Here is a 55,308-nt window from a genome sequence, read left to right as displayed (position 1 = left end):
GACATTCATCCAACGCCCGGGGCGCGGTAAACGTAGCGCAAGCCCTGGTCGTATCGCGACCAGTAGCCACGGCGCGCTCATTCCCAGGCCAAGCGCAAGGAACAGCCCCCATAGCGTCGGCAACGACGCCGTGAGCGCCACCGCCACCGCCGTACCCAGAAACGGCGCGCTACAAGGCGTCGCCAGCAGCGTGGCGAACGCCCCCTGCCAGAAATGTCCCGACATACCGTTACCGCCGTAAGTGGCCAGTTTCGTGGTCATAGATGAGGGAAGCCTGAACTCAAAAAGCCCGAACAGGCTGGCGCTAAACAACAACATCACCAGAGCCATAAAACCAATAAACCATGCATTCTGGAACTGGACTCCCCAGGCCAGCGCATGGTTTGACAGGCGAAGGAGGGTCATAAACGCCGCCAGCGCCATAAATGACGCAATGATACCGGCGACCGAAGCCAAAAATTGTCGCCTGATGTGAGAGCGGCTTTTTTCCTCTACCAATAAAATAGAGCCAAGTTTCATGCCCAGAACCGGCAGCACGCAGGGCATTAAATTAAGAATCAGTCCGCCGATCAGCGCCATCATTACAACTTGCCAGAAAGGTAGCGCCGCATTGTCCGGCGTTTGCGCTGGCGCAGCGCCAATGGTTTGCGTGCTCTCCTGGGCGATAGCGCCATCGGCTAACACGAGGGTCAGCGATTTGTTGCGCAAATCGGGCGCCTTTTCGCCCCAACTGTCCGTCACCGGCACCGTCGCCTGTAACCTGTCGCCCTCTACGCGCAGGCGAGGCTTCGCAAAATCGACGTCATCTATGGTGTCAAGATAGAGCCCGGGCGATGACCAGCCCGCCGCTCGCGTAGCAGTGACCACCAGTTCTCCCGGGCGATAGCCGACGTCAAGCGAGTCCGTTAGCCCACTGCGGAGCGGAACTTTACCCATCGCCCGCGCATAGTCATGGGCAAAATCGGCATTCTGCACAGTGGGCGTCACGGAAAAGGGGTAATCGGTCAACAGACAAACATTGCTGCAGGTTGATAACGTCAACACGCCGCTCAAGGTCGCCGGCGGCGTACCGCGCACGATCATCGGAAAGGTCACCTCGTCGTGATATCCCTGGGTGGTGATATTCGCCACATCAAAGCGCGAGGGGGTTGGCCAGAACCAGCTTACCTCAGGCATGTCGCCTTTCCAGGCGATAGAGGGTGCCACGCCCCCTTCCCCCGGCGCGCGCCAGTAGGTTTTCCAGCCGTTTTCCAGTTTGACATCCAGCAACAGCCGGGTCTCACCGTTAGCGGACGTATCGGCACGTAGCCGTATGCTGGCATGGTCGTTATCGGGCGAACGCAGCCAGCCGCTTTCCGCCGCCCAGGAGACGGGCAGCCAAAGCCATAACAGGCAGAACAGTATCCGCCTGAACAAAATCATCATATTTTTTCTCCGTGAATGAGTAAGTAACCGTTAGCAATAACCGGTCTGTCATTCACGGAAGACACAAAATCGTAGATGTACCCGTAATGTGGGCGGCGAAATAGCCCGTGGAGGCGAAAACGGCAGGCGCATGACCCGGACAGGCGCCAGTAAGGAAAGCAGTAGACAAAGCGCAAGGATAGCGCCTTCAAAGAGTACCGGAGGCGCCGCCAGCAGCGACTTGGCGCTTAATTCACAGGGAGTGACCGGCGAGCCGTCATCTGTCGAAGAGGGAGCGCTGACCACCGCAGCAGAGGCCGTCGCCTGCATCTGCAAGGCGTGCAGGCCCGCCATGCGTTGCGCGGTACAAACCATTACCACGACACATGCAAGGCAAAGAAACCACCAGCCCATCCGTTGTTGTTTCGCCATTGCGCCCTCACTGTTTAACGCGAGTTATCTTAGCCACTGGCGCGGTTTTGGCAACCTTTCCCCTGTAAAGTTATGTCGGCGCGCTGCGCAACCTTCTGATAGTCGAACAACGTAATTTATTCTTACTAATGATATAACTGGTGTTTTCATACGCACTTTTCAGGTTTACCCTACACTTAGTGGAGAAACCTTTTTGGGGTCCCTTCTGTATGTATTGATTTAGCGAGATGATGCTATGGAACTTAAGGATTATTACGCCATTATGGGCGTGAAACCGACGGACGATCTCAAGACGATTAAGACCGCCTATCGCCGACTGGCCCGCAAGTACCATCCAGATGTCAGCAAAGAACCCGATGCCGAAGCCCGTTTCAAAGAGGTTGCTGAAGCATGGGAAGTGCTGAGTGATGAGCAACGGCGCGCCGAGTATGACCAGTTATGGCAACACCGTAACGATCCACAATTTAATCGCCAGTTCCAGCAACACGAAGGCCAACCGTATAACGCCGAAGATTTTGATGATATTTTCTCGTCTATTTTTGGTCAGCACGGTCGCCATTCGCACCACCGCCACGCCGCACGCGGTCATGATATCGAAATTGAAGTGGCGGTATTCCTGGAAGAAACGCTGGAAGAGCACCAGCGTACGATTAGCTATTCCGTCCCCGTTTATAACGCGTTCGGCCTGGTGGAGCGGGAAATTCCCAAAACATTGAATGTGAAAATCCCGGCTGGCGTCAGCAACGGGCAACGAATCAGACTGAAAGGCCAGGGTACGCCGGGGGAAAACGGCGGACCTAATGGCGATTTATGGCTCGTTATCCATATTGCCCCGCATCCGCTCTTTGATATTGTCAATCAGGATCTGGAAGTCGTCCTTCCGCTTGCCCCATGGGAGGCGGCGCTCGGCGCTAAGGTGTCTGTGCCAACGCTTAAAGAGCGTATTTTGCTGACCATTCCCCCCGGCAGCCAGGCTGGTCAGCGGCTGCGTATCAAAGGAAAAGGATTAGCCAGTAAAAAGCACACTGGCGATCTCTATGCCATCATCAAAATCGTTATGCCGCCGAAACCTGACGAGAAAACAGCTGCCCTGTGGCAACAACTGGCGGACGCGCAGTCGTCCTTTGACCCACGCCAGCAATGGGGGAAAGCATAATGGCTAATATCACTGTCACCTTTACCATCACCGAATTTTGTTTGCACACCGGCGTGACGGAAGAGGAGCTAAACGAAATCGTCGGACTTGGCGTAATTGAGCCTTACGAAGACGATAACGCCGACTGGCAATTCGACGATCGCGCAGCGAGCGTGGTACAACGCGCGCTACGCTTACGCGAGGAGCTGGCGCTCGACTGGCCTGGGATCGCGGTCGCGTTAACGCTGCTGGAAGAGAATTCACGGCTGCGCGAAGAAAACCGGTTACTGCTGCAACGCCTTTCTCGCTTTATCTCGCATCCCTAATCTACGATAAAGGCAATAAACCGAGGGTGGGCTTTCTGCCCCCCCCGGATTTACATGCACCCGGTATAATACCAGAATGCCTCTGACATACTTCCCCCAACGGAAGAAATATAGCCTTTCACCGCGCACAACCCGATCAACGAACCGCCAATGTCAGCCATTAATGCGCCATTGCGAAGATCATCGTTTAAATAAAGACCAGCCACAAGTTCACATTTTTTAGATACGTCGGTTATTTTTACACGTTAGCGATCATTTATTGCCTGAAGAATATATTCTTTCACTGTTTTGTACTCTCTGGTTGATACGTACCTTCTCCCTGTCAATGCCGGGTAAAATGTACCGCTGCGCTTACAGGTTGCAGTATTTATAAATAAGAAATACAACAGTCACTTACAGTTTAATAATTGAGCGTTATAACATCCACTGCCGCCCAATATTTACACCACGTATAAAATACAAAAATGTAATAGAATGTAAACAAAATAAGAGCATAAAATAAATAACTTATTAAAAAATCAATATAAATAGAGTGGTCAATAAAAAACGATCGTTTTCAACGAGTTATGTTTCTCAGATTTTCATCTATCCTGAATAGGCTTGCGGAAAATGTAATTTACACCATTGACTATTTCACTTAAAAGGTTTCTGTAATGGAATGGAAGGTCGTTGATACAGTTATAAGTCCCTCTACCGGAGTATCGTTCTCATGCATACATAGCCTAAAAAATCTTAGATTGACCTTATGGTATCAGGCAGATGTTTACATGCCTCCAGGTAGCATTATCATCCCCTTTAATAAGGGGGTCTTAATAAACGATAAACTTTATCCCGTTACTGTTTACAACGTTACCAGGTTTAATCCTGTTCTATGGAAATCGCTTAAAGAAAATAGCCACTGTCCTGGTAACTGCAATCCTAAACCAGAAGCCTGCAGTTATCCTTTCGAGTGTCTGGTATCCGTTTGTCCATTTGGTTTAACCAGAAATATTCAAATAGATAATAAGAAAGTTTAGGAAATAAAGTATGCATTAGCCATACTACTGATTAAGTGTATTCGCGCACGTTTGCAGTATTTTGCAGTTAAATATGTTTGATATAAAAATTGTACAGTTCGGATATTTTTTGATTCGTTTAATCTAACCTTCACTTTGGCAACGAGGAGCCGGTACAGAGGATATTACTGATGGCCGGCAGACAAAGAAACGCATTGCTTTTAACACTGTATAAATTCCATCCGTGACATTCTTATTTAGTAATATTTCACCAGAGCAATCATCTTACCTTTATTGTGCATAAAAATCAGCAAGTAGTGTTTAGAAAAAATAATGTTTTAGACAAAAGCTCTGCGTGTCATGCTGATCGCCAAAAGCATAACGGGCTGACATCATGTCAGCCCGTGGGTTTACCCCTGCCCTGATACTTACGGTACGCTTATCGTCATATTGTCATGACCGACAATGACAGGGCCCGGGTAATTTTTCATGGCTTCCTGTTGCCAGACGTCATCCGCAACCGTCGCAGGCACCAGATGACTTAACACCAGTTTTTTCACGTGGGCCTCGCGAGCAATCTTACCGACATCTTCAATCGTGGTGTGATGCGACGCAATCGCTTCAGCCAGCGTTTTTCCGTTGCCAATACTATTAGCCAGTTTTGCTACCGAAGGGACATGTACCGCCTCATGTACCAGGATATCCGCCCCTTGGGCAAACGTTGCAAGCGGCGGAAACCAGGACGTATCGCCAGAGAAGACGATTCGCTTACCCTGGGTATCAAAACGGTAAGCAAACGCTTCACCGGCCGGGAAAGGGGAATGAGGCACTTTCAGCGCGCTTATTGTAACCAGTTCATCTTTATAGATGACGCCCTGGCTAATATCGGTCGCCTTAACCAGGTTGCGCGGATCGGGTTTCCCCTCTTCTTCCATGCGTAGCGTGATATCCCTGTCAAAGACCTTCCAGCTAGCCTTCGTCATCGCCTGGGTTCCCGGCGGGCCATACACCTGTATGGTATGGTCTTTCAGACCACTTGCCCAGGCATTCATCAGCAAGGAAGGATAATCCAGTATGTGGTCGCTGTGCAGATGGGTGAGCAAAATAGTATTGATGTTGCGCAGTGGAATGCCGTTTTTCACCAGTTGCAGACTGGCGCCGTAGCCGGCATCTATCAGCCATATTTTATCGCCGATAGTGAGCGCCGTCGCTTGCGGTAGTCTGGCTGTATTGAGCAAAGAAGGCCCGCCTTTGGTGCCCAGTAAAACAATGTTGATCTCTTGAGGCGCAGGAGCACCAGCAGCAATAGCAAGGTGGCTTTGCGCCAGCATACAAACCGCCAGCATAGCGACGCTTTTTTTCATCATGTTTTTACTCTTCTTAGTTGAGAAAAGAGGGAACTTCACGTTGGCGAAACTGCGAAGGAGAACAGCCAGCAAGGCGATTAAAGAAACGGGCGAAATAAGCCGGATCTTTAAAACCTAATTGCCAGGCGATCTCGTTGACAGCATTGTCGGAAAAAAGCAGCAGTCGTTTCGCCTCGCGTAATTGCCGATCAAAAATCAGGCGTTTAGGCGGGCGATTAGCAAAACGTCGGCAAATATCGGTCAAACGAGATTCGGTAATATGCAACTCGCAGGCATAATCGGGCACCGTCCAGTGCTGATGGAAGTGGTTGTCAATTAACAGGGTAAAGCGCTGAAAAAGTTTCAGTTCACCGCGCATCCCGGTTGCGGCGTGATCGTCCAGCTTCGCATTACGCAACAGCAAGGTAAATACCGCCTGCGCCAGTAGCACCAGGGTATGTTCGCAGCCAGCCAGTTGTTCCGTGGACTCCCGCTCAATTAGCTGCCAGTAATGTTTGAGCGCCGCCAGCTCGTTGGGTTTATCCGCCAGCGACAGACAGATTCCCGGCAGGCCGAAGGCCTCTCTGGTGCCGGGATAAAGCACTTCCAGCAGCGGCCAAACCAGCTCTTCGCGTACCGTCAGAACATGACCATCGCTATCCGATTCGGTAATAAAAGCATGCGGCACCGAGGGCGGCGTAAGCACAAATAGCGGCGCCTGCACCGAATAGCGATGATCGTCGAGCTGTAGCTCAATCTGCCCGGTATCAAGAAAGTGCATTTGAAAAAACTGGTCGTGGCGATGCGCCTGCATATCACGACCAAAGAAATCCGCCATACGAGCAAACGACTGATAATGCACATCGTTACTGCCCATGCTTTCGTCATACTCTTTGCTGATATCAATATTGGCGATCGCACGTTGGCACATAGTTTCTCCTCAAGGGGTGGCGCGCGGACGCGATGCTTTCATGGGAATGAGCCAGATAATGGCGGCGCCGACGACTAACAGAGAAGCGACAAACCAGAGTCCGCTATTGAAGCTACCGGTGATATCTTTTAGCCAGCCAATCATAAATGGGCTGAGTGCGGAGCCAATATTGCCGGTGGCATTGATGACCGCAATGCCTATTGCCCTGGCGCGTAAACTGATCGACTGATCCGGCGTGGTCCAGAAGATCGCCATCGCGCTAAAGGAACCCGTGGATGCCATCACGATCCCCAGGAGCTGGATCAGGTTATGGTCGGTCGCCGACGCCAGCAGCCAGCCCGCGGCGGCAAACAGGAACGGCAACGCCGTGTGATGTTTACGCTCCTGATGTTTGTCCGAATGGCGGCTCCAGTAAATCATGCCCAGAATAGTACAAATCTGCGGGATCGCCGCCAGCAGGCCGATGGTGATATTGCTGCTGCCTTCATTAAAACTTTTCAGGATTTGCGGCGTCCAGATACTAATGGCGCTAAGCGTATTGGTAAGGCAAAAATAGGCCAGCGTATACATCAGTACAATTGGCGTGAATACTTCGCGCCACAGACTACGCTGCTGCATGGCGTTATGGCTGATGGCCCCCTCCGGCTGAACCAGCGTCAGGCGGTCATTATCCATCATCTCCTGCAAACATTTTTTATCCTCTGCCGTCAGCCATTTGGCTTTTGCCGGGGTATCATCCAGGTAAAACCAGACCATAATGCCTAACAAAACTGACGGAAATCCCTCCAGCAGGAATAACCACTGCCATCCATGCAGATTGAATATGCCGTCCAGCGATAAAATATAGCCGGAGACAATCGACCCCAACGCGGTAGTGGCCGGCATGGCAATCATAAATAATGCGTTGGCGCGGGCGCGGAAAAATGCCGGGAACCAGTAGGTTAAATAGAGCAATATTCCTGGCAAAAAGCCCGCTTCGGTAATGCCCACCAGCATTCGCAGCACATACAGGCTTTTCGGTCCCACCGCGAACATCGTAGCGGTAGATGCAATGCCCCATAGCACCATAATGGTCGCAATCCAGCGGCGGGCGCCGACGATGCTCAACATCACGTTGCTGGGAATGCCGAAAATGACGTAGGTGGCGTAAAACAGCGTCGTGGCAAGGCCAAACATGGTGGCGCTTAACCCCAGATCCTGCCCCATCGTCAACCCGGCAAAACCGATGTTGATACGGTCTAAAAACGAGAAGATAAACAACACGAATAAAAATACGATCAGTCGGCGGAACAGTTTATTTATGACGGTTTGTTGACCCGTGCTGAGCGCGTTGTGCGAACGGACAGACTCGGGGCTTTCCGGAAGTGCAGATGATGTGTCGCTCATTTTTTTTCCTCTGATGGGAATTTTTGTAGGGTACTACGGTTGCCCGGTAGCGCTACGCTTACCGGGCCAGGCTTAATAGACGCCGGACGCACCGGACAGGTTTTTTTCTGCGCCAAAGCGCGCCGCCAGCGCCTCCGCTCCGCGCGCCAGCAGCGTGGTGTCAACGCCGACGGCGACAAATAGCGCCCCCAGTTCCAGATAACGTTTCGCCAGTGCTTCATTGGCCATCAGAATCCCCGGCGCTTTCCCCGCCGCGCGTATCTGCACGATGGCGTTCTCAATCGCCGCCTGCACTTCCGGGTGCTGCGGATTGCCGGCAAAGCCCATATCGGCGCTAAGATCCGCCGGACCAATAAACACGCCGTCAATGCCATCCACGTCGAGAATTGACGCCAGATTGCTCATCGCCTCACGCGTTTCAATCTGCACCAGTACACACATGGCGTCGTTGGCCTGGTGGAGATAGTCCGGAATGCGGTTCCAGCGCGATGCCCGCGCCAGCGCGCTGCCCACGCCGCGAATACCGGCAGGCGGATAACGCGTAGCCGCCACGGCGTTTCGCGCTTCATCGGCATTCTGCACCATCGGTATCAGCAGCGTTTGCGCGCCGACGTCGAGCAGTTGCTTAATCTGTACCGGATCGTTCCATGACGGACGCACCACCGGCTGGCTGGGATAAGGCGCAATCACCTGCAACTGGGTCAACACCGTCTGCACGTTGTTTGGCGCGTGTTCACCGTCAATCAGTAGCCAGTCGAAGCCGGCGCCCGCTAACAGTTCAGCGCTGTAACTATTGGCAAGCCCCAGCCACAAACCGATTTGCGGGCGCCCCGCTTTTAACGCGTCTTTGAAAGCATTTTTCATCGTTTTTTCCTTACACAAACCGGCAACTGATCGCGCCCATGTTGCCGTAATCGACATGGAAAGTATCGCCCTTGCGCGCCGGCACCGGGCGGGTGAACGAGCCGCCGAGGATGATCTGCCCGGCTTCAAGCTGGACATCGTAGGGGGCAAGCTTGTTCGCCAGCCACGCCACGCCGTTGGCCGGATGATTCAGCACGCCTGCGGCGACGCCGGTTTCTTCGATCACGCCGTTGCGATAGAGCAGCGCGGAGATCCAGCGCAGATCCAGCTCGTCTGGTTTGATGGGACGACCACCGAGGATCACCCCGGCGTTGGCGGCGTTGTCGGAAATGGTGTCGAACACTTTGCGCGGGCGCTGGGTTTCCGGGTCGATGTTGTGGCTACGGGCGTCAATCAGTTCCAGCGCCGGAATCACATAATCCGTGGCGTTGTAGACGTCGAACAGCGTGCAGTGAGGGCCGCGCAGCGGTTTCGCCAGCACGAACGCCAGCTCCACTTCAATACGCGGGACGATAAAACGGTCGGTGGGGATATCGCCGCCGTCATGGAAGAACATATCGTCAAGCAGCGCGCCGTAATCCGGTTCGCTGATTTGCGAGCTGGCCTGCATCGCTTTTGAGGTCAGGCCGATTTTGTGGCCTTTGAGCGTGCGCCCTTCGGCGATCTTGATATTGACCCATTCACGCTGTACGGCATAGGCATCTTCAATAGTGATGTTGGGATAATCCAGCGACACTGCGCGAATCTGTTCACGCTGTTTTTCAGCCTGATTAAGTCGCTGGGCGATCAGGGTATGGGTCTGTTTATCGAGCATAGTTGCTTCCTGTTACGTCATTCGGTGCTGCTGCGCCGGGTGGCGACGCGGGTGCGTCTTACCCGGCCTACGGTTCGGTATTGCTTCGTGCATCGTTTTTTTTGTAGGCCCGGTCAGCGCAGCGCCACCGGGCGAAAGAGTGTGCTATTTAAACAGCGCGTGTACGTTGTTTTGTTTGTAATTGAGCGTCGGATGTAGCTCGGCAATCTCAAACGACAGCGCCAGATAGCGGTTCTCCATCAGGTCGGCGAAGTGGGCTTTAATCAGCCCAAACAGCATTTCGCCAACTTCCTGACGGCTCTCCAGGCTGCGCCCGGCGCCGATTTTCAGCGTCATATGCACAAACGCGTAATCATGCTTACCGTCAGCCATCTGCCAGGTATCCAGCCAGTGGGCGCGACTGCGGATACCGCCGATGGGGAAAATCCCGCTGGCGGCCAGCGCCTCGTTTACCTTGCTGAACAGGCCGGGTAAATCAGCCTGCTCGCGAATATTTTCAGTACATTCAGCAATAAAGTGCGGCATAAACACCCCTTACGCAGGCAGCGGGAAAACAGCGTTCACCTGGCCGGTACCGGAGCTGGCGAACAGGTCGGTGATGAACTCCACCTTGCCGTCGTATTTGTCCCAACCCAGCATTCCCAGCAGCATGACCGTGTCGTGCATGTTGCCTTCGCCGTAGCAGTAGTCGGCGTACTCCGGCAACATGGTGCAAAACTCCTTGAATTTGCCTTCGCGCCACAGCTTGACCACGCGCTCGTCCATTTGATGATCGAACTCGCGGGTGTAGCTGTTCATCCCCTCTTCCGCCCGTTGGTCGTCAATAAAACGGTGCGACAGAGAACCACTGGCGAATACCGCTACGGTACCGTCATATTTCTCAATCGCCTTGAGAATGGCTTCACCCAGTCTGCGGCTGTCGGCAAAATCATGCACAGTGCAGAACGCCGAAATGGAGACCACTTTGAAGTGCTTGTCGCTGTTCATGTAGCGCATCGGTACCAGCGTGCCATACTCCAGCTTCAGGCTCGGGATGTTATGCGCTTTAGCGCGCACGCCCAGTTTGACTGCCTCGTCGGCGATCAGATGGCCGAGCTCCGGATTACCGTCATAGTCATAGGTCATGTCGCGAATAAAGTGTGGCAATTCGTTGCTGGTATAGACGCCCTGGAAATGGTCGGCACAATTAATGTGGTAAGCGCTATTCACCAGCCAGTGGGTGTCGAATACGATAATGGTGTCAACGCCCATTTCGCGGCAACGCTTGCCAATTTCAATATGCCCATCAATGGCTGCCTGACGACAACCGTGATTTTTTCCCGGCAGTTCAGAAAGATACATCGACGGCACGTGGGTAATTTTTGCTGCTAACGCTAACTTGCCCATATCAAACTCCCCATTTTGGGATAGGATGGTCGCCCATTGAGATGCAGACGTTTTTCATTTCCGCAAACACTTCGAAGCTATATTCGCCGCCTTCGCGCCCGGTACCGGAGGCTTTCACGCCGCCGAACGGCTGGCGCAGGTCGCGGACGTTCTGGGTGTTGACGAAGACCATGCCGGCTTCAATCCCACGCGCCAAGCGCAACACTTTGCTCACGTCCTGGGTCCAGATATAAGAGGCCAGACCGTATTCCACGTCGTTCGCCAAACGTAACCCTTCCGCTTCGTCTTTGAATGGCAGCAGGCAGGCGACCGGCCCAAAGATCTCTTCCTGCGCGACGCGCATACGGTTGTCGACATCGGCCAGCACGGTTGGGCGCAGGAAGTTACCGCCTTTCAGATGCGCAGGCAGGTCAGTGGGTTTTTCCGGGCCGCCCGCCAGCAGCGTTGCACCTTCTTCAATGCCGAGGCGGATATAACCGGAGACTTTCTCCCAGTGCTGTTGGCTAATCAGCGCGCCGACCTGGGTGTTCGGGTCGGTCGGATCGCCGACACGCAGGCGATTCGCGCGTTCGGCAAAGCGCTTCACGAACTCAGGGTAAATGCTCTGCTGGATAAAGATGCGCGACCCGGCGGTGCAGCGTTCGCCGTTGATCGAGAAGATGGTGAACAGCGCGGCGTCCAGCGCGCGCTCAATGTCGGCATCTTCAAAAATCAGCACCGGCGATTTGCCGCCCAGCTCCATCGAGTATTTTTTCAGGCCGGCATTTTTCATGATATTGCGACCGGTGGCGGTACCGCCGGTAAACGACACCGCACGCACGTCATGGTGGCGTACCAGCGCATCGCCAGCAGTGGCGCCATAGCCCTGCACCACGTTCAGCACCCCTGCCGGAATTCCTGCCTCCAGCGCCAGCTCGCCCAGCCTGTCGGCAGTCAACGGCGACAGCTCGGACATTTTGAGCACCGCGGTGTTACCCAGCGCCAGGCACGGCGCGACTTTCCAGGTCGCGGTCATAAACGGCACGTTCCACGGCGACACCAGTGCGCAGACGCCGACGGGCTGCACCAGCGTATAATTGAGCATTTTATCATCAACCGGATAGGTCTTGCCGTTCATCTGCTGGCACACTTCAGCGAAGAATTCGAAGTTATGCGAGGCGCGCGGAATCAGCACGTTTTTAGTCTGGTGAATAGGCAGGCCGGTGTCGGCGGTTTCCATCGCCGCGATTTCCGGCACATGCTGGTCAATCAGGTCGCCAAGGCGGCGCATCAGGCGCGCGCGCTCTTTCATCGGCAGGTTGGCCCATTTCGGGAACGCCTCTTTTGCCGCCGCGACAGCCTGGTTCACCTCTGCTTCACCGCCGGAGGCCACTTCCGCCAGCACGTCACCGGTCGCCGGGTTAGTGGTCTGGAAGTAGTCGTTACCTGCAACATTTTTGCCGTTAATCCAATGATTTATTTTCTTCATTTTGCGCTCTCCTCACTGACGATTCGGTTAACCAGGCGACCCACGCCTTCTACTTCCACGACAACTTCATCCCCCGGCACCACATCGGACAACCCTTTCGGCGTACCGGTGGCAATCATGTCGCCCGGTTGCAACGTCATAAATTCGCTCAGATAAGAAATCAGGAACGGGATGCTGAAGATCAGATCGGCGGTCGTCCCTTCCTGCCGCAGCTCACCGTTGACAAAGGTGCGTAACGTCAGGTTATGCGGATCAGAAACCGCCTCTTTATCCACAATCCACGGGCCTATCGGCGTCAGGCCGTCGCGGCTTTTTACCCGCAGATTTGGACGGTAGTAGTTTTCCAGATAGTCGCGGATCGCGTAGTCGTTACAGACGGTGTAACCGGCCACATACTCCATGGCTTCGGCTTCGCTCACCTTACGCGCCGTTTTGCCAATTACCACGACCAGTTCGGCTTCATAGTGCATATATTCGACGTTGTTCGGGCGCACCGACGTTTGATGATGTTCGGTAAAGGTGTTTGGCGCTTTGATAAATACCAGCGGCTCTTTCGGCGGCGTAAATGCCAGCTCGCTGGCGTGATCGGCGTAGTTCAACCCCAGCGCAAATAGCGTTCCCGTTGCTGACAACGGCCACGTAAACGTCTGGTGGCGGGCGAATTCATCTTCTGCGACAACCGGATTTTCCAGCGCGGGTAAACCTTTCGCCAGAATACGCACCCGATCGCCGGGACGCAGCGCAACGCGATTCTGTGGCGTACCGAGTAAGATCGCATCGCCAGGGTTAAGCGTAGCGAACTCACTTAACGCGCTAAGCAGCTGTGCGGCGCTACGCTGTAAATCGGCAGTATTCCAGTGGTCCGCTTCTCGTCCGTTGATTTCAGTGATAATGGTGAGGTTATCCACATCACTCAGCGGCGCCATTTCACCCAGAGGGCAAAAGCCATCGCGACATTTCGCTTTAATCGCCGGGCGATAAAAGCTCTCTTCCGGCAGGCTGACCTCGTTAGCCAACGCATACCCGGCGATATAGTCCGCCGCCGCTTCAGGGCGTATCCGGCTGGCGGTTTTCCCCACAATGAGCGCCACTGTCGCGCCGCTCAGTACCTTTTCTCCCTGCGGATAAGGAATGGGTTCGCCGTGACGAATCACCGTATTACGCGGCTTGATGAACCACACTGCGGTTTTAGGCGGCGCATTATAGGGAGGCTGAGAGAAAGCCTCTTGCCAGGCATCAAGCTGGCTGCGATGGTTTAACGCAACGGCGAAAACAGTACCCTTCATACATAAACTCCTCAGGCCGATTTAACGGGCTGTGATTTCATTAATATATTAATAATTAGATTTATGCTTTCGCTGTACATTTAGCAAGCTGAAGTAAAGTATTTGTGATGTGATTAACAATATTTTCACAAAACAATGATTAAATACATATATATCAAATAGTTAAATAAAACACCTTGTTTCTGTTAAACTTTGGACATAAAACAGATGTCATAGCTCACATCGGTAAACACGATTATTCAGGTATTAATAATTCTGCAAAAGAGAAACGCTTATGCATGATTCATTAACCATCGCATTGCTTCAGGCGCGCGAAGCGGCAATGACCTATTTCCGCCCCATCGTTAAAAGCCACAATCTGACCGACCAGCAATGGCGCATTGTGCGAATCCTGGCCGATAGCCCCTCTATGGATTTTCACGAGCTGGCCTTTCGTACCTGCATTTTGCGTCCAAGTCTGACCGGAATATTGACGCGCATGGAGCGAGACGGACTGGTGTTGCGACTCAAGCCGGTTAACGATCAGCGTAAGTTATATGTCATGTTGACGGAGCAGGGACAAACGTTGTACGCCCGTGCCCGGAGCCAGGTAGAAGAGGCTTATCGAAAAATTGAGGCCGATTTCACGCCCGAAAAAACACAGCAATTGATGCTGCTGCTGGACGATCTTATTGCTCTGGGGCGCCAGCCTCCTGATAGCGAAGCGGAAGCATAGTATTCTTTCCTTCCCTCGCCGCCGACACGGGAATCCCCTCCCGCTTACAACGTTGACGGCGATCGCATTTTACTCTTCTTCTTCGACGTTCATCTGAAAAGTACCCGCCGTTGTCCTGAAAGTCTCTTCACAGTTTACGCTTCTGCCTATTCAATTAAACAACAAATAAGAAACATATTATTAACAAAACATTCCGATTAACGAGGAAGAGGCCGCAATGAAACCTGAAGATTTTCGTACTGATAACAAGCGTCCGTTAACGGGCGAAGAGTATTTAAAAAGCCTGCAGGACGGGCGGGAAATTTATATTTACGGTGAACGCGTTAAAGATGTTACGACACATCCGGCATTCCGCAATGCCGCAGCCTCTGTCGCACAACTGTATGACGCATTACATAAACCGTCGATGCAAGATACCCTGTGCTGGAATACCGATACCGGCAGCGGCGGTTATACGCATAAATTTTTCCGCGTGGCGAAAAGCGCAGACGATCTGCGCCAACAGCGTGATGCTATCGCCGAGTGGTCACGCCTGAGTTACGGCTGGATGGGACGCACACCGGATTACAAAGCCGCCTTTGGCTGCGCTCTGGGCGCTAACCCAGCTTTCTACGGCCAGTTTGAGCAGAACGCCCGTAACTGGTACACCCGTATTCAGGAGACCGGCCTGTACTTTAACCATGCTATCGTCAACCCGCCCATTGACCGCCACAAACCTGCCGACGAAGTGAAAGACGTCTATATCAAGCTGGAGAAAGAGACGGACGCCGGGATTATTGTCAGCGGGGCGAAAGTTGTCGCCACTAACTCCGCCCTGACTCACTACAACATGATTGGTTTCGGCTCAGCCCAGGTGATGGGCGAAAACCCGGATTTTGCTCTGATGTTTGTCGCGCCAATGGATGCCGAAGGCGTAAAACTTATTTCGCGCGCCTCGTATGAAATGGTCGCGGGCGCGACGGGCTCGCCGTTTGATTATCCACTCTCCAGCCGCTTTGATGAAAACGATGCCATTCTGGTGATGGACAAGGTGCTGATCCCGTGGGAAAACGTGTTGATTTACCGTGATTTCGATCGTTGCCGTCGCTGGACGATGGAAGGCGGCTTTGCCCGTATGTATCCACTGCAAGCCTGTGTTCGTCTGGCGGTTAAACTTGATTTCATTACCGCGCTGCTGAAAAAATCGCTCGAATGTACGGGTACCGTAGAGTTCCGTGGCGTGCAGGCCGATCTCGGCGAAGTCGTGGCCTGGCGCAATATGTTCTGGGCATTGAGCGATTCTATGTGTTCTGAAGCAACCCCGTGGGTAAACGGCGCCTGGCTACCGGACCACGCCGCGCTGCAAACCTATCGTGTGATGGCCCCAATGGCCTACGCGAAAATTAAAAATATTATTGAACGTAACGTTACCAGCGGCCTGATTTACCTGCCTTCCAGCGCCCGCGATCTGAATAATCCGCAAATCGACCAGTACCTGGCGAAATACGTACGCGGCTCTAACGGAATGGACCATGTTGAACGTATCAAAATTCTTAAATTGATGTGGGATGCCATCGGCAGCGAGTTCGGCGGTCGCCATGAGCTGTACGAGATTAACTACTCGGGCAGCCAGGATGAAATTCGTCTGCAGTGCCTGCGTCAGGCCCAGAGCTCCGGCAATATGGATAAGATGATGGCAATGGTCGATCGCTGCCTCTCCGAATACGATCAGAATGGCTGGACGGTTTCGCATTTGCACAATAACGACGACATCAATCAACTGGATAAGCTGCTGAAATAACGCGGCAGGAGGTTCTCATGCAAGTAGATGAACAACGTCTGCGTTTTCGCGATGCGATGGCAAGTCTGGCGGCAGCGGTCAACATCGTAACCACGGCGGGTCACGCCGGACGCTGCGGTATCACCGCAACAGCGGTCTGCTCCGTCACCGATACGCCGCCCTCCGTAATGGTATGTATTAATGCCAATAGCGCCATGAACCCCGTTTTTCAGGGTAACGGCAGGCTGTGCATTAATGTACTTAACCATGAGCAGGAGCTGATGGCGCGCCACTTTGCCGGTATGACGGGGATGGCGATGGAGGAGCGTTTTCACCAGCCATGTTGGCAAAACGGACCGCTGGGCCAGCCGGTACTTAACGGCGCGCTGGCCGGTCTTGAAGGCGAGATCAGCGAGGTACAAACCATTGGCACGCATCTGGTGTATCTGGTGGCGATCAAAAATATTATCCTTAGCCAGGATGGGCATGGCCTGATTTATTTCAAACGCCGTTTTCATCCGGTCAGACTTGAGATGGAAGCGCCTGTTTAACCGTCACTCATGCCCACAAGCGGGATAACCACCGCTTGTGGGAGAAGAGTCGATACGCTGAAGATTTTTATTCCCGCCGCGATGTTTGATCGCCATAAATCGCGGCGATTAATACAATCTAAGAGCCTATCCCACCAGGCGTTATTGGCGCAGCCAGTTTGGACACGGACAGCGCGCAAAAACCGGAGCGTACACGTAGTACGTGAGGTTTGACTCGCTACGCTCGCCCTTCGGGCCGCCGCTAGCGGCGTTCAAAACGCTAACGCGTTTTGGCGAGCACTGCCCAGGTCCAAAATGGCAAGTAAAATAGCCCTAATGGGATAGGCTCTAAATTAGCTCCCGCGATAGGTTGAATAACCATACTGACTTAATAACAGCGGCACATGATAGTGCTCATTCGTTTTGCTGATATGAAACTCGACGGGAATCTCCGGGAAAAACGTATCCAGTTTTTTACTTTCAAAATACTGGCCGGTTTTAAAAATAACGCGATAATCCCCCGGCGCGGCAGCTTTTTCGGGCCACAGTGCTTTAATACGTCCGTCCTGGTCGGTATGCCCGGTATTTAATTGCGTCCATCCGTTATCCTTTTTCTGCTCCAGTACCACCTCCACGCCGGGCGCCGGTTTGCCTGTTTGCTGATCGAGAATATGTACGCTGAGAATATTGTTGCCAGCGGCCAGCGCCATTGCAGGGGCTGCAACAAGAGATGCTATCGCGGTAGCCAGTATATATCGTTTCATGCTTCACTCCTTTACGGTATTGATGCAGGAAAATATATCTGGCGCGTCCAGGATTAACCTTACACGGACATGACAATTATGTCATCTTGTTGGAGATTTACGGATTCGCTACCAAGCCTATGGCATACTGCGTTGATGAAGATTTTATTGATTGAAGATAACCAGAAAACCATTCAGTGGGTACGTCAGGGACTCACGGAGGCAGGCTATGTGGTTGATTATGCCTGTGATGGACGAGACGGATTACACCTGGCCCTTCAGGAACATTATTCATTGATTATTCTTGATATTATGCTGCCGGGGCTTGATGGATGGCAGGTTTTACGCGCGTTACGCACTGCGCATCAGTCCCCCGTTATTTGCCTGACGGCGCGCGACTCGGTTGAGGATCGCGTCAAAGGTCTTGAGGCGGGCGCTAATGATTACCTTGTTAAGCCTTTTTCCTTCGCCGAACTGCTGGCCCGGGTGAGAGCTCAACTCAGACAGCACGTCCCGGTCTTTACCCGACTGACGATCAATGGTCTGGACATGGATGCCACAAAGCAATCGGTGTCACGAAATGGCAAACCGATTTCCCTGACCCGCAAAGAATTCCTGCTCCTCTGGTTACTGGCCTCCCGGGCAGGAGAAATTGTGCCCCGAACCGCGATCGCCAGCGAAGTTTGGGGAATTAACTTTGATAGTGAAACCAACACCGTTGATGTCGCGATTCGTCGGCTGCGCGCCAAAGTAGACGATCCATTTGAAAAGAAGCTCATTATGACCGTCCGGGGGATGGGTTATCAATTACAGGCGGAAACGTCGCAGAATGGTTAAGTTATCAATGACGCTGCGCCTGACAATTTCTTTTATCGCCATACTTATCCTCGCCTGTACCGGCATTAGCTGGACGCTCTATAACGCGCTGAGCAAAGAATTAACGTATCGGGATGATATGACGCTAATAAATCGGGCGGCGCAAATGCAGCAACTGTTACTGGATGGCGCCAGGCCGGAAAATCTGCCGCTCTATTTCAATCGGATGGTGGATACGAAGCAGGATATCTTATTGATCCATTCAGCAACAGGCCACAATGTTGCGATTAATCATAGCGGCATCCCCGACCAACGCTTTAACGAGATTCCGCTGGCTAAAAACATCACCCGCGAAACCTTATTTCGCCAGGCGGTACAAGGCACGGAACTGACCGCGGTACGAGTAAACGCCAGAAGCGGCGATGACCCGCTGACCCTTACTATTGCCAGGCTGGCGACGGAAAGACGGCAAATGCTGGCGCAATATCGCCGCAACAGTTTGCTGATTAGCCTTATCGCGATCCTCGTCTGTTCGGCGCTCAGTCCATTAGTCATCAGAAACGGGCTGCGGGCCATTACGTCGCTCAGCCGACTCACCGCGGCGACAGATAGCGGCACACTTCGCCAGCCGTTGGCGGAACAGGCGTTACCCGTTGAGCTCAGGCCGCTTGGACAAGCGCTAAATACCATGCGCCAGAAGCTTTCCGACGATTTTGAACGCCTGAACCAATTTGCCGACGATCTGGCGCATGAGCTGCGCACGCCTGTTAATATTTTACTGGGGAAGAATCAGGTGATGCTGAGTCAGGAACGCAGCGCCGAAGAGTATCAACAAGCCCTTGTCGATAATATTGAAGAGCTGGAGGGACTGTCGCGACTGACAGAAAATATTCTCTTTCTGGCACGCGCGGAGCACCAGAATATAGCGGTAAAAAAACAGCCTGTTTCGCTCAATGCGCTGGTCGAAAATATGCTGGATTATCTTAGCCCCCTTGCCGAGGAGAAGCGCATCTGTTTTATAAATCAATGTCAGGGAACGGTATGGGCTGACGAAATATTATTACAAAGAGTGCTCTCAAACCTGCTGACGAATGCCATCCGTTATTCTGATGAAAACGCCGTGATACGTATTGAAAGCGCTTATGATGATAACGTTGCAGAAATTCGGGTCGCTAATCCGGGCAGCCACCCCGCCGATGCGGATAAGCTTTTCCGGCGTTTTTGGCGAGGAGATAATGCCCGCCACACTGCCGGTTTCGGCCTGGGGTTATCGTTAGTTAACGCGATTGCTCTATTACACGGTGGTTCGGCATCTTACCGCTATGCCGATGAACATAATATCTTTTCGGTTCGTCTGCCTGATAGCGGTGATAGCTAAGGTCAGTACAGGTTCTGTTCCCCTTCCCTGCCACAGGGCTGTGGTTATCAATACAACCTCAATAAAGAGAAAATAAAGGATGCCGGCAAAGAATATTGCTGGCTCGATCACTTTCTCGGTTTCCAATCCAGGGTCAATTCATCCCATAACGCGTTATTCAGTGGGAACCTTTATGAAAAAGTATCTTGCATTCGCCGTTACGCTGCTGGGTATGGGTAAAGTCATCGCCTGTACTACCCTTTTGGTAGGCAATCAGGCTTCGGCTGACGGCTCCTTTATTATCGCGCGCAACGAGGATGGCTCGGCAAATAACGCCAAGCATAAGGTTATTCATCCCGTCGCGTTTCATCAACAAGGCGAGTATAAAGCACATCGGAACAATTTTAGCTGGCCGCTTCCGGAGACAGCGATGCGCTATACGGCGATTCATGACTTTGATACTAACGATAACGCCATGGGTGAAGCCGGTTTCAATTCGGCGGGCGTCGGAATGAGCGCAACGGAAACCATTTATAACGGCAGAGCGGCGCTGGCTGCCGATCCTTACGTGACAAAAACGGGAATCACGGAAGACGCCATTGAGTCCGTGATCCTGCCAGTGGCGCAATCGGCGCGTCAGGGCGCCAAATTACTGGGAGACATTATTGAACAAAAAGGCGCTGGCGAAGGTTTCGGCGTCGCGTTTATTGATAGCAAAGAGATATGGTATCTGGAGACGGGAAGCGGTCATCAATGGCTGGCAGTACGACTTCCGGCAGATAGCTATTTCGTTTCCGCCAATCAGGGACGTTTACGCCATTACGATCCGAATGATAACGCGAATTATATGGCGTCACCAACGTTAGTAAGCTTTGCGAAAAAGCAGGGATTATATGATCCGGCCCGCGGCGAATTCGACTTTCATCAAGCCTATTCGCAGGATAACAAAAACGATACCACCTATAATTATCCGCGCGTCTGGACGCTACAACATCAGTTTAATCCGCATCTGGATACGGCCGTTAGCGAAGGAGAAACATTTCCTGTTTTTTTAACGCCAATAACGAAAATTAGCGTGGCGGCAGTAAAAAACGCGTTACGCAATCACTATCAGGGAACGTCGCACGACCCTTATGCCAGTCATAATCCACAAGAACCATGGCGACCTATATCCGTTTTTCGTACCCAGGAGTCACATATTTTACAGGTCAGACCGAAATTACCGCAGGCTATCGGCAACGTAGAATACATCGCCTATGGAATGCCATCTCTTAGCGTCTATCTCCCCTATTATCAGGGAATGCGTCATTATCAACCCGGAGATGATAAAGGAACCGATCGGGCGAGCAACGACTCTACCTACTGGACATTCCGCACGCTGCAAACGCTGGTTATGCAGGACTACAATGCGTTTGCGCCAGATGTGCAACACGCCTGGAAAACATTTGAACAGCAAACAGCTAAGCAGCAGTATAAGATGGAGCAGAGCTATCTGAGATTATATGCGTCGCATCCGAAAGAAGCGCAACGCTTACTGCAAAATTTTGAAGATAAAACGATGCAAAATGCGCAGACGCTCGCCCGTCGCCTGACCAATAATATTATTACGACAATGACTTACCGCACAGATATGAAATATCACTTTTCAAGTACGCAACCATAAATTTAATGACAATCTATTAGCCACTCATACACAATAAGATAAAGCGGCACCAGAATTAGCCAGATATAAAAGACAATAATTATTATGGATTCATAGAGAGGATAGTTTATGACACTCCAGGCAAATATCAGCAGAGAGACAAAAGCGGCAAAAACCCAGGAGGTATATAAGCACGTTGTTCTTTTCAAAATGGCCGCCTCCTCTCGCATAAAACGATAACTACAACTTATGTCCCGTGTTACATAACTTTTCCCGACAGGCCTCTTTTACCCACGCTGAAAAATTCCGCGTCTTTTCAGATTTCAACGCGAATTCTATCTGTTCAAGCATGGAATAGGAAAAACGAATATTCTTCGTCACGGTCTTACTTGTCCGGGGCTTTGCTGGCATACACACACCTGTATAACATTTGATGTAACGCCGTTACTTTACGCAGGAGTAAATCGGTGAATTTGATCTGAGTCAAGAAGGTGGGTTTTCAATAAAAGTTGTGCCCTAAATTGTGAAGTTTGTAGATTTTATGAACATTTGATGCGCCGTTCCCCCCATGATCGCCACTACGTATGCACGTCAGGACACCTCCCCGCCTGATCAGAAGCGCTTTCTCATTAAAAAGGACATTTTTTTAAAGTTCCTGGCGCATAAAAGTCACATTCTTTTAAAGGGTTGTTAACCCTGTTGAATGTTCCCACTCCCCTATTCAGGAATATTAAAAACGCTATGCAAATACAGAGCTTCTATCACTCAGCTTCACTAAAAACCCAGGAGGCTTTTAAAAGCCTACAAAAAACCTTATACAACGGAATGCAGATTCTCTCAGGCCAGGGCAAAGCGCCGGCTAAAGCGCCCGACGTTCGCCCGGAAATTATTGTCCTGCGAGAACCTGGCGCGACATGGGGGAATTATCTACAGCATCAGAAGACGTCTAACCACTCGCTGCATAACCTCTATAACTTACAGCGCGATCTTCTTACCGTCGCGGCAACCGTTCTGGGTAAACAAGACCCGGTTCTAACGTCAATGGCAAACCAAATGGAGTTAGCCAAAGTTAAAGCGGACCGGCCAGCAACAAAACAAGAAGAAGCCGCGGCAAAAGCATTGAAGAAAAATCTTATCGAACTTATTGCAGCACGCACTCAGCAGCAAAATGGCCTACCTGCAAAAGAAGCTCATCGCTTTGCGGCAGTAGCGTTTAGAGATGCTCAGGTCAAGCAGCTTAATAACCAGCCCTGGCAAACCATAAAAAATACACTCACGCATAACGGGCATCACTATACCAACACGCAGCTCCCTGCCGCAGAGATGAAAATCGGCGCAAAAGATATCTTTCCCAGTGCTTATCAGGGAAAGGGGGTATGCAGTTGGGATACCAGGAATATTCATCACGCCAATAATTTGTGGATGTCCACGGTGAGTGTGCATGAGGACGGTAAAGATAAAACGCTCTTTTGCGGGATACGTCATGGCGTGCTTTCCCCCTATCATGAAAAAGATCCGCTTCTGCGTCAGGTCGGCGCTGAAAACAAAGCCAAAGAAGTATTAACTGCGGCACTTTTTAGTAAACCTGAGTTGCTTAACAGAGCCTTAGAGGGCGAAGCGGTAAGCCTGAAACTGGTATCCGTCGGGTTACTCACCGCGTCGAATATTTTCGGCAAAGAGGGAACGATGGTCGAGGATCAAATGCGCGCATGGCAATCGTTGACCCAGCCGGGAAAAATGATTCATTTAAAAATCCGCAATAAAGATGGCGATCTACAGACGGTAAAAATAAAACCGGACGTCGCCGCATTTAATGTGGGTGTTAATGAGCTGGCGCTCAAGCTCGGCTTTGGCCTTAAGGCATCGGATAGATATAATGCCGAAGCGCTACATCAGTTATTAGGCAATGATTTACGCCCTGAAGCCAGACCAGGTGGCTGGGTTGGCGAATGGCTGGCGCAATACCCGGATAATTATGAGGTCGTCAATACATTAGCACGTCAGATTAAGGATATCTGGAAAAATAACCTACATCATAAAGATGGCGGCGAACCCTATAAACTCGCACAACGCCTTGCCATGTTAGCCCATGAAATTGACGCGGTGCCCGCCTGGAATTGTAAAAGCGGCAAAGATCGTACAGGGATGATGGATTCAGAAATCAAGCGAGAGCACATTTCTTTACATCAGACCCATATGTTAAGTGCGCCTGGTAGTCTTCCGGATAGCGGTGGACAGAAAATTTTCCAAAAAGTATTACTGAATAGCGGCAACCTGGAGATTCAGAAACAAAATACGGGCGGGGCGGGAAACAAAGTAATGAAAAATTTATCGCCAGAGGTGCTCAATCTTTCCTATCAAAAACGAGTTGGGGATGAAAATATTTGGCAGTCAGTAAAAGGCATTTCTTCATTAATCACATCTTGAGTCTTGAGGTAAGTATATGGAAAATCTATTGAATCGTTTATATGCCGCGTTAGGCCTGGATGCGCCAGAAGATGAGCCACTTCTCATCATTGATGATGGGATACAGGTTTATTTTAATGAATCCGATCATACACTGGAAATGTGCTGTCCCTTTATGCCATTGCCTGACGACATCCTGACTTTGCAGCATTTTTTACGTCTGAACTACACCAGCGCCGTCACTATCGGCGCTGACGCAGACAATACTGCTTTAGTGGCGCTTTATCGCTTGCCGCAAACCAGTACCGAAGAAGAGGCGCTCACTGGTTTTGAATTATTCATTTCAAACGTGAAGCAATTGAAAGAGCATTATGCTTAATTTAATACGTCAACATACTTTCTTAATGAGATAAAACGCGATACGTATGCCCTTTACAAGAGACAAAACCATAATCTTTGGTGGAAATGTAAGGGGCAAACGTTCCTCTTTCTCATTTTGCTCTGTTTGCGGGAGCATTTTTAGTGTGTAAGTATTTCTGCTCGTCAGGTTTTTACGCCATCTACGCACATTTATTCTGCTATAAGTTGAAATACTGCAAAAAAATATTAAGGCTTATTATTTTTTCTTTAGGTAAATTTTCGCTCAACAAACTTAATTGTTTATTCATTGATGATGAAGCGTAAGCTATGCTGGAAATGAAGGAAGTCAATAGTAAGGATAATCTTATTATTCACGGGTGATATTACTTCTGCTTCACCGTTATGGCAGATATCATCGCCTCTTGTCAGATGCCAGACACCTACTCATACCCAACCAAAGCTCTAAATACAAAAATCACCTTATATCTTTTTTTATTATTCCTTGTATAAATGTGACTTGACTCACACCTATAAGGAATCGACTCACTTCCATAAGAAGGAATCAAAATGCCAATAACTAACGCGTCCCCAGAAAATATATTAAGATATTTGCATGCGGCCGGTACCGGTACGAAAGAAGCAATGAAAAGTGCAACTTCACCACGCGGTATACTGGAATGGTTTGTCAATTTTTTTACCTGTGGTGGAGTAAGAAGAAGCAATGAAAGATGCTTTCGGGAGGTAATTGGAAAACTGACCACATCATTATTATATGTAAATAAAGATGCTTTCTTCGATGGTAATAAAATATTTCTGGAGGATGTCAACGGGTGTACTATATGTCTGTCATGTGGAGCAGCATCCGAAAATACGGATCCCATGGTCATTATTGAAGTGAACAAAAATGGAAAAACTGTAACGGATAACGTTGATAGTGAGAGATTTTGGAATGTATGTCGAATGTTAAAGCTGATGAGTAAACATAATATACAACAGCCTGATTCACTTATAACCGAGGATGGTTTTCTGAACCTGCGCGGAGTAAACCTGGCTCATAAAGATTTCCAGGGGGAAGATTTGTCAAAAATAGATGCTTCTAATGCAGATTTCCGTGAAACAACTCTTTCTAATGTAAATTTAGTCGGTGCAAATTTGTGTTGTGCAAATCTACACGCTGTAAATCTAATGGGTTCAAACATGACTAAAGCAAACCTGACTCACGCAGACCTGACTTGCGCTAACATGTCCGGTGTAAACTTAACCGCTGCAATTCTATTCGGCTCAGACTTAACTGACACCAAACTAAATGGTGCAAAATTAGATAAGATAGCTCTAACTTTAGCGAAAGCATTAACAGGAGCCGATCTGACAGGTAGTCAACATACCCCTACTCCACTCCCGGATTACAATGATAAAACGCTTTTCCCCCATCCAATATTTTAGTCGAGATAAAGGGATTTTATAAACAAGAAGTATTCAAACAGAAGCCCCCTTGTTTTATTAAATAAACCCCGCCCCTAAGCTACGATGAACTATCCTCCGTACTTCAAAATGCGTATCCCCAAAGCGAAACATTCCGCAGACTGATGAATTACGCATATGAAAAAGAACTACATGATGTGGAGCAGCGCTGGCTACTGGGGGCAGGCGAAGCCTTTGAAACTACCGCGGCTCAGGAACACTTCAAACTTTCAGAAGGCAGGAAAGTTATTTGTCTCAATCTGGACGATTCTGATGATTCATATACCGAACATTATGAAAGTAACGAAGGAAGACAACTTTTTGACACAAAACGTTCATTTATTCATGAAGTTGTACATGCACTGACCCATCTTCAGGATAAAGAAGAAAATCATCCAGGAGGCCCTGTTGTCGAATATACCAACATTATTCTGAAAGAGATGGGGCATCCTTCACCTCCCAGAATGGTCTACATCTTCAATAAATAGACACATCAGGAAACGAAAAGAAACTAAAAACCCACGTAGTCCGTTTTTTCGGGAAATGTTCTAGCAGTATTTTCTAACTATATTCTAAGCGCCCAAAAAACAAAGGGGTTACCTTTCGGTAACCCCTTGTTTAATCTGGCGGAAGCGCAGAGATTCGAACTCTGGAACCCTTTCGGGTCGCCGGTTTTCAAGACCGGAAAAATATTAATATAAATCAAGCAATTATGTTTATTCTAAAGAATACTATGAAAAATCACCATCCATGAAAAACAACATGTTAGCTTAGCTTTGATCACGAAATTCCCCGAATTTATGCGCTCACCTTGACTAAAATCTGAAATTCACAGATATTATACTGTATAAAAAAACAGTGCGGAAATATCACATGAGAACCACTGAATCTAACGTAAGCAGCTTACCCGAACTCACCAGTTTTGAAGTAGGCTATTCCCTTCGAACTAATGAAGTTTACCTGTCCGCTTCATTCACAGATAACATGGCCTGTATACCAAACTGGCCAATTAAAGAGTTTCCTGACCAGTTTATGTGTATCTCTCGTACTCGGGCGGTTGCACTCATAGAAGAGCTTCAAAAGGCTATCGACTACATGAACGCGGGGATAGAACGTCGCTCAGAAAATTTAATCCAGTAAATAGGAAGGTTTACCCTATTCCATTACATCTTTTGCAACAGCATAGATTCTAGACAGGTACGCATCATCACTCTGATCCGAGTGCGCTTGCAGCATCAGGTTTATGCTGTTTTTGGTAACTGGCTGATTAGTTTCTTTTAGCATGACTACTGCGCGTCCAATAACCCTGCATACATCGTCAAAAACAGCTTGTTTTTCCTCATCCATAACTGTTTCTCGCTCTGTTATCGCTGAACCAACATCATTGTAATATAGGCCATAGTGCACCATTTATGTCTATATATTTCTATGGTTATAAACATATTGATATGTACTTTATTTAACCTTTTTACAATCAAATACATCAATACTACCCGCAAATTCGAGTGCCGAAGTGTGTGTTACCACCGCCCCGTTAAATTGGCTTACAGGCAAAGTATTAAATATTTGAATTTCGTAAGCATGACCATCATAACTAGCCGATACGGTTATGGAGCCATCAGCCGCCCGTCCATATCGCTCACCTGAGTCAGAATCAACAACTTCTAATTTTGGTGAGATAATCTGCTTATCGTCAGGAAAAAGGAAACCAATGGAATCAACGTTGTCCTTTACACGTACTCTCATGCGACTAGTATCAACTGGCCCACCAGATTGATTTAACGTCATTCGACAATAAAAAAGGTCTCCTTTTTTTACTGATGTTTGTTTATTTTTATTGGCTATTTTTTGCCGTTTCTTCTCTATTTTTTCGTTCTCAGAATAATACATACTAACAGTGCAATACCTATCCGAAGATTCAAAGCATTTATCAACCAATCGGTGGAGAAATTCACTTGTCTCCCCACCATTATCAACTAGTTTAGTTCGTAACACAGTAACGCTTAGAGGAGGCTGATGTACCAATGACTGAGGAACTAAAAAACTTGGCACGTACTGCGGGCCATACTCCAATAGGTAATCCCGCTTTTGCTCAATTGTTTTTGCTTTACCTTTATCCCAAGCACTACAACCGATCATAAAAAATGACAACAAAACTACTATACCAATTTTATTCATTTTTCATCCCTAAACATATGTACAGATAAGCGCAGTGTACACCATCACCACTGCGTCTCAAATCAACCTATAAGGTACGCGGTTGTTCAGGTTTCTTAGGCCAGTCGATTTTTGGCGCGGTCGATGTATCCACCCGGTTTACCAGCACCCTGTATTTTTTCCACTCGGCGAGCTGGCTTTTCTCTTCATCTGTTGCGAGTCCAAGATCAACCGCATCCTGAAGCGGCGCGATTTTCCCCGATGCCATTTGCAAAAGACGGCTTTTGGTCCCTTCAGCTTCACGAAGTCTGGCCGCTGTTTCCGCAGCTTCATCCTTCACCCACGCCTTACCATCCCATTTCTGGTATTCACCTCCTGGTGAAACTGATGTGACATTTTCGGGCAACGGGCCGGGTTCGGAGATATAAACCTGATTGCCGGTTGTTGTGTCGTAAACCATCTCGCCGCGGTGATCCTCATGCAAACTCCATGTCTGGGTTTCAGCGTCAAATACAGCAATATGACTGGCGGGAATATCAGGAGGGGCGATATCAGTACAGTTTGCCGGTAGTCCTGTGTGCGGCGGGATATATGCATCACCTGCGCCAATAAATTCGTTTGTATCTGAACGAAGATTAAAAATTTTAATTGTCTGTGGGATGTCGCTCATTTTAAACGTCATTTTTTACTCCGGATAAATATTCTGTATTCAGGTGATGGCTGTGGGGATAAGTACCGGGGGAAACAGCATGGCTATGCGCACCAATATAAATATCATCAACCTGATGACGGGGACTAATGCAGGTGTTACCTGATTTTTTGCAATACGTTCTGTAATCACCAAAACCGATATATTCCGTTCTGGCGTTCGGGCAAAGCGTCTTTGACGGACAGTATGCCGTTGTGCTGAATACAGCATTCTGGCGGGCGCTGGCGTATTGCCAGTTAATTTCCGTGGCGCAGTTAATAAAACCATCCCACGCCAGCCTCATTTGCCGGGCGACACTATCCGGTGATACCTTACCACACCCGGCCCCCATCGCAGGGAACACAACCGATTTGATTTTCCGGCCTTCCCCGGCGCTTTTATTGTGCTGAAAAATTGCCAGTAACGCTGCCCGTGTTGCGTTATAAACCGCATCGGTGCCGTCGATTATCAGCGGAACGCGCATCGTCGGAGCGTGAACCAACCACGGATGTTTACTGTTACCCGTTTCAATAACAAAGGCGCTGCCGACAGGCTGTTCTCCCAGATATTCACGGATGATATTTTGCTGTACACGTTCCTGTAACTGCGGCCCAAAATATGCTGTTATCGCAGCATCCACGCCGCCATCCATCAAACCGAAAGAGTTCGCCGCACTGACCATGCAGTCAAATTCCGGTATGGTTTCAAACGGTCCTGGGATAATTTCCACATTTTCGGTATTCTGAAAAGAATGTTCAAAAGCCACGGCCATTGCTGGCACGGGTGCTGAAAGAATTAATTTAATCACGCCAGCCTCACAATATAGTTAAATGCAATGTTTTTAACCGTGGTTTCCGCATTACCGTCTGCGTCCACAATAACGACGTGTCCGTGTGGACCGATATACATGGTGTGCTCATGTCCTCCGATATAAACTGTATGTGCATGGTCGCCAGCGGCCTGTGTCCACGCACCACCTCCAGGCTGAAATGAGGTGTGATTGGAATCTCCCCAGTATGAATTGATATAACCGCCGAACTGGTGAGTATGGTTGCCCGTTGTATTGGTCGATTTCGTGCCGTAATCAAAGGATGAGGTAGTTTTTGTCCCTAAGTCGGTATCCTGCGCTCTGGCGCTGTGACTGTGCGATTTGTTGCCGTCCATTTCTTGCGACAGTACAGCACGTCCACTGATGGGCTTACCCTTTATTGTCCAGCCTCGCATGTCAGGGATAATGCCGGACGGATACGCTATAGCCAGTAACGGGTAAGCAGATTTATCGAAGGACTGCCCCTGCATCAGAGCGTAACCTGCCGGAGTAGCATCAGACGGCCATGCTATCGCCGCCCCTACTGGATGCGAATCCGGAGGTGGGTTTAGTGTGGTGTAGAGCATTGCCCATTCGGACCACTCAGCATCGGCGGTATCTCGATGGCTGCGAATATATGCGGGCGCTGGCGCACCGTTTGTCCCGCTCCAGCCAATGAGGATTTCCCCATCACCGGTTCCGGTCAGACGTAAAATATTTCCGTATTGCGTCGGATAGCCATTGTTGTAGACCTCGCCCATTATCAGGCCGCTATCACTTCCTCTTGTCGTACCAGTCAGTGCCGGAAGCGCGCCGCGTGATGCCAGTCTGTTCGCTGCAACAGCCGTACCTGATGCAGGGAGCGCTCCGATATTTTGTACAAACAGCGGCTTATTCGGGATATCCGCACCACACTGGCTTTTAGCCATGTAGTTTTCATCACTTTCGGTTTTGCTGTAGACCTCAAGACTGGACCGACCTTTGGCCTTATCCGGTACGTCGGACAGGTTCTGGTCCTTCTGCAAATACCGTGATCCCAAATAAATCTCCAGGGGATTAAGCACAGAAAAATAGGTTTTTGTATTATCCAGAACGCATAAGACAGGAATATCTTTAATAATATCATTGGCCGATAACTCTGCTTTATTCCCCTTGTATAGTGGGAATATGCCAAGCACACGTCCTCCCATCGTCAGTTGCAGAGTGCTGGCTCCGGTATTGTTTAGCGCCGGAATAACCACAAGTGGAGTGCGCAATGTCCAGTCAACTCCACCATTGACGAAATAAGTTGCTGGTAACTCCAGCGTCAGATTATTTTCTGTACCTCCGGCCACACCAGCGACATAATGCCCACTCTGGAGCTCTTCAATTTGTACAAACTGATTTTCAGATCCTCGCGTCGCAAAATTCGCTATAACGTCATTCAGTGACCATCCCTTCGCTGTTGTACCTTCCTGACCGCGAATAACCGTCAGCATGTCATTATTAACTGCTGTCAGATGGCATACCTCAAAAACTGTTTCTTTTGCGTCTGTCAGTGTAATTTTGGCGTAAGTTTTAAGAGGGTTTGAGCTGTTTGCATAATCGCTGGTCAGCAAATTAGCAAACATCGCTCCCACACCAGGCATCACCTGAATGGTCGTCTGGCTGGCGGTAATATCAGCCGCCAGTGAGGAGACGACATTATTTCCGAATCCAATAATCATTGCTCAACCACCGTTACCGAATAGGTATAAATAAAAGGGAGTTTCACCAGCGACTGGTCAATTGCATCTTTAAGAAAGTGTCCGACACCATCGCCATAGTCAGGAATGGAGACAAAAAAAATGCCCTTATCGGGCATTACACTAATATCAAAAGTGGACTGTACAGGTGGGTCTATTCCGTTAGCTCCATGTATAAAGCGTGCAAGCCGTCGTTTGAACCAGTTGATACAGAAGTGCGAACCATCGCCTTTATAAAAATTCCATGTCAGTATCCGTTTAAAATAGTCGTCCGGAACATATGACGCTGAGCCGGGAACATAATTTCTCAGTTTTGCATACGCGACATTATTGTACTCAATAGTGTTATACGCCCCACGAGCAATGGCATCCTCGGAGATTTGAAGCAAGGGGCGTGATTCCCCATAAATACCCGCCGCAATCCAGTCCAGCAACTCACCGGTAATCGCCGGGGAGGTCCAGCAAGGTAAATTCAGGTTGTTAAAGTAATCAAGATACCCCTGTGCCAGTTTGTTATAAGCATCAAAAAAGGCAACTATATCCGGATCGTCATTATATTGCGTATAGGGGTAGGCCGGAATAATGCTTTCAAGAAGAGCTGCCATATTGCTTAACCTGAATTTGTGAAGATGAAGTGGAAAAATAGGCGTAAGTATCACCATAAACCAGGCTGGAGTCGGTTGCAGGTGGGACAATTTTTCCGTTTATTCCAACCTGAATATCAATCATTGATACAAGGTTTGAAGATACAAGCCCCTTAACCTGATTAAGAAAAATATCCCGAATCAGGAAAATGTTTATTGGTTCACCCGTTGCAATTCCGTTAATGTAATCAGCAATGCTTTGCTGCACTGCTTTTTCAATCCCGGTTGGATCGATATAGCTGGTTGAGGCTGTATTCCAGGTGATTAAAAGCGTAACGTTTTGTGATGATGGCACTACAAACGGCACGTGATACGTATCCGGATACACAATGATCGGTATCGTTTTTTTATCCACCGCAGCGCCTGATGGATTCACTACATCATTCGTCAGTACGGAGATATCTGGCACGGCTTTATAGATAGCGTAAGCCACTTCATAAGGATCGCCGCCACCAGCAATCGCTACCCATGCCCCCAGCGATGCCTGTCGGTATGAGATCAGATTCTCCTGTACACCATAAACATTTTTCAGTTCAATCCGGTAACAGTCAGGCGTTCCCTGTACACCGTACATACCCGCCTGGAATACCTGGGCACGGTATGAAGAAAAAGTCTGTTCCTGCGCGCCGGGTAATCCAGCGGTAAGGTTGGTGCAGGTCAGGTTGTATGTATTCGGTACTGAGGTTTTTATCTGATTTACAGTTCCCGCAGGTACTGCCCAGGAGCCCCCGGTTGTTGCCAGGCAATAGACAGGCTCCGTTTGTCCACTTTCCGGGATCATCGTGTCACGCTGAACGGTATAGGTGTAGGTTCCATCCCCGACCATAAAACCTTTCGGTATAGCAAACCCGGGCGGGCCACTGAACACCACATAAACCGATGTATTGGTACCCTGCCCTTTCTGAACGCCGTACATATCACCCAGTTGCGCCAGCAGGTGTACATTTGCCGAATACGGGCTGCATGAGTTAATCAGGTCAACCCGCGCCTGATCACATACCACAAGCGCACCGACGCTCGTACTGACCATATCTTCAATCAGCGATCCTGGTAGATTTGTGGTTATCCCCGGGGACAGCGCTGTTGCAGTATCAATAACCAGTTGCCGGAGCTCATCCGTCGTTTTAGGAACAGGGCCGGCAATATCATAACTAATGGGTAAATCACTCATACATACACCTGAGCCACTATTTTAGAGCCTGAGTTAGTAATCGCCGAAATGTTGTAAACAGGGGGATCAACATCCGCCAGCGCAATCTGTAGAGAGGAAAAATATTTGCTGAACTGTTGCTGGAGCCGGTTAACATAAAAAGTCGGCAGTATCTGCTGAATAACTGAGCCGTTAGCCGGTATACCGTGGTTAGAAAAAAACGGGGACTCCTGCGGGGACAGCTTCAGATTCTGCACCAGCGTTGTGAGATACACAGAATCGTTAAACCCGTTTTCGTCAGTTGTGACCGTTACCCACTTCCCGTCTTTATCTCGTCCGTATGTCCTCATTCGGTAATACTCCCGTTGAATTGTGACGTTGGCCCTCCGGTATCCTGTCCGTCATTACCATTGCTGTGCCTGTGGCTGTTAACCCACTGAACCAGCTTTTCCCAGCCCTCCAGCATGATTTTCGGGCTGGTGCTGGCCGCACTGTCAGTCAGTGTTCCACTCTGACCTGTCAGCGACCAGGTACCAGCGGTGAGCGTCAGAACTGTACTGCCCACCGTCACTTCGAATTTTTCAGGTGTGGCAATCGTGATACTTTCCGGTGTGAGCAGAAACGTAGTGTTGCTTTTCGCATCACGAATGGTTACCCCCTCCGGTCCGTACAGCGTCAGTACCTGACCATCGACGTTCTCCCACTCCGTGTTACTGATGGGTAAAAACACCAGCGCACTGAGATTTGCGGGGGGCGTCAGATCAGCCGTTCCCCCTCCGAGGCCGCTGGCGCCGCCCAGGTAGGTATCCGCCGGGATGACTATCCCCTTATCTCCTTTTTGCATCGGGTATCTGATGTACTGGGGGCCGAATAGCGGAATGGTCAACTGAGGTAACGTGTAAGGAATGTCCCGCAGCAAAAAGGTAACAGTGACCATTTTCCCGGACTGACTGACGACCTCTGCGGGTAAAATCTTTCCGGCCATCTGCATAGCGGCGGCTATTTTCTGGTCGGCGAAATTATTCATATTGCCGCCAAAATTGAGTTTTTTATTTATACTCATGTTGCAGCAATCCCCCCTGTTGGATGCGCCTCGATAACAGTTACCCAACTGTTTGCGTCCGGTTGCCTGCTGTTACCCACCAGACGGACCGAAGACACCAGAAAATCCCCCGTAAAAGCCGAGTCATCACGAAACTGTGAGTATGACGATGCCTGGATCATCGGCCTTAATTTCTTCGGCATCCGGATATAATCGCCCACCTGAATATCGCTGCGCATAACGCAGGGAATGGATACCGTACCAAACTGGATCCATGTCGGCTGACCAACAAGATCGGTAAATTCAATTTGCACGGGATTTTTACTTCTGTAAGAGGCGCTTTTTTTGGAATCTTTATCCTGGTGGTTAGCAAAATCGTTATCGAATACGCGGATCTCCCTGCCGTTCACCATCGCTATTTCAACACCAGAATAATTACTGTCCTTAATGATGCTTTTACTCAGCGAGTTAAGTCTGGTCGCAAGCTCCTGGAGACTGCCGCAAAACATATTGCTGTCATAATTATTCACCAGACGATCGCTGATACTGACTGAGAACCGATAGTCACCCAGCGTCTGAAAGCATTGCGTCAGCGCGACAGAAAGCTTAACCCCTTTGTTCCACGGCACCGTTAAATTTACGGGTGCCAGCGGTAGTGGGTTAACGTCAGACACAGGGCCGGCGGTCACAATAAGATCCAGCCGTAACTCGGTCCCTTGCCAGTTCCCCAGCACCTGCCAGATGGTCCCTTCCAGCACCAGTCCACGCTGTTCCGGTTTCGCCAGCGGCAACCCTTTTGACATTCCCACCCACATTTTTATGGTCATGCCAAACATATCCTGTCTGGCCTGTTGCATTTCCTGCGGACTGATGCCCCAGACAGTGATGCAGCTCTGCCCTTTGGGAGTGGATTCACCAAAACGGAGAAGGTCGAATTCAACCATCAGGCACCCCGGGTTAAATACCCCGTTTTTCATGCTACTGTACTGTCTGTACAGCGTACCGGGGTTGCCCTTAGCATCCGGAGCATTAAAAATCTGAATGTCGTAGAAACGCATCAGTTAAATACCTCAATCTGACCGTCAGAAACACGCCATACCATTCTGGTTTTGCTGAATGCCCCCACCAGTAAATTAATATCGTAATTCTTTGGGGAACCAATAACCGGTATTGTCAGTTGCCGACGGCCTGAGTTATCCGTGATATTGAGGTACCAGCGCTGGGCGGCAATATTCCATTTCGTCTGGCAGTTATAAACTTCACCATCGAGAACGGGAGTAAAGACCATGCTTTTCTGTTCGTTACCGGAGAAGGGATAATACGCCATGCTCATAAATTAAATGCCCCGCTCAGTTTTCCGATTAAGCCAATAACCGCACCCGATACACTACTGCCGAGTGAGGTATTACCAATCGCCGAGATGGTACTGGTCCAGGCGCTTTCTGTTGCCTTGTCCCCGTTATCAATCTTGCCCAGATAACTGTTTATCGCCTGTTCAGCCCCGGTTTCAGAAAGCAGTGGTTGCTCAAAATCCCATAACCATTGCCGCTGCGGTAAGGCATCATTCGATCCGGTAACATCACGCACCGTTCTCAGTATACAGTTGCTGTAAATAATACCTGGCGTTGCCACAATAAACGTTCCGCCAAGACTGGCGTGTGCCTGCAATACGGCCTGCAACGAACTCAGCGTGACCAGCTTTGTCATGGCGCCGGTGTTTTCATTTACCGGCGCATCCATCAGCATTGGAATGCGCAGCGGCTGCGAGAGAAGCGCGTTGGCTGCCACCGCCTGATTTGCAAACGGATAACGACCAATGTCGTAATCAACCATTGTCCCACCGGGCGCCGCTCGCCAGTGGCAGAAATACTTATCCAGATCCGTCAGTTCAATAGCGCCCCCCATCAGACCTGAAACGTAGCTGGCGCTCTGGGTCAGGGCAACTATCGGCAACATGCCGCCGGGTATACTCTGCGCCACACCATCGCAGAGAATAACCGGGGAGATTTCAAAACCGAGCTTGTAGAGCTCGCGGGTAAATGACATTAACCGAACCCTCCAAGTTGCGTACTGGATACAACTGCATTACCGCCGGTATTGTTATAAACAACAAGTCCCTGAGCATGACCACGCTTCTGGTTATCCAGAATTTGTTGCAGTATCTGGTCAGTTTTCCCCGAACCATGTTGTACTGGTTGTACGACAGGGTTACTTGTGCTGGTACCGGGCAATTCAGAACCATACTGGGCAAGGTATTGTCCCCGCACGCTGTCGGATGGATTTATATCCTGCAAAGATTTTTTCTGCGATTCCTGAAAATGACCTCCGGCATTATTGATAATCTGTATAACCTTCCCTTCACTTAACCGGGAGCCAGCACCTTCTTTTACTGACATGGCAGTAATTAATTTCGCGAGCGTCCGGGTATCATTTAAATTCAGCTTTTCGAATTCGCTGCGGCCAGTCGCATTCACAACATGCCCGATATATGCTTTCGTATTGTTCTCGTTAGATGGAGCCCATTTACTGATAATATCGTGGATATTGTTGATGCCCTTTGTGCCGTATATTTGCAGTTGTTTTGCAGCAGCGAGAACGCCTTCATCCAGGCTGGGGAACACAGCAAATTTCCCGCTTCTGGTATTGGCGGTTTCATAACCTGCGGCATAACGTAAATTCGCAGGATTATTGAACCTGTCAGCAATGGTTCGCCCCTTAGCATGAACATCAGCCTGTTTCCCGTCGACCGGCTTAACATCTCCTGATGCAAAGAATTTTTTTACCCCTTTCAGCCACGACCACACTCGCGGATCATCATCCCCACCCGGGGTGTAAGTCACACTGGTAACGGGATCGGTGCGCTTCTCGTCGCTGAGTATCGATGACCGGGATTTAATGTCATCCGCCGTGATGTTGGATTTACCACTTATCCAGTCAATGACTTTGCCGATAACCCGACCAAGCCGCTCCACACCGGATATGAAAGCTTCAACATCTTTCTGGAATTCGGGGGAAGCCAGATAGTTACCAAACCGGCGTATACCATCTGAAAGGCCATCAATCCATTTTCCCAGTTCCGGCGATTTAAGGACCGTTTCAATCGCGCCGGAAAAGGCATCCGAAAGTTTTCCCAGCTCCGGCGCCAGCGGTGCCAGTCCCCGGATAAACGTATTCCCGATACTGACCTTACTGCGGTCGAGCTGAATGTTGAAATCCTGCCACTGGCGAAGCTGCTGGTCCGTCAACTGAAGGCGGCGGGTGTCCTGCTGTGCCTGTTTCGCCATCGCATCGATTTCTTCATCGCTCATTTTTTTGAAGCGGTTCAGATCGTCAAGGGTGAAATAGTTCGTCAGCCCGTAGGCTTCCGCCCCCTGATGCGTACTGCCGTTACGCACAAAAATATCACGCGCCGCTTTTATCATTTCAGGTAAAAGCTCAGCAGGATCCCTGTCCGGGTTATCGACTCCCATTGCCCGGAACTGCCAGCGTTTACTCAAATCAAGCTGCGCATCACGTATGGCGCCCAGAGTTCCGACAGGATTACCCAGCGCTTTCTGAAAATCGACAGCAGTCGAATTAAGTCCACCTGCCGTCGTCCCCAGCCCCATCGCAGTAAACCGTTGTGCGGAGGCATTGCCGGCCAGGTGGTTAAGCCCCCATAGACCGCCCGCACCAGCCAGCCCGGAAAAAAGCCCCAGAACGGTTCCCCATGAAAGCAGGCTGGTTGTGGCATCTTTGATATGACCTGCCAGCGATTTCGCATCCTTGCTGGCTTTATTCAGGAAATTGCGCGCACCGCCGGACTTCTTGTTAAACTCCGTCTGGGTTTTTGTGGCCTTCTCCAGATTACCGTTGAGTCGATCGAGGCCGTCATTAACAGATGCTAACGCCGCAACGCCATCAGCGAACGCTTTTGTAATCCCCTCCGTACCATCCCGGACACGTTCTGTCTCCTTTGCGGCCTCGCCGAGTCCGTGAACCGCCCCCCGCCATTGTTCAGGTAATTCGCCGAGTGCTTTCTGGTATTCATTGAATTTTTCCAGGAACGACTGAAATTTCTCGTCCTGAACATCAATTTCGACAATGGATTTAGCCGCCATTGAAATACCCCTTGCGTCTTATTTCCTCCAGAATGAACCGCTGCCGGAAATGGAGCGGGCTTTTATATTCGCCGCAGCCCAGTTCACGGCAGAGGTGACTGAAGCCTTCGCATGAGGCCCATGTCAGGAGGGTATGTGTGAGGGTTCCGGCAGGGCTTCCGGGGTCGGGGTATCGGTAGCCGTTTTCGACGTCGGTAAAGAATCGCGATACGCCATAGCGCTCAATGACACAAGTTGCCCACTGTACATATCGAGCGCTTTCCCCACCGTCGGTGCGATCAGGTTCGCTTTCTGAATGGCAGAGCTCACCATAAAAAAAACGACCTCGCCCTCAACTTCCCGGTACTCATCATCGGTGATAATTTCCTGCCTGAATGCAGCCTCCAGCGAAGACGTTTTCCAGGTTCCGTTATCGTTCCAGATGACCGTTGTCAGACGCTGTATCTCATCGACAATATTCGGCGTTCCTGGCTGAAGATCTCCTGCCTCCTGCCGCGCTTTGATGATTTTTCGCAGCATCATCGCCGCCACGCGGGGCGCACCTACCGAACCCACCAGGGAGAAAAAATTATTGAACAGATTCCCCAGCAGTACGCAATTTTCCTCAACGACTTCATACGGAAACGGCACAATGTGCAGATACACCAGTGAGCCGTCATCGCGGGTGATGGTGCTGACAAAATTCAGTTTTCGGTCAATTTTCACGGCCATTAGCCCCACATTTTATCGTTGGTGATCAGATAACCGGAAATCGTCACGACATATCCGGCATCCATACCGTTGATGGTCAGTTCATTAAAATTCACCAGATATGCATTCAGGACCGTGTAGTTTCCGAAGGTGCTGGCATCCGGCGTGATAACGACCTCTCCCAGCGACGTATCAGAAGCGAAACGGTTCTGATAGCTCGCCGCCAGCCCCTGCGTTCGCAGTAAATGCATCGTGATCGTTACCTGCTGATAAGGTACCTGGCTCCCCACGGTTCCGGTCAGTGTGGGGATAATGTCCGTTGCAGCCGAATCCGGCCGCATACTGATCGCATCCTTACCCAGAAATGACGCGGTGACATTCAGCGCCGGAATATCCGTGACAGTCACCGCACCCCTGACACGGTTAAGAAAGCCCTGCGGTACTAATGGATTTGGCATTTATTACGCCCCCACAAAGTTGGTTACGTTGAGATTAAACGTGATGGATTCAAAGCCGCGCTTCGGCGTAATGACGGCACTCAGGCCTCCGTAATCACCTTCATCGTAGGCTGAGGGATTAAGGCTGGTATAGTTATCGAACGGAACCGCATTGATAACCGAATTTCCTGCATAAGTCCCTTTTTCATAGGCTTCATTGAAATCAGCCTGAATGAGTTGCGTGTCGATTACCTGACCAAGAATTAATCCGTAACTGATACCAGAGCGAAGTGTTTTAAGCCCACGTCGCTGGAGTCGCTCAATCCCCTTCTGGTCGTAATAAAGTGGGTTCACAGTAGTGTTTGAACCGTTTATTACTTCATTTGCCAGATTCAGTTCAAGATTCAGCGCACACCAGGCCACTGAGTACCAGTAGTTAAATGGTTTCCCGTCCAGCATATGGCCAGCCTCCAGCATTTTATTACTGAGTCCCCCTTCTGCCGCTGTACCGATATAGTTGATATGGTTTTTCTTAAGTGTTTTCAGAAGCGTACTATTACCTGCTATCGGATAAGCCGTCACGCCGTACATGTACCGATAAGCCATGGGCGGAACCATATTGGAGGAACCTGGATCATTTGCCAGAGAGGACTGGAACGGCGCAGCCATAGAGAATTCAGTTGCGCCGATTGACGGTGCCTCAACACCTGCGAAAACGTTCGGATATTTGCCTGATACCCATGCGTCGTAAGTGGCAATCGTCGTGGTGACGAAAAATTTAACCAGCGAACCTGGTGAGGTGTAGTTGTTCGCCAGCGTTTTAAAGGTCTGCTCCGTATCCCATTCCCGCGGCACAAGGTAAGAGAAAAATTTCTGGTATGTGTTCCCCAGGGAAATATCTTCATCAATGAAGCCGCCCAGCGCGGCAACAGCAGCAGGAACACTCAGTTCCCCCAGTTCCAGAACATATACCGCCCGGCTGGTTCCCTGCGCCCAGTACGTGGTGTTCATCTGCTGGATTTCACCCGCAGCGACGGCAGTGACAGTTCCCATCGTAGTTGCAGATCCCGGATCGGTGTTCAGCAAATAGGTCAGGGTTTTATCGCCGGTCACCGTAGCTGTAAATGCCCCGTTGTAACCTGTCGGCACGACCCCGGCAATAATGACAGGAACCTCATCGCCATCGGCCCAGCCATGCGACTCGACCAGCGTGACGGTAACGGTATTGGTTGCCCAGGCGATGGCTGAAATAGTTTTAGCCGGGGAGATGAACGATTTCAGGTCGTCTTTTGAGGTCAGCAGTTGAAAGCTACCGGGCGTCAGGGTAGTTCCGCCAGCAGAGACCATGGCACCGGATTTCAGCAGGTTTGTCGGTTTTGGCGGGTTCGTCACCGACACATTAATATTAACAATTGCCATTACATTATTTCTCCACGTAAATGGACAGAATTGCAGACGTGATCAGCTTACGGGCGACGTTCCTCATCCGCTGCTGGTAGTAATTAACTTTGAATTTGACCTTTTTCCGCATAGCGATAATGTTGAGCTCGTTCTGCGTGACGCGCTCATCCTGTATCACAGGAATATTCATTACGCCCATTTCGGCTTTATCGCTGAGCGTGTAGTCCTGCACATAGCGCAGAAAATCCTCAACGGCAGCATTACGCAGCCCTGTCACGGTGAGTGTCACGTCCTCAGAAACCAGTTGATACTGGTTCTGCTTCTCGTCGAGACAGAAGGCTCCGGCCACAGGGCTCGGTTCTCCGCATTTCACTGTAGCGTAGGGCGGCTCAAGGTTTTGCACGGAAAGCATTGCCGGGTACATCGGCATGAAATGACTCAGAGAGAGCCAGATCGGTAATGAGTTGGAAACCACCACATCCGCAAGATCGATATCGTCGGCAGAATTAATAATCTGCGACATCATATGCGGATAAATGGCATGTCCGGTATAATGGTAAATGTTCGCTGGTTCGTTCAGCCCGGAACGGCGCGAGAAAGCAAACTGAATGCCGTAAAACTCCCCGATATAAAGCACCTCAGAACCAATATCATTAAACGGATCAATATCGGCCTGCGCGGTGAAGGTCACCACATTTTTATCGTAGAGCTGTTCTTCATCCTGGATAGATTCAGTAGTCAGGTGCAGATAGCCTTTTACCTCCTTTGTATCCGGTTCAGTATCAGGATCATCCGCAAGAACTGACGCCTTCACCCAGAAAACAAAGCCATCAAGGGGAAGCACTTTCCGGACATATTTAGTAAACGTAACAGATGCCGAACGGCTGATATCATCCAGCCCCTGCACCAGCGACGCATTGAGTTCCGTTTTAGCCTGAGAGAGTTCACTGAGGGAAGGCATTCAGCACCCCACTTACCCAGGCGCGCATTGACGCCTGAAACATACCGGTATCGATAAAAGAGGGCCGCGGTTCCCCTTTCCTGTTTTTAAAACGCTTGCTAATCCCCTCCAGTGCGCGGGCAGTAGGCACACCTTCTGTGCCGTTCATCTCCTCGTTATCAAGGAAAGCGACAAAGAGGTGATGCGCCTGTGACATGGATTCCGCGAAGGGATCCGCAGGAAGCGGCGCGCCTGCGAGCATATTTTCGAGACCGGCGGCAAGGTCATTACTCATCATCTGTGCAATTTCCTCGCCGTGGCGGTCAAAGAACGTCTGCATGATCCGGTATTTCCCTTCAAGAATTTCGGCCACATCGCCAGTAGTCGTATTCTCGTTTTCATAGGGAATATCCATCACGCCCAGGTGCAGTTTCACGTCAGCCCCCACAAATCGCCGTACTGCTGCGCAATTGCCAGATACCACCGACCATACGGGTCTTTGAGTTGTTGCAGATCTGCAAGAGAGAGGTTTTTCAGTGCATCACTGACAACCCGCGTCTGACTGGTTGATTCGTCGGAAGAGGCGCTGATAACGCCAGCAGTAAAATTGTTGATACCCAGTTTTTCGCGTACCGGACCGAAAGCGACTTCAGGACCGAAGTTAAGCAGAAAGGAGGCCGCGAGGTTATAAACAGCCTGCGAATACAGAACCGGGCTGATACAGGCGATCTGCCGGTTCACCCAGTCCAGGGACATTGACCAGGAGAGACTAACGGCCGGATCGTCATCGGCTAACGCGTCGGCATTAACTCCCATCGTATTACGGATAAACAGGATAAATCCGGCCAGTTCAGGCATGACACACCCCGCTTATTTTTTCTTTTTAGTTCCCGTGTTAACCGCCAGTGTTTCATCAACAAACGCTGTTTCGTCACGGTCATCGGTGGCGTTCAGTCGCTGCTCTACACTGACTTCCAGCTCACCGAGATAGCCGTTTTCCTGCTCAGTGAGTGCGTTATTTGTTGCCAGTACGGAAGCCTGACGGCGATCGTGCGCTGCACGGTTCAGGTGACCATCGTTATCCCGCATGGCCTTTTCGATAACCTTCGACGACACCGGCTTATCAATGCTGTAACACAACCCGATATAAATACGGTTCTGGTCGATTTTTGTCGCATCAATCAGACCATAATCGGCGTGCTGCTGAATAATAAGGTCGATTTCGGCGCGGGTACCGTCAATGACAACGGCCTGAGAGCCTGCATTAATCGGGTGATAAACAAGACGTCCCGTCTCCGGCTTGCGCCAGGCGAAATCGTGGCGCTGTTTGGTGGTGTTGGCGATGTACAGTTTCATGTTTACTCCTGGGTAAAAAATCCCCGCGCACCCTCCGGCACGCAGGGAAATCAGCGAGGGAAAATTAATCGCTGTACTTCATCGAAATGATAGTCAGCGCTTCAGGGCGAAGTACCCAGCCAGAGGTGGAACGCAGTTCGGAAAGCACATCGATCGCCCCGCCCGCAATCGGGGTGGGAATTTCACGCGGTGCCGCCATGTCGCACAGCATCAGTGATGTGGCTTCCAGTGACGGACTCAGTCTGGCGAATTCGTTGGTGTTGATTTTCGCGTTAACCTCAGGGCGCTCGACCTCCGGCATGGCGATGACGATCGCATCCGTTCCGTTTGCCCCGGCACCAATCAGCGTATCGTCATAACCCCATTCAATTTCACAATCAGCATCATCCCCCACACCATTAACGGTGCCTTTCACCGTGGAAGTACCACCGCCCGGACGCTGGTAACTGGTCAACTGAACGATCTGCTGCATTTCCATGGTACCCAGCGTGCGCTGAGGTCCGAGGATAACCATGCGTGACGCCCGGCCCATTTGCATAGTTCGGGTGCGGATCGCCTGAATCTGCGCCAGCAGGAATACCGCCATTTCGCCATGATCGTAAGTAAGTACGGTAGTGTTCCCGCGGCTGTCTGCCGGCAGGCTGATAGTAGTCGCACCGTTGGTGTTCAGTACCCCCTCACCGCCCGCCGGGTTCATTCCATAGAGCAGCGCGTTACGCATTTGCTGAAAAATCGCCTGCCGGGTACCGAGTCGCTGGGCTTCCGGAAGCGCAATCCCCCAGTTTCCCGCTGCGGCCATATCGTGATGATCGTAAATGGCGCGGGCACGGAACATATATGTCGGCGTGCTGACCATTCGCGCCTCCAGTGCCACAGAGGGTAACTGGTTGGCGTTACCTGACTGGCTTGAGGTGACCTGAGTGCGAATATCCAGGCGTTTCATATAAACGTACTGGTCGCCGTCTGCCAGGCGAACCAGCGGGTTACCGCTTGCCATGACAGAAAACGCACCGGATGCCTGCTGATACGACAGGATCATTTCCGGCATGATGTACGACGGATTTACAATTTGATAAGCGGGTGTAATAGCTGGCATTTCTTAGCCTCTCCTGATTACAGCAGAATTACCGCAGCGTTTCCGCTGTCGTTCCAGGTAGCAAAACCCGTTGCCGAATCGTAAGAAACGGTTTTGCTGTTACCCATCTGCATTTCGATGATTTTTACCGGAAGGGCAACGTCTTGCACTTTTGCCGCGCCTACCGTTCCCTGAGTGGTTGCATTGCCTGCAGGCACTGAAACCGGGGTAAAGGTGAATGTGGTTGCCGTAGGAACACTGAGCACCTGAACAATGCCGTTATATGCAGCAGGAGCCGCGCCTGTAATATCCACATAAACGCCCACTTTCAGGCCGTGCGCGCTGGCAGTCGTCGCGGTCGCAAATCCCGCTAAATTTGCGGTAGGCGCAGTCCAGGTAATAGCGGTTGTAGCCACATCTGCCGCCGCAGTGCTGAACACATCCAGACAATCCTCCGCAAAATTCCACACCAGCGGCTGATTAACAGAAATCCCCGCGCTGGCCAGAGAGATCACGGCATCAGAGGCTTTGACCGGAACACGCATTCCTGAGCCCAGGCGATAAAACGACACGCTCATATTGCTGAGGAGAAGCGGTACCGGGGATTGCGGCGTGGTCAGGCCGTTGTGTGCCTGGTTGAACACGGAAAAGCCCACCAGTTGTGAAAGGCTGGCTGCGCGTTTCATAATGCTGCCACGTGGTGCAGAAGAGGCGCCCGGTACCAGTTCGTTAACCGGCAGTCCGCCCCACAAAGGTTTTATTTCATCACTGGCAAGGGTACCGGATGCCAGCGCATAACGTGCCGCCGGATCGTCCAGCGCCACGCCCTGGATAAGACCATCAGATTTCGCGTAGAACGTGCCGCGCGCGTTAGTGGTCTGCATTGGATTAACTGACAATGCACTCGCCATATTTATTGTTCTCCGGTTGATTACTGTTTGATGCCAGCGACTTTGCGGCTGACAGCCTGGAACGGTGCCCATGTTGCGGACGGATCGCCGATAAAGGTACTGATACGGCGTCCGGTGGCGTCGGTGCGGATGACTTCACGTAACCCGGCGCCGGGCTCCAGACTGGATGCCGCTGATGCCTGCGCATCGGCATAGATTTTTTTCTCCGCAATACTCAGGAGCTGGCTGTCTGCGATGGCATGCAGATCCACTTCTTTATAGTCTGAAGAATATTTTTGCAGGCGAGTCATGATGCGACGGCGGTATGGCATAGCGCGTTCTCCCGCCATCGGCTGCGGCGCGCGCTCACCAAATGAAGCAAACACGCTGTCGGCCTTACACTGGGTATCAGCGATTTCATTGCGCTCTTCATCACTGAGTTCCTGCGGCACACGACTTTTCATTTCTTCCATGTCTGCGCGGATTTTTTCCAGTTCGGCATCCGCTTTGGCTTTTTCTTCTGCCTCCGCGTCCGCTTTGGCCTTTGCTTCGGCGTCAGCCTTCGCCCTTTCTTCCTCTTCCTTGAGTCGGGCGGCATCTTCATCAGCTTTCGCCTTTTCTGCTGCTTCAGCATCTGCTTTTGCTTTTTCCTCGGCGTCGGCCTTTGCGCGGGCTTCGCGAGCGTCCAGCGCCTGGTTAATGAGTGCTAATACTTTTTCTTCATCCATTTTCTGGACCTCGTTCAAAAGTGTGTCGGATTTAACTCCCGTCGGTTCCCCCAGCTTGTCCCAGACGCCCTGCTCACAAATAGCCAAGTGATCCAGTAAAACAGGGTTCCCCTCCAGCAGCAGCGGCTCGCCGTCGACGTTGATCAGAACGTCATCGCCGCCCGTCACCGTGGGGGATGTACTCAGTTGCCGCGTTGAAAGAATCGTGGCGGCGTCAGTGTCGTAGATGCGGGCCATTCCCCACACCTCATCACCCTGGATCCAGGCAAATGCAATCGCACCGATAGTCCTCGCGGCGTACTCCTCGCTGTTCAGCGTATTTTTCTCCGGGTGCAACCAGATAACCGGCAGGCCAGAGCACCGGGCGAGGAAATCATCAGTGAGGTAATTCTCGGGAGAGCGGTAAGCGTATTGCCTGAACTTAGAACGCCAGGTAACACCCGTTCCGGTGATACGCAGCGCCCACAGGTACATATTTCTGAAAAACTGCGGGGATGTGAGTTGCCCGTCGGCAATAAGCCCGGCAACGTCCTTTTCATTGAGTGGTTCGGCATCAAGCATTGCCACCATGCCGGGATGCAACGGCTCCGGCAGTTCATCCGGAGAAAACCAGCCACAGGCCTGATTTTCATCGTTCAGTACTGCGTCGAACTGCTCAGCATCATCTGCGAGGTAGGTAATATAGCCATCAATCAGGGTATGAGGCGTCAGCGGTGCGGAATAATCAAACCCGCATTCTTCCAGCACTTCACGCTTTGCCGCGGCTTCAGGCGTCTCCCCCTCTTCGAGTTTTCCGCCCGGTACCGCCCACGAACCATCATCCCCACGCTTAACCAGAAATATTTTCCCGCCAGACTTAAACAGGATCCCGGCAGCGTAGGTGTTCACTTATCCTCCATTTCTGAAGCCTTCAAAATTTGCTGTTCGGCGACCGACTGACATATTCCCCTCAGTAAATTTTCGCCATTTCTCGGTTTTCATTTCATCCGGCAGACTGCGCACGTTGTAGATATATGTCAGGTAACAACGACAAAATACCTCTTCGCCCGGTTGAGTGATTTCATCGAGATAGCCAGCCGGCCCCGCCTTCATAAATCCTTTCTTCAACGCCCAGTTACCGCGTATCGCATAGGTTTTCAGGTCGCGGTCTTTGTGTGGTTCCCGATAGTCATAATGGGGCTGGCGCCAGTGGCTGTGCCACACCGCCGCAATCGCCCCGCCATCGGTCGCAATGATGTTATCGATATTGGCAATCAGCTTATGTGTCTGGTCCACCATCACGCGGCGCCGTTCAAAATCAATCTGCCGCGCTGATTTGGCGATGTGCTGGCTTGTGGCAACCACGCCAGAACGCGATGAAGCGGATAAACCGGGACTTATCGATGTAATGGGAGGAATGCTGGTTGCCCAGCCACTGAAACGCTGAATTGTCCGGTCAACAGCCTGTGTACGGTTCAGCTTTATCAGGTCGGCAGAAGCCATAATCCGCCTGTCCAGCTCTGCCCGCAGTTTTGGTTCAAGATAATTCAGTGTGAAACGGCTGACGCCAGGATGACGCTTAAGTGCCCTCTCCCGGCCAACTTCCAGATCGTAAGCAGCAGTCAGACGCCGGGACACATATCTGTAAAAATCATCGCCGCCGATTTTATCCTCAGTGGCATTACGCAGGCGCTCAGTCCACATAATCAGACTTTCTTCACTGCTGTAACCATGTTCCAGAAAGAATTTAATCGCGTCACGCAGCTCTTTCAGAAAGGAGTTCATCAAAATTCCCCTCACCAGGCGGTGTTACATCCGGCGGATTTTGTTCAAGCTGCTCGTAATCCAGTTCCAGACGATCCGCAAACAGGTTTTCGTTCATATTGGCGTTCTCACAGGCCCATTTAATGAGTGTCGCCCTGTTTTGCGGGTCTTTGGTGAGTTGTGGCAACAGCACAGTCAACATCTCAGTAATCGCCTTAAAGCGTGTTTCATCGACTTTAACTTTTTCGCTTTCAGGCTCTTTCAGCGATGACGGCCAGACGTAATCAAAGTTGTTCACCCAGGAACTGAAAGCCGCCTCCCAACTGATGCTTTTGTATTCCGGCAAATCGTTTTTCAGCGCCTCGAAAAACTCAGGCGACCACGCCCGGTACTGAACGATGCGAACGAAAAAATCATACAGCGGCTGTAAATCTTTGCGCACATCGTCGATATACTGGGCGACCGCTTTTGCGTCCTCTGTTCCTTCACCAAATCCGCGCGTAAACGTCTCGCTGTTGAGCAGAATCGCGGGCATGTCTGCCGCCGTCGCGATATTCGCCAGAATGTGATTACGGGCGGTATCAAGCGGTTTTTCCAGATTCTGCATGTCGAGAGATTCAATTTTGTCGTGTTCCCCCACCTGCAATACATCACCATTGCCACCGCGTTTCAGCATCCAGCGCTTAATGCCGGACATTTTCTGCATCATGTTATTGACGATAGAGCTGGCCTGTTTGATGAACGCCACCAGCAGTCCGGCTTTAATCGTCACCATGTCGTCAGCGCGCATGGACTGAATAAATGATTTCAGCGGATACAGCGCGCGCTGATAAACGCTGCGCCCGGCAAAGCCGAATGATGATGGCGTGTAGGCCAGATAAATCGGATCCTCGTTCATCATCACACAGCACCGGCTATGGTGATATGGCTTACTGGCGACTGTTACATTCCCGACCTTTTGAAAGTCAGCGGAATTTGGATCCTGATTCATCACAATTGAGCCAGCAGTATTCATCGGGTCCAGCACGTTAAAAGTGATGGACTTTTTATACAGCGACTCAAACTCAGCAGCTTCGTTCGTTGGCTCTCCGTCGACAAGCATCACCACAGCGCCAACACCGTAAATTCGGGACTGACGCGCTGTATTGGCAATGATGCGATCGGCTTTAATCGCTTTCCACTCGCGCTCGAAAGCTTCACGCAGGCGCCTTTCAGGTCCACGAGTAACATGTACAGTTCGCGGTTCCGACATCGCCAGTTTTATCGGGCGGTCGACCATCTTTCCGCCCAGCGGATGAAACAAATAAATCAGCTTGCAGAGCTCATAACCCGCCTGCGCGCCGGGTTCAATGCTCCCGCCCTCCAGAATCTTGCTGAGGACGCCAGCATTGCTGCCCATGCAAATATCGTCGTCGTCCTGCATCAGAACCCCTCTCCGTTACCAAGACCAAGCGCGACACCGTAGTTAAAGCAGTCAAACAGATCGTCGTCCTGGTTTTCTTCACCAATGATGAACTGGAGTACCTGCGTCAGAAGATGGTTTTTCTTCGACTGTTTGTACTCAACGATTTTGTCAAAGGCGTATTTAGAAATGCGTACCTTCCCGGACGCCACATAACCAGAAATGTTGATGGCGCGGGATTCTTTGGGAAGTGACGTTAACTCACTGTCGACAGGGTGGACGTTCCAGCCCTCGTTAGCGCCCTGCTGTAACAGGGTGATGCCGGTTGCCTTATCCTCAATAAACAGGCCTGTGGTCCCCATACGGGCGCGGCAGATTTCGCTAAGGTGTTTAGCTTTACCTTCCCACTGCGGCACAACGTCTTTCAGGAAATACCCGTCAATCTGGATAATGTCCCAGTCCAGAATGATAAGGTGTGGCGACGGCAGGTTATCCAGCGCAAACCAGATACACGCGGATCCGTCGTTCTGGAGTTTTCCCTTTTGCGCACAGTCAACAACACCATAAACCGTATCGCAGGAAAACGGATAATCAACAGGCGCGCCGTTCTCCAGCAACCAGTCGAGCTTGAAAAAGTTCTGCCCGCGCCAGTCCACGAATTCAGCGTTGTATTCCTGCTGAACCACCAGCGGAGGGCGACCATCGATAATTCGGGCCAGCGCCGCCGGATTAATTGTCGGGTTAGCCGCAGTCGGCGCATGATGTTCCTCCCAGCCCATCGATTTATCATTACAGGCCTGATAGAAAAAATTCTCGTCATCAACGCCTTTCGGCGTACCGGCCATCACCGCATCGCCGTCAAAGTCGAGCAGCGTCGGCTCAATGGCCTGTTCCCAGATATCCCTCATGCCCTTTTTGACGAGACTGCCCTCATCAATAATGACTTTGTGATATTTTCGGGAGCGCCCGGCATCGGGATTATCCAGCGTCCAGAACTCAACCAGACCGCCGCCAATCAGTTCAATAATCGAATCGGTCTTACTGGAACTAATCGTGATCGGCTTTAACAGGTCACGGATGGTCTTAAACGACGGCAACAGGATTTTATAAGACGGCGCAAACCAGCCAACACGCATCTGACGAGCCGCCCAGTTTCCACCAGCCTGCTCCAGCATCGTGGTTTTACCGAAGCGGCGCCCGGCACGGATGACTTTTCGCTTTGCCGGAGAACGGTAAATTTTCTTCTGCCCCGCATGGAACGGCAGGAACTCAATAACATGTTCAGTCGCCATCAGGGGAATTCACCAGTTTAATGACCACTGTCGGCTCGTCGTCTTTGCCCTTGCCTTTACGCTTAAGCTCAACTTCCTGTTCCAGACGTTCAGCCTCGGCGGTGCGTTTTCGGATTTCCAGATCCAACAACCGTTGCGCCAGTTCGGATTCAGCCAGCCCCAGGCGCCGCATAATCGCTTCAAACATTTTTTCGCGACTGATGGTCGATATCTCGATACCGCCCTTCACCAGTTTCGTACCGGAATAAGCAAGGCGGGCTATCGGGGACAGTTTGGTGGTATCAGCGAAATGAGGTCGTCCTACACCATCACCATTACATCGGGGACAATCAGGGTTAGGCTCGCGGTTGTGGTTGTAGCCATATCCGCCAGCATCGTCCGGCTCTTTCCCTTTTTTGGCTTTTGCCTCCGCTTCCCTCTCTTCGAACTCAATAACATCACGCCATTGGTAGTTATGACCAAAGCCCCAGCAGTAACGACAACATCCACGGCGATATTGCGAGATTTCGTTAGCGTCGAACGTAGCGAGCTGCCACATTTTTTCGAGCACTTCATCTGCACTCGCCAAAGTGCGCACCAGTGAATCTCTTTGCTGCTGCGCAATTGCCTGCGCAACGTGAGGTAATGTTAGGAGTTGCCTACCGTAGCTTGCGTCACTGTAACCAGCGCGCTCTGCTGCGGCTGTTGCGTTCTGGTCTATGAGGTATTCAGCGACAAAGCGTTTTTGTTGGGGAGTGAATTCACTATTAAGAAGTTTTTCTGCGCTTTTTTTTGCCTGCGCAGTGCGCATTTTTTTCTGCGCATTTTTTTGCGCACTTTGCGCAGTCGGTTTCTTGATGTAACGGCGGGCAGTAGCGTAATTCAGTCCCTGCGCTTCACACCAGTCTTTTGGGGATATACCGGATTTAGCATGCTCGGCGAGGAACTGGTGTTGCAGTGCTCCCCAGTCCGGTTTTGCCATAATTCTGCACCTGAAGTTAAAACCATTACATGGGACTCCCCATGGTGATGGCAATAAAAAACCCGCCGTAGCGGGTAATTAATCAGATAGAAAAATTACTCTTCGTCATCATCGGTTTCCAGAGCGTCCTGGATAGCGTCAGCTAAGGCGTTAATCTCTGATGCGACTTTCTTCAAATCAAACTCAGTTTTAATACCAGTATAGGAAGATGGCGCGCTCACAGAAGCTTTTGCGATCTCTAATGCAGCTTCTACAGCCATAACTCGCCTTTCTTGATCTGTCGTTAATCTCGCAAAATAATCTTTTAACATTTCAATTCCCTTTTTTACCCTGCCGAAGTGGTGGGCTACAAAATATAAATGGGGATTTCACAACATAATTCAAGGGCATTATCGCAGACACTCAGGGAATGCCTGCTGTAATGCTTACTTACGTAACCGTTCCAGCAAATCCTTCTCAAATATCCCGGTACTTTTACACTCCACCGGTTTCACCTTGTCGTTACCGTCGGCAGTATCCAGTCCGGCAGTGCCTGTCACCATTACCGAAACATTACTGCCTTCACCGGCACTCCAGACCTGCGCGACGATACGGTAATGCTCCTGGATATTTTGTGTCTGCGGTAACAGTGAACAATCCAGATACAACGAACTCAGTTCCGGGTCATCCCCTGTACCGGCGATAATCCCTGTGGTCTGGTCGTTAACACTGGCTGTGATGGCCTTCTCCCTGAAATACAGCGCCACGGCATTCAGCAACTCATCCGGTTTACGGTTACCGATGAAAGAGGTTGATATCTGTTCGCTCATCCCTGGCTGTTGCCCGGTCTGGCTGCCCTGCTGTTGCTGCCCTCCCGTTTTAACCGGACCATACACAGTAATGCAGCCGCCAAGACAAAGTGCGGCAGCGGTGGCTAATATACGGCGCATAGTCATTACCGATAATAAAGCGTTGTACAACCGGCGAGGGACACACATACCAGGGCCAGTACGAATAATTTTGCCTTCATTAATTTTCCTTGTTATCAGGTTTCAGTTCTGCCCGGTCACTTTGTCCCAGGTGCGTTCGCATGTGCTTCCGGCGACATAACGCTCATCAGCCTCTTTTGCGAACTTTCCCGCCAGATCGTCAGCTTCGCCAAGCAACTGGGCGAGCAGTATTCCGGTCTCGGCTTTTGCCTGGCTTGCTGCGGCAAGAGCGGAAAGCCTGCCGGTTTCACTTCCTGCGAGCTGCCGTTGTACTGCTGCGAGCTGCTGTTGCAGCCCACCACGAGCACGCTCAGCAGCATCAGCATCAGCCTGTATTTTTGCCAGTTCTTCATCGGCTCTTTTCCGTTCTTCATCTGCGGCGTGCTGGCGACGCTGCTCTTTCGCTCTTTCGGTTACTTCATGCTGCAATGCGGCGGTCGCATCGGTAAGGTCTCGTTGCGCCCACTGGAATTTCCAGGATGTATCCGCTTTCTGATAACCTCGTGAATAACACCAATACGCACCAGCACATAACAAAAAAGCCACCAGCAGTATTTCTGCTAATGGCTTCCAGAATTTTTTAAGCAATTTCAGCAGTACTATCATACGAGCACCGATTTTGCTTTCTCAAAGCGCTCCCACCGATCACCAATACCGTTCTGTCCTCCGTTGATTATCTGCGTAACGCGTACCATGTCGCAGGAGTATTTCAGACACCCTTTAGTCACAAAGAACCACGCTGCGGATCGGGCAGCATATCCTTCCTGCTCCAGCAGTTGTGGCACCAGCAATAAATCAATACCCAGCGCATCACCGCACTTGTGGTAATTGTCACGACCGGTAATCTGGATAAGCCCACGCCCGCGATACCTCCAGCCATCTCCGGCGTCTTTGTTACCCATGCGGCCACCGTAAACCAGATTGGCTATTTGTGGCTGGTGGGCAACCTGGCGACCATCAATACGCCCCAGCATTTCGCACTGATAAGTCGTCAGGCGTTTACCAAACGTCTTCTTCAGCGCCTCCACCGAATAATTGAAATTTTCCTTCAGAACAGTAAATCCGGCTGATTCATGCCCCGTTTGTGCAATGAACATGGCCTGATCCAGTGGTGCAGTAATACCGAATTCGCTCATTGCCGCACCAATGTGTGGAAACCAGCGCGCAGAAAGCCCGGCGCTAATACCAGCCGCCTGCTGAAATTGTTGTTGATTCATCAGTGCCTCAGTGCATCGACCAGACGCGCCACATTACCGCGAGCCCACAGCACAGCGGCGCAGATAAGGATATTCACCATCACCACCAGCCAGTGGGATGATCCATATAGACCAAAAACAAACCGGAAAGGGACGCTGGCATATACCAGCACCATGACATAGGCCAGTAACGAAATCAGGGGGCGGTGTGTCGCATCACCGCGTCGGTAAAACATCAGAACGATGACTATCACCCCACAAATTACGGAATTCAGAACTGCAGAAGGGTCATTTGCTACCATCTGATCCCCCTCCCCTGATACGAGAAAGAATACTGAACAGGCTATTCAGATCCTGACTGTTAAGAAAAGTGAGAAACTTTATACACATTGCAGAAATAATCACTGCACCAAGTGCATCCAGTGGTTTTTCATAATGCGTTATTGCCGCAAGCTTAGTACCTATCAGCCCGGCGCCAAGCACTCCCACAATAAATGATGTAATAAAATAAGCGACCAGCCTGATGCGTCCGATGTTGGTTGCCGTGGCGACATAAAACACCGCGCCGGCAAAAGCACCGAATACCACACCATAATCGGTTCCGGTTGCCAGACCGAATACACTGGCCCCCATTAATCCACCAGCCAACACTGTCGCACTGGATACAGGTTCGGACATTCATCCCCCTCTGGTTATGTGGGTCCTCTCAGTTATGAGGGGAAATAAAAAGGCTGCCTGATGGCAGCCCTGATAAGGTTTAAGTCATTTAAACTGGCGGCTGTAACGGCCCAGACAGTACTTCTGCTTCACCGTTATGGCAGATATCATCACCCCTTGTCAGATGCCAGACACCGACAATAAGCTGTCCTGATTCCAGATCGTCAACTGTGTCATTCGTATAGTATGCCACCTGAGCAACACCGTTATGCTGAATCCAGTAATACCCTTCTTTCATTCACACCTCCGCAAGACTAAGCAAATAGTATAAGGCGAAGCAGAAAATGCCGCGGTGCAAGAAACCACAACTCAAATCCTGTTGTACAGGCTGCTCTTTCCAGTCATAGCCCCACCACCGATAGCTCAGATGGCGCAGTGTGTGATCAAAGGGTCAGGCTTCACGGGCTGCGTTTGCTACGTAGGTAATATCGATGGTGGTTCCCGGAGCCTGATATAGTGGACGGGCTCTACGCAAGCGTCTGTCGGATTGGGTTATGAGCCGTCCGCCAGTGAGCCCTGAATGTGAAAAAGCCCCGATGATTACCGAGACCTGCAAACGAAAAAAACCGCCGTGGCGGGTTCTTCTTTGAATCTGTCGCTGCGGATAAAGCTTCGCGAGCTTATCTGAATTCAAGCAACACCCGCGCAATCATGCAAACGAAATCTGTCAGGTTTTTTTTCGAATACTTCACACATTGGCTGATACAACATTGCTTCTGCCATTTGTAACCAGACATCAATTCTGCTTTCGCAGGTTCTCAGACACCACTCCGGATGCATTTCGTTTAGTTCTCTCGCCATTGCCTTTTTGCTCATTCGACGCTTATATCGCTGGCAGATAAGACCAAACAGCTTCTTATGGCCAGCACGAACAAGGATTTCACCGATCACAGCATCCATCATAAGCCCTTCCGCATCTGTGCAAAAAGCCAGGTGACTTTTATTTTTCCCGGCAAGTAGATCCTCAAAATATTCCCGCAACTCATCCTTACTTAAACCTGATGCTTTGAGATGCCGTAATACCTGCTGTATGGCGGTTTTACTCACTTTTTTCGAAGCGAGAAGCGCATTAAACATATCACCACCAGTCCCTCCGCCTATGTGTGACCAGCGGCCCCACATACGTAATTTACCCTGAATCCACACGGATTCGAGCGTGCGAAGCCGGAATGTCTCATCGGGTTTTCCTGAAGTTGAAGGATAAATCATATAAAGCCTTCCTCTCTCCATATCTGTTGAGTACGGAAAACACCTTCAGCGTGATATAGCCTCAGGGTGTCTTGATCAATATCGGTTTTCACACGACCATCGATTACGTCATGACAAGAGTTGCATGCAATGGCACCTTGCATGTCATGTGGTTTAATGCCCGTTCCACAGGTATCACTCATGCGATAATGGGCCAGCACACTGGTTTCAGGATTGAAATTACAGATCCCCGGAATTCGTACAGTACACATGCGATCGCGGGCCTGCTTTGTCAGGTCGATTTTTTTCATGCGGCATAACTGAATAGTTGGGCGGCGGCGTTCTCCGCTGCCTGCTGAGTCGGGAATGTGCGGTATAAGATATAATTCCAGAGCACATCAAGAACGGATTTATAAAGCTGGGAGAATTCAATATCGTCCATTTTTGCG

General features: G+C 50.5%; 63 protein-coding genes and 3 pseudogenes (2 of these 66 only partly in view). 15 read left to right on the top strand and 51 right to left on the bottom strand.

What is annotated here, in order from left to right; all coding sequences use genetic code 11:
* Nucleotides 1–1,425, bottom strand: the 5' portion of a protein-coding gene (locus ACLJRE_RS04355) for a protein-disulfide reductase DsbD family protein (protein WP_023207976.1). The gene continues 462 nt to the left of window position 1, outside the view; only the first 1,425 of its 1,887 coding nucleotides appear in the window; it begins with the start codon at nucleotides 1,423–1,425; its stop codon lies off the left edge, out of view.
* A 48-nt stretch (nucleotides 1,426–1,473) separates the two neighbouring features.
* Nucleotides 1,474–1,836 carry a copper resistance protein gene (locus ACLJRE_RS04350; RefSeq protein WP_001118902.1) on the bottom strand — a complete coding sequence of 121 codons (363 nt, stop codon included), beginning with the start codon at nucleotides 1,834–1,836 and terminating at the stop codon, nucleotides 1,474–1,476.
* Between the two features lie 235 nt (nucleotides 1,837–2,071).
* On the opposite strand from ACLJRE_RS04350, the gene cbpA reads away from it, so the two are divergent.
* The 3 genes from cbpA (at nucleotide 2,072) to ACLJRE_RS04335 (ending at nucleotide 4,313) form a co-directional block, all read left to right on the top strand.
* Complete coding sequence (cbpA, locus tag ACLJRE_RS04345) at nucleotides 2,072–2,992, top strand: curved DNA-binding protein (RefSeq protein WP_000420603.1); 921 nt, start codon at nucleotides 2,072–2,074, stop codon at nucleotides 2,990–2,992.
* Nucleotides 2,992–3,297 carry a chaperone modulator CbpM gene (cbpM, locus tag ACLJRE_RS04340; RefSeq protein ID WP_001284251.1) on the top strand — a complete coding sequence of 102 codons (306 nt, stop codon included), beginning with the start codon at nucleotides 2,992–2,994 and terminating at the stop codon, nucleotides 3,295–3,297. The genes cbpA and cbpM overlap by 1 nt, the downstream gene beginning before the upstream one ends.
* A gap of 653 nt (nucleotides 3,298–3,950) precedes the next feature.
* Entirely contained in the window at nucleotides 3,951–4,313 is a 363-nt protein-coding gene (locus tag ACLJRE_RS04335; protein ID WP_001537781.1) for an anti-adapter protein IraM, read from the top strand.
* A 407-nt stretch (nucleotides 4,314–4,720) separates the two neighbouring features.
* On the opposite strand, the gene ACLJRE_RS04330 is transcribed toward ACLJRE_RS04335, so the two are convergent.
* The 9 genes from ACLJRE_RS04330 to hpaG form a co-directional block, all read right to left on the bottom strand.
* Nucleotides 4,721–5,659 (bottom strand): MBL fold metallo-hydrolase, encoded by a 939-nt coding sequence (locus tag ACLJRE_RS04330; protein WP_023207978.1) that lies wholly within the window; start codon nucleotides 5,657–5,659, stop codon nucleotides 4,721–4,723.
* Nucleotides 5,660–5,672: 13 nt separating this feature from the next.
* The gene (hpaA, locus tag ACLJRE_RS04325) at nucleotides 5,673–6,569 is read right to left on the bottom strand and encodes a 4-hydroxyphenylacetate catabolism regulatory protein HpaA (protein WP_000336602.1); all 897 of its coding nucleotides are present in this window, start codon (nucleotides 6,567–6,569) and stop codon (nucleotides 5,673–5,675) included.
* A gap of 9 nt (nucleotides 6,570–6,578) precedes the next feature.
* Nucleotides 6,579–7,955 (bottom strand): 4-hydroxyphenylacetate permease, encoded by a 1,377-nt coding sequence (hpaX, locus tag ACLJRE_RS04320; protein WP_001285795.1) that lies wholly within the window; start codon nucleotides 7,953–7,955, stop codon nucleotides 6,579–6,581.
* 72 nt (nucleotides 7,956–8,027) lie between these two features.
* Nucleotides 8,028–8,819, bottom strand: a complete 792-nt coding sequence (gene hpaI / locus ACLJRE_RS04315) for a 4-hydroxy-2-oxoheptanedioate aldolase (protein WP_023207979.1) — start codon at nucleotides 8,817–8,819, stop codon at nucleotides 8,028–8,030.
* A 10-nt stretch (nucleotides 8,820–8,829) separates the two neighbouring features.
* The gene (gene hpaH / locus ACLJRE_RS04310) at nucleotides 8,830–9,633 is read right to left on the bottom strand and encodes a 2-oxo-hept-4-ene-1,7-dioate hydratase (protein ID WP_000884795.1); all 804 of its coding nucleotides are present in this window, start codon (nucleotides 9,631–9,633) and stop codon (nucleotides 8,830–8,832) included.
* Nucleotides 9,634–9,777: 144 nt separating this feature from the next.
* Entirely contained in the window at nucleotides 9,778–10,158 is a 381-nt protein-coding gene (locus ACLJRE_RS04305) for a 5-carboxymethyl-2-hydroxymuconate Delta-isomerase (RefSeq protein WP_001119849.1), read from the bottom strand.
* A gap of 9 nt (nucleotides 10,159–10,167) precedes the next feature.
* Nucleotides 10,168–11,019: a 3,4-dihydroxyphenylacetate 2,3-dioxygenase gene (gene hpaD, locus ACLJRE_RS04300; protein WP_000516978.1), complete on the bottom strand. Its 852-nt coding sequence runs from the start codon at nucleotides 11,017–11,019 to the stop codon at nucleotides 10,168–10,170.
* A 1-nt stretch (nucleotide 11,020) separates the two neighbouring features.
* Nucleotides 11,021–12,487, bottom strand: a complete 1,467-nt coding sequence (gene hpaE / locus ACLJRE_RS04295) for a 5-carboxymethyl-2-hydroxymuconate semialdehyde dehydrogenase (protein WP_000723525.1) — start codon at nucleotides 12,485–12,487, stop codon at nucleotides 11,021–11,023.
* Nucleotides 12,484–13,773, bottom strand: coding sequence for a 4-hydroxyphenylacetate degradation bifunctional isomerase/decarboxylase (hpaG, locus tag ACLJRE_RS04290; RefSeq protein ID WP_000679210.1), 1,290 nt, complete (start codon nucleotides 13,771–13,773; stop codon nucleotides 12,484–12,486). Before hpaG ends, hpaE begins: the two co-directional genes overlap by 4 nt.
* Before the next feature lie 274 nt (nucleotides 13,774–14,047).
* On the opposite strand from hpaG, the gene hpaR reads away from it, so the two are divergent.
* From hpaR to ACLJRE_RS04275, 3 genes are all read left to right on the top strand, one after another.
* Nucleotides 14,048–14,488 (top strand): homoprotocatechuate degradation operon regulator HpaR, encoded by a 441-nt coding sequence (hpaR, locus tag ACLJRE_RS04285; protein WP_000543923.1) that lies wholly within the window; start codon nucleotides 14,048–14,050, stop codon nucleotides 14,486–14,488.
* A 217-nt stretch (nucleotides 14,489–14,705) separates the two neighbouring features.
* Complete coding sequence (gene hpaB, locus ACLJRE_RS04280; RefSeq protein WP_000801496.1) at nucleotides 14,706–16,268, top strand: 4-hydroxyphenylacetate 3-monooxygenase, oxygenase component; 1,563 nt, start codon at nucleotides 14,706–14,708, stop codon at nucleotides 16,266–16,268.
* Between the two features lie 17 nt (nucleotides 16,269–16,285).
* Nucleotides 16,286–16,798, top strand: coding sequence for a 4-hydroxyphenylacetate 3-monooxygenase reductase subunit (locus ACLJRE_RS04275; RefSeq protein WP_001195556.1), 513 nt, complete (start codon nucleotides 16,286–16,288; stop codon nucleotides 16,796–16,798).
* 332 nt (nucleotides 16,799–17,130) lie between these two features.
* Here the strand turns inward: ACLJRE_RS04275 and hiuH are convergent, their stop codons facing one another.
* Complete coding sequence (gene hiuH, locus ACLJRE_RS04270) at nucleotides 17,131–17,541, bottom strand: hydroxyisourate hydrolase (protein WP_000833182.1); 411 nt, start codon at nucleotides 17,539–17,541, stop codon at nucleotides 17,131–17,133.
* Nucleotides 17,542–17,676: 135 nt separating this feature from the next.
* On the opposite strand from hiuH, the gene hprR reads away from it, so the two are divergent.
* The 4 genes from hprR to ACLJRE_RS04250 all read left to right on the top strand — a co-directional run bounded on the left by hprR (nucleotide 17,677) and on the right by ACLJRE_RS04250 (nucleotide 21,575).
* A complete protein-coding gene (hprR, locus tag ACLJRE_RS04265; protein ID WP_000698216.1) occupies nucleotides 17,677–18,357 on the top strand; it encodes a response regulator transcription factor HprR in 681 nt (226 codons plus the stop codon).
* Entirely contained in the window at nucleotides 18,350–19,714 is a 1,365-nt protein-coding gene (locus tag ACLJRE_RS04260; RefSeq protein ID WP_000240026.1) for a heavy metal sensor histidine kinase, read from the top strand. The genes hprR and ACLJRE_RS04260 overlap by 8 nt, the downstream gene beginning before the upstream one ends.
* Nucleotides 19,715–19,886: 172 nt before the next feature.
* On the top strand, nucleotides 19,887–21,356 hold the full coding sequence (locus tag ACLJRE_RS04255) for a C69 family dipeptidase (protein ID WP_000760232.1): 1,470 nt from the start codon (nucleotides 19,887–19,889) through the stop codon (nucleotides 21,354–21,356).
* A 108-nt stretch (nucleotides 21,357–21,464) separates the two neighbouring features.
* Nucleotides 21,465–21,575 carry a hypothetical protein gene (locus ACLJRE_RS04250; protein ID WP_000174815.1) on the top strand — a complete coding sequence of 37 codons (111 nt, stop codon included), beginning with the start codon at nucleotides 21,465–21,467 and terminating at the stop codon, nucleotides 21,573–21,575.
* Here the strand turns inward: ACLJRE_RS04250 and ACLJRE_RS04245 are convergent, their stop codons facing one another.
* Entirely contained in the window at nucleotides 21,576–21,746 is a 171-nt protein-coding gene (locus ACLJRE_RS04245) for a YlcI/YnfO family protein (RefSeq protein ID WP_001111006.1), read from the bottom strand. It lies immediately after the preceding gene.
* Between the two features lie 330 nt (nucleotides 21,747–22,076).
* Between ACLJRE_RS04245 and sopB the strand changes: the two genes are divergently transcribed.
* Both sopB and sigE read left to right on the top strand, forming a co-directional pair.
* Complete coding sequence (sopB, locus tag ACLJRE_RS04240; RefSeq protein WP_001166958.1) at nucleotides 22,077–23,762, top strand: SPI-1 type III secretion system effector inositol phosphate phosphatase SopB; 1,686 nt, start codon at nucleotides 22,077–22,079, stop codon at nucleotides 23,760–23,762.
* Between the two features lie 16 nt (nucleotides 23,763–23,778).
* Nucleotides 23,779–24,120: a type III secretion system chaperone SigE gene (gene sigE / locus ACLJRE_RS04235; RefSeq protein ID WP_001529102.1), complete on the top strand. Its 342-nt coding sequence runs from the start codon at nucleotides 23,779–23,781 to the stop codon at nucleotides 24,118–24,120.
* A gap of 9 nt (nucleotides 24,121–24,129) precedes the next feature.
* Here the strand turns inward: sigE and ACLJRE_RS04230 are convergent.
* Nucleotides 24,130–24,451 (bottom strand): annotated as a pseudogene (locus ACLJRE_RS04230) (hypothetical protein).
* A 217-nt stretch (nucleotides 24,452–24,668) separates the two neighbouring features.
* On the opposite strand from ACLJRE_RS04230, the gene pipB reads away from it, so the two are divergent.
* The 3 genes and pseudogenes from pipB to ACLJRE_RS04215 all read left to right on the top strand — a co-directional run bounded on the left by pipB (nucleotide 24,669) and on the right by ACLJRE_RS04215 (nucleotide 26,702).
* Nucleotides 24,669–25,544: an SPI-2 type III secretion system effector PipB gene (gene pipB / locus ACLJRE_RS04225; RefSeq protein WP_001123036.1), complete on the top strand. Its 876-nt coding sequence runs from the start codon at nucleotides 24,669–24,671 to the stop codon at nucleotides 25,542–25,544.
* 80 nt (nucleotides 25,545–25,624) lie between these two features.
* Nucleotides 25,625–26,050, top strand: a pseudogene (pipA, locus tag ACLJRE_RS04220) (type III secretion system effector protease PipA); the annotation flags it as partial.
* 385 nt (nucleotides 26,051–26,435) lie between these two features.
* The gene (locus ACLJRE_RS04215) at nucleotides 26,436–26,702 is read left to right on the top strand and encodes a hypothetical protein (RefSeq protein ID WP_047590629.1); all 267 of its coding nucleotides are present in this window, start codon (nucleotides 26,436–26,438) and stop codon (nucleotides 26,700–26,702) included.
* A gap of 15 nt (nucleotides 26,703–26,717) precedes the next feature.
* Here ACLJRE_RS04215 and ACLJRE_RS04210 read toward each other — a convergent pair whose 3' ends face one another.
* The 37 genes and pseudogenes from ACLJRE_RS04210 to ACLJRE_RS04030 form a co-directional block, all read right to left on the bottom strand.
* Nucleotides 26,718–26,909 carry a DUF2767 family protein gene (locus ACLJRE_RS04210; RefSeq protein WP_024138909.1) on the bottom strand — a complete coding sequence of 64 codons (192 nt, stop codon included), beginning with the start codon at nucleotides 26,907–26,909 and terminating at the stop codon, nucleotides 26,718–26,720.
* A gap of 108 nt (nucleotides 26,910–27,017) precedes the next feature.
* Nucleotides 27,018–27,740, bottom strand: a complete 723-nt coding sequence (locus tag ACLJRE_RS04205) for a hypothetical protein (protein ID WP_410957328.1) — start codon at nucleotides 27,738–27,740, stop codon at nucleotides 27,018–27,020.
* Between the two features lie 67 nt (nucleotides 27,741–27,807).
* Nucleotides 27,808–28,401, bottom strand: coding sequence for a tail fiber assembly protein (locus tag ACLJRE_RS04200; protein ID WP_410957327.1), 594 nt, complete (start codon nucleotides 28,399–28,401; stop codon nucleotides 27,808–27,810).
* Nucleotides 28,391–29,215, bottom strand: a complete 825-nt coding sequence (locus tag ACLJRE_RS04195) for a macro domain-containing protein (protein WP_058108922.1) — start codon at nucleotides 29,213–29,215, stop codon at nucleotides 28,391–28,393. The genes ACLJRE_RS04200 and ACLJRE_RS04195 overlap by 11 nt, the downstream gene beginning before the upstream one ends.
* Nucleotides 29,212–30,084: pseudogene (locus ACLJRE_RS04190) on the bottom strand (phage tail protein); the annotation flags it as partial. The gene ACLJRE_RS04195 and the pseudogene ACLJRE_RS04190, both read right to left, overlap by 4 nt.
* Before the next feature lie 833 nt (nucleotides 30,085–30,917).
* Nucleotides 30,918–31,544 (bottom strand): hypothetical protein, encoded by a 627-nt coding sequence (locus ACLJRE_RS04185; protein ID WP_000729406.1) that lies wholly within the window; start codon nucleotides 31,542–31,544, stop codon nucleotides 30,918–30,920.
* A complete protein-coding gene (locus ACLJRE_RS04180) occupies nucleotides 31,528–32,754 on the bottom strand; it encodes a baseplate J/gp47 family protein (RefSeq protein WP_046891338.1) in 1,227 nt (408 codons plus the stop codon). The genes ACLJRE_RS04185 and ACLJRE_RS04180 overlap by 17 nt, the downstream gene beginning before the upstream one ends.
* The gene (locus ACLJRE_RS04175) at nucleotides 32,751–33,083 is read right to left on the bottom strand and encodes a hypothetical protein (RefSeq protein ID WP_058108920.1); all 333 of its coding nucleotides are present in this window, start codon (nucleotides 33,081–33,083) and stop codon (nucleotides 32,751–32,753) included. Before ACLJRE_RS04175 ends, ACLJRE_RS04180 begins: the two co-directional genes overlap by 4 nt.
* A complete protein-coding gene (locus ACLJRE_RS04170; protein ID WP_000026342.1) occupies nucleotides 33,080–33,796 on the bottom strand; it encodes a hypothetical protein in 717 nt (238 codons plus the stop codon). The genes ACLJRE_RS04175 and ACLJRE_RS04170 overlap by 4 nt, the downstream gene beginning before the upstream one ends.
* Nucleotides 33,793–34,833, bottom strand: a complete 1,041-nt coding sequence (locus ACLJRE_RS04165; RefSeq protein WP_046891340.1) for a hypothetical protein — start codon at nucleotides 34,831–34,833, stop codon at nucleotides 33,793–33,795. The genes ACLJRE_RS04170 and ACLJRE_RS04165 overlap by 4 nt, the downstream gene beginning before the upstream one ends.
* Nucleotides 34,833–35,108: a hypothetical protein gene (locus ACLJRE_RS04160; RefSeq protein WP_000061271.1), complete on the bottom strand. Its 276-nt coding sequence runs from the start codon at nucleotides 35,106–35,108 to the stop codon at nucleotides 34,833–34,835. Before ACLJRE_RS04160 ends, ACLJRE_RS04165 begins: the two co-directional genes overlap by 1 nt.
* Entirely contained in the window at nucleotides 35,105–35,821 is a 717-nt protein-coding gene (locus tag ACLJRE_RS04155) for a hypothetical protein (protein WP_000011138.1), read from the bottom strand. The genes ACLJRE_RS04160 and ACLJRE_RS04155 overlap by 4 nt, the downstream gene beginning before the upstream one ends.
* Nucleotides 35,821–37,875 carry a hypothetical protein gene (locus ACLJRE_RS04150; protein WP_080213900.1) on the bottom strand — a complete coding sequence of 685 codons (2,055 nt, stop codon included), beginning with the start codon at nucleotides 37,873–37,875 and terminating at the stop codon, nucleotides 35,821–35,823. Before ACLJRE_RS04150 ends, ACLJRE_RS04155 begins: the two co-directional genes overlap by 1 nt.
* Before the next feature lie 123 nt (nucleotides 37,876–37,998).
* Entirely contained in the window at nucleotides 37,999–38,586 is a 588-nt protein-coding gene (locus ACLJRE_RS04145) for a hypothetical protein (protein WP_000268743.1), read from the bottom strand.
* Complete coding sequence (locus ACLJRE_RS04140; protein ID WP_001133547.1) at nucleotides 38,586–39,023, bottom strand: hypothetical protein; 438 nt, start codon at nucleotides 39,021–39,023, stop codon at nucleotides 38,586–38,588. Before ACLJRE_RS04140 ends, ACLJRE_RS04145 begins: the two co-directional genes overlap by 1 nt.
* Nucleotides 39,024–39,026: 3 nt before the next feature.
* Entirely contained in the window at nucleotides 39,027–40,421 is a 1,395-nt protein-coding gene (locus ACLJRE_RS04135) for a hypothetical protein (protein WP_080213899.1), read from the bottom strand.
* A 4-nt stretch (nucleotides 40,422–40,425) separates the two neighbouring features.
* Nucleotides 40,426–41,364, bottom strand: a complete 939-nt coding sequence (locus ACLJRE_RS04130) for a hypothetical protein (RefSeq protein WP_079898115.1) — start codon at nucleotides 41,362–41,364, stop codon at nucleotides 40,426–40,428.
* Complete coding sequence (locus tag ACLJRE_RS04125; RefSeq protein WP_223229658.1) at nucleotides 41,348–41,779, bottom strand: hypothetical protein; 432 nt, start codon at nucleotides 41,777–41,779, stop codon at nucleotides 41,348–41,350. Before ACLJRE_RS04125 ends, ACLJRE_RS04130 begins: the two co-directional genes overlap by 17 nt.
* Nucleotides 41,776–42,201, bottom strand: a complete 426-nt coding sequence (locus tag ACLJRE_RS04120) for a hypothetical protein (protein ID WP_001114360.1) — start codon at nucleotides 42,199–42,201, stop codon at nucleotides 41,776–41,778. Before ACLJRE_RS04120 ends, ACLJRE_RS04125 begins: the two co-directional genes overlap by 4 nt.
* A gap of 12 nt (nucleotides 42,202–42,213) precedes the next feature.
* Nucleotides 42,214–42,699, bottom strand: coding sequence for a hypothetical protein (locus ACLJRE_RS04115; RefSeq protein ID WP_410957325.1), 486 nt, complete (start codon nucleotides 42,697–42,699; stop codon nucleotides 42,214–42,216).
* A gap of 64 nt (nucleotides 42,700–42,763) precedes the next feature.
* Nucleotides 42,764–43,795 (bottom strand): major capsid family protein, encoded by a 1,032-nt coding sequence (locus ACLJRE_RS04110; RefSeq protein WP_001110972.1) that lies wholly within the window; start codon nucleotides 43,793–43,795, stop codon nucleotides 42,764–42,766.
* A 17-nt stretch (nucleotides 43,796–43,812) separates the two neighbouring features.
* Nucleotides 43,813–44,685, bottom strand: a complete 873-nt coding sequence (locus tag ACLJRE_RS04105) for a hypothetical protein (RefSeq protein WP_058108915.1) — start codon at nucleotides 44,683–44,685, stop codon at nucleotides 43,813–43,815.
* Nucleotides 44,686–44,705: 20 nt separating this feature from the next.
* Nucleotides 44,706–46,280 (bottom strand): NUDIX hydrolase, encoded by a 1,575-nt coding sequence (locus tag ACLJRE_RS04100; RefSeq protein ID WP_410957323.1) that lies wholly within the window; start codon nucleotides 46,278–46,280, stop codon nucleotides 44,706–44,708.
* Nucleotides 46,281–47,156 carry a hypothetical protein gene (locus ACLJRE_RS04095; protein ID WP_010835735.1) on the bottom strand — a complete coding sequence of 292 codons (876 nt, stop codon included), beginning with the start codon at nucleotides 47,154–47,156 and terminating at the stop codon, nucleotides 46,281–46,283.
* Nucleotides 47,128–48,558, bottom strand: coding sequence for an anti-CBASS protein Acb1 family protein (locus tag ACLJRE_RS04090; RefSeq protein WP_001150142.1), 1,431 nt, complete (start codon nucleotides 48,556–48,558; stop codon nucleotides 47,128–47,130). Before ACLJRE_RS04090 ends, ACLJRE_RS04095 begins: the two co-directional genes overlap by 29 nt.
* Nucleotides 48,558–49,829, bottom strand: coding sequence for a hypothetical protein (locus ACLJRE_RS04085; RefSeq protein ID WP_010835733.1), 1,272 nt, complete (start codon nucleotides 49,827–49,829; stop codon nucleotides 48,558–48,560). Before ACLJRE_RS04085 ends, ACLJRE_RS04090 begins: the two co-directional genes overlap by 1 nt.
* Nucleotides 49,819–50,790 (bottom strand): terminase small subunit, encoded by a 972-nt coding sequence (locus ACLJRE_RS04080; RefSeq protein WP_410957320.1) that lies wholly within the window; start codon nucleotides 50,788–50,790, stop codon nucleotides 49,819–49,821. Before ACLJRE_RS04080 ends, ACLJRE_RS04085 begins: the two co-directional genes overlap by 11 nt.
* A 95-nt stretch (nucleotides 50,791–50,885) precedes the next feature.
* Entirely contained in the window at nucleotides 50,886–51,101 is a 216-nt protein-coding gene (locus tag ACLJRE_RS04075; RefSeq protein ID WP_058108913.1) for a hypothetical protein, read from the bottom strand.
* A gap of 114 nt (nucleotides 51,102–51,215) precedes the next feature.
* The gene (locus ACLJRE_RS04070; RefSeq protein ID WP_023233167.1) at nucleotides 51,216–51,719 is read right to left on the bottom strand and encodes a hypothetical protein; all 504 of its coding nucleotides are present in this window, start codon (nucleotides 51,717–51,719) and stop codon (nucleotides 51,216–51,218) included.
* 102 nt (nucleotides 51,720–51,821) lie between these two features.
* Nucleotides 51,822–52,364 (bottom strand): DUF2514 family protein, encoded by a 543-nt coding sequence (locus ACLJRE_RS04065; RefSeq protein ID WP_058108912.1) that lies wholly within the window; start codon nucleotides 52,362–52,364, stop codon nucleotides 51,822–51,824.
* Nucleotides 52,361–52,975, bottom strand: coding sequence for a glycoside hydrolase family 19 protein (locus tag ACLJRE_RS04060; RefSeq protein WP_058108911.1), 615 nt, complete (start codon nucleotides 52,973–52,975; stop codon nucleotides 52,361–52,363). Before ACLJRE_RS04060 ends, ACLJRE_RS04065 begins: the two co-directional genes overlap by 4 nt.
* The gene (locus tag ACLJRE_RS04055; protein WP_058108910.1) at nucleotides 52,975–53,256 is read right to left on the bottom strand and encodes a phage holin family protein; all 282 of its coding nucleotides are present in this window, start codon (nucleotides 53,254–53,256) and stop codon (nucleotides 52,975–52,977) included. The genes ACLJRE_RS04060 and ACLJRE_RS04055 overlap by 1 nt, the downstream gene beginning before the upstream one ends.
* Nucleotides 53,243–53,632 (bottom strand): phage holin family protein, encoded by a 390-nt coding sequence (locus ACLJRE_RS04050; protein ID WP_001623349.1) that lies wholly within the window; start codon nucleotides 53,630–53,632, stop codon nucleotides 53,243–53,245. Before ACLJRE_RS04050 ends, ACLJRE_RS04055 begins: the two co-directional genes overlap by 14 nt.
* Nucleotides 53,633–53,720: 88 nt before the next feature.
* Complete coding sequence (locus ACLJRE_RS04045) at nucleotides 53,721–53,909, bottom strand: hypothetical protein (protein WP_023221874.1); 189 nt, start codon at nucleotides 53,907–53,909, stop codon at nucleotides 53,721–53,723.
* A gap of 392 nt (nucleotides 53,910–54,301) precedes the next feature.
* Complete coding sequence (locus tag ACLJRE_RS04040) at nucleotides 54,302–54,880, bottom strand: DUF1133 family protein (RefSeq protein WP_000640103.1); 579 nt, start codon at nucleotides 54,878–54,880, stop codon at nucleotides 54,302–54,304.
* The gene (locus ACLJRE_RS04035) at nucleotides 54,877–55,170 is read right to left on the bottom strand and encodes a DUF1364 domain-containing protein (RefSeq protein ID WP_000717784.1); all 294 of its coding nucleotides are present in this window, start codon (nucleotides 55,168–55,170) and stop codon (nucleotides 54,877–54,879) included. Before ACLJRE_RS04035 ends, ACLJRE_RS04040 begins: the two co-directional genes overlap by 4 nt.
* A protein-coding gene (locus tag ACLJRE_RS04030) for a DUF1367 family protein (RefSeq protein ID WP_000090037.1) crosses the window boundary here: on the bottom strand, nucleotides 55,167–55,308 show its 3' portion. The gene runs 455 nt beyond the window's last position; only the last 142 of its 597 coding nucleotides appear in the window; its start codon lies off the right edge, out of view; the stop codon is at nucleotides 55,167–55,169. Before ACLJRE_RS04030 ends, ACLJRE_RS04035 begins: the two co-directional genes overlap by 4 nt.

The organism is Salmonella sp. SAL04157 (assembly GCF_046551635.1).
Classification (GTDB): Bacteria; Pseudomonadota; Gammaproteobacteria; order Enterobacterales; family Enterobacteriaceae; genus Salmonella; species Salmonella enterica.
Note: the sequence above shows the minus strand (reverse complement) of the source record. Positions and strands in the feature narration are given on the sequence as shown.

Coding starts and splice junctions, on each gene's coding strand:
- ACLJRE_RS04350 (WP_001118902.1), bottom strand. CDS start 1,836: ATGGCGAAACAACAACGGATGGGCTGGTGGTTTCTTTGCCTTGCATGT.
- cbpA (WP_000420603.1), top strand. CDS start 2,072: ATGGAACTTAAGGATTATTACGCCATTATGGGCGTGAAACCGACGGAC.
- cbpM (WP_001284251.1), top strand. CDS start 2,992: ATGGCTAATATCACTGTCACCTTTACCATCACCGAATTTTGTTTGCAC.
- ACLJRE_RS04335 (WP_001537781.1), top strand. CDS start 3,951: ATGGAATGGAAGGTCGTTGATACAGTTATAAGTCCCTCTACCGGAGTA.
- ACLJRE_RS04330 (WP_023207978.1), bottom strand. CDS start 5,659: ATGATGAAAAAAAGCGTCGCTATGCTGGCGGTTTGTATGCTGGCGCAA.
- hpaA (WP_000336602.1), bottom strand. CDS start 6,569: ATGTGCCAACGTGCGATCGCCAATATTGATATCAGCAAAGAGTATGAC.
- hpaX (WP_001285795.1), bottom strand. CDS start 7,955: ATGAGCGACACATCATCTGCACTTCCGGAAAGCCCCGAGTCTGTCCGT.
- hpaI (WP_023207979.1), bottom strand. CDS start 8,819: ATGAAAAATGCTTTCAAAGACGCGTTAAAAGCGGGGCGCCCGCAAATC.
- hpaH (WP_000884795.1), bottom strand. CDS start 9,633: ATGCTCGATAAACAGACCCATACCCTGATCGCCCAGCGACTTAATCAG.
- ACLJRE_RS04305 (WP_001119849.1), bottom strand. CDS start 10,158: ATGCCGCACTTTATTGCTGAATGTACTGAAAATATTCGCGAGCAGGCT.
- hpaD (WP_000516978.1), bottom strand. CDS start 11,019: ATGGGCAAGTTAGCGTTAGCAGCAAAAATTACCCACGTGCCGTCGATG.
- hpaE (WP_000723525.1), bottom strand. CDS start 12,487: ATGAAGAAAATAAATCATTGGATTAACGGCAAAAATGTTGCAGGTAAC.
- hpaG (WP_000679210.1), bottom strand. CDS start 13,773: ATGAAGGGTACTGTTTTCGCCGTTGCGTTAAACCATCGCAGCCAGCTT.
- hpaR (WP_000543923.1), top strand. CDS start 14,048: ATGCATGATTCATTAACCATCGCATTGCTTCAGGCGCGCGAAGCGGCA.
- hpaB (WP_000801496.1), top strand. CDS start 14,706: ATGAAACCTGAAGATTTTCGTACTGATAACAAGCGTCCGTTAACGGGC.
- ACLJRE_RS04275 (WP_001195556.1), top strand. CDS start 16,286: ATGCAAGTAGATGAACAACGTCTGCGTTTTCGCGATGCGATGGCAAGT.
- hiuH (WP_000833182.1), bottom strand. CDS start 17,541: ATGAAACGATATATACTGGCTACCGCGATAGCATCTCTTGTTGCAGCC.
- hprR (WP_000698216.1), top strand. CDS start 17,677: ATGAAGATTTTATTGATTGAAGATAACCAGAAAACCATTCAGTGGGTA.
- ACLJRE_RS04260 (WP_000240026.1), top strand. CDS start 18,350: ATGGTTAAGTTATCAATGACGCTGCGCCTGACAATTTCTTTTATCGCC.
- ACLJRE_RS04255 (WP_000760232.1), top strand. CDS start 19,887: ATGAAAAAGTATCTTGCATTCGCCGTTACGCTGCTGGGTATGGGTAAA.
- ACLJRE_RS04250 (WP_000174815.1), top strand. CDS start 21,465: ATGACACTCCAGGCAAATATCAGCAGAGAGACAAAAGCGGCAAAAACC.
- ACLJRE_RS04245 (WP_001111006.1), bottom strand. CDS start 21,746: ATGCCAGCAAAGCCCCGGACAAGTAAGACCGTGACGAAGAATATTCGT.
- sopB (WP_001166958.1), top strand. CDS start 22,077: ATGCAAATACAGAGCTTCTATCACTCAGCTTCACTAAAAACCCAGGAG.
- sigE (WP_001529102.1), top strand. CDS start 23,779: ATGGAAAATCTATTGAATCGTTTATATGCCGCGTTAGGCCTGGATGCG.
- pipB (WP_001123036.1), top strand. CDS start 24,669: ATGCCAATAACTAACGCGTCCCCAGAAAATATATTAAGATATTTGCAT.
- ACLJRE_RS04215 (WP_047590629.1), top strand. CDS start 26,436: ATGAGAACCACTGAATCTAACGTAAGCAGCTTACCCGAACTCACCAGT.
- ACLJRE_RS04210 (WP_024138909.1), bottom strand. CDS start 26,909: ATGGATGAGGAAAAACAAGCTGTTTTTGACGATGTATGCAGGGTTATT.
- ACLJRE_RS04205 (WP_410957328.1), bottom strand. CDS start 27,740: ATGAATAAAATTGGTATAGTAGTTTTGTTGTCATTTTTTATGATCGGT.
- ACLJRE_RS04200 (WP_410957327.1), bottom strand. CDS start 28,401: ATGACGTTTAAAATGAGCGACATCCCACAGACAATTAAAATTTTTAAT.
- ACLJRE_RS04185 (WP_000729406.1), bottom strand. CDS start 31,544: ATGGCAGCTCTTCTTGAAAGCATTATTCCGGCCTACCCCTATACGCAA.
- ACLJRE_RS04180 (WP_046891338.1), bottom strand. CDS start 32,754: ATGAGTGATTTACCCATTAGTTATGATATTGCCGGCCCTGTTCCTAAA.
- ACLJRE_RS04175 (WP_058108920.1), bottom strand. CDS start 33,083: ATGAGGACATACGGACGAGATAAAGACGGGAAGTGGGTAACGGTCACA.
- ACLJRE_RS04170 (WP_000026342.1), bottom strand. CDS start 33,796: ATGAGTATAAATAAAAAACTCAATTTTGGCGGCAATATGAATAATTTC.
- ACLJRE_RS04165 (WP_046891340.1), bottom strand. CDS start 34,833: ATGCGTTTCTACGACATTCAGATTTTTAATGCTCCGGATGCTAAGGGC.
- ACLJRE_RS04160 (WP_000061271.1), bottom strand. CDS start 35,108: ATGAGCATGGCGTATTATCCCTTCTCCGGTAACGAACAGAAAAGCATG.
- ACLJRE_RS04155 (WP_000011138.1), bottom strand. CDS start 35,821: ATGTCATTTACCCGCGAGCTCTACAAGCTCGGTTTTGAAATCTCCCCG.
- ACLJRE_RS04150 (WP_080213900.1), bottom strand. CDS start 37,875: ATGGCGGCTAAATCCATTGTCGAAATTGATGTTCAGGACGAGAAATTT.
- ACLJRE_RS04145 (WP_000268743.1), bottom strand. CDS start 38,586: ATGGCCGTGAAAATTGACCGAAAACTGAATTTTGTCAGCACCATCACC.
- ACLJRE_RS04140 (WP_001133547.1), bottom strand. CDS start 39,023: ATGCCAAATCCATTAGTACCGCAGGGCTTTCTTAACCGTGTCAGGGGT.
- ACLJRE_RS04135 (WP_080213899.1), bottom strand. CDS start 40,421: ATGGCAATTGTTAATATTAATGTGTCGGTGACGAACCCGCCAAAACCG.
- ACLJRE_RS04130 (WP_079898115.1), bottom strand. CDS start 41,364: ATGCCTTCCCTCAGTGAACTCTCTCAGGCTAAAACGGAACTCAATGCG.
- ACLJRE_RS04120 (WP_001114360.1), bottom strand. CDS start 42,201: ATGCCTGAACTGGCCGGATTTATCCTGTTTATCCGTAATACGATGGGA.
- ACLJRE_RS04115 (WP_410957325.1), bottom strand. CDS start 42,699: ATGAAACTGTACATCGCCAACACCACCAAACAGCGCCACGATTTCGCC.
- ACLJRE_RS04110 (WP_001110972.1), bottom strand. CDS start 43,795: ATGCCAGCTATTACACCCGCTTATCAAATTGTAAATCCGTCGTACATC.
- ACLJRE_RS04105 (WP_058108915.1), bottom strand. CDS start 44,685: ATGGCGAGTGCATTGTCAGTTAATCCAATGCAGACCACTAACGCGCGC.
- ACLJRE_RS04095 (WP_010835735.1), bottom strand. CDS start 47,156: ATGAACTCCTTTCTGAAAGAGCTGCGTGACGCGATTAAATTCTTTCTG.
- ACLJRE_RS04090 (WP_001150142.1), bottom strand. CDS start 48,558: ATGCAGGACGACGACGATATTTGCATGGGCAGCAATGCTGGCGTCCTC.
- ACLJRE_RS04085 (WP_010835733.1), bottom strand. CDS start 49,829: ATGGCGACTGAACATGTTATTGAGTTCCTGCCGTTCCATGCGGGGCAG.
- ACLJRE_RS04080 (WP_410957320.1), bottom strand. CDS start 50,790: ATGGCAAAACCGGACTGGGGAGCACTGCAACACCAGTTCCTCGCCGAG.
- ACLJRE_RS04075 (WP_058108913.1), bottom strand. CDS start 51,101: ATGTTAAAAGATTATTTTGCGAGATTAACGACAGATCAAGAAAGGCGA.
- ACLJRE_RS04070 (WP_023233167.1), bottom strand. CDS start 51,719: ATGCGCCGTATATTAGCCACCGCTGCCGCACTTTGTCTTGGCGGCTGC.
- ACLJRE_RS04065 (WP_058108912.1), bottom strand. CDS start 52,364: ATGATAGTACTGCTGAAATTGCTTAAAAAATTCTGGAAGCCATTAGCA.
- ACLJRE_RS04060 (WP_058108911.1), bottom strand. CDS start 52,975: ATGAATCAACAACAATTTCAGCAGGCGGCTGGTATTAGCGCCGGGCTT.
- ACLJRE_RS04055 (WP_058108910.1), bottom strand. CDS start 53,256: ATGGTAGCAAATGACCCTTCTGCAGTTCTGAATTCCGTAATTTGTGGG.
- ACLJRE_RS04050 (WP_001623349.1), bottom strand. CDS start 53,632: ATGTCCGAACCTGTATCCAGTGCGACAGTGTTGGCTGGTGGATTAATG.
- ACLJRE_RS04045 (WP_023221874.1), bottom strand. CDS start 53,909: ATGAAAGAAGGGTATTACTGGATTCAGCATAACGGTGTTGCTCAGGTG.
- ACLJRE_RS04040 (WP_000640103.1), bottom strand. CDS start 54,880: ATGATTTATCCTTCAACTTCAGGAAAACCCGATGAGACATTCCGGCTT.
- ACLJRE_RS04035 (WP_000717784.1), bottom strand. CDS start 55,170: ATGAAAAAAATCGACCTGACAAAGCAGGCCCGCGATCGCATGTGTACT.